This is a genomic window from Methylomicrobium album BG8, from assembly GCF_000214275.2.
GTDB lineage: Bacteria > Pseudomonadota > Gammaproteobacteria > Methylococcales > Methylomonadaceae > Methylomicrobium > Methylomicrobium agile.
Genome location: NZ_CM001475.1, coordinates 57672 through 114059, shown reverse-complemented (window position 1 = coordinate 114059; position 56388 = coordinate 57672). Strand labels below are relative to the sequence as shown.

The 56388-nt window shown below is 57.6% G+C and carries 56 protein-coding genes (2 of these 56 running past the window's edge); 35 read left to right on the top strand and 21 right to left on the bottom strand.

The genetic code is table 11. The features are described 5' to 3' along the window. The 4 genes in view from METAL_RS00555 to METAL_RS00540 are tightly spaced (at most 54 nt apart) and all read left to right on the top strand, a layout consistent with a single transcriptional unit that may run on beyond the window. Positions 1-1236: the 3' portion of a POT family MFS transporter gene (locus METAL_RS00555; RefSeq protein ID WP_245549434.1), read on the top strand. 57 nt of this gene lie to the left of the window's left edge; the window shows 1236 of its 1293 coding nt (coding positions 58-1293); its start codon lies off the left edge, out of view; its stop codon occupies positions 1234-1236. 54 nt (positions 1237-1290) lie between these two features. Further along, positions 1291-1869 (top strand): DUF4124 domain-containing protein, encoded by a 579-nt coding sequence (locus METAL_RS00550; protein WP_005368572.1) that lies wholly within the window; start codon positions 1291-1293, stop codon positions 1867-1869. Positions 1870-1873: 4 nt separating this feature from the next. Next, positions 1874-2704 carry an SDR family oxidoreductase gene (locus tag METAL_RS00545; protein ID WP_005368570.1) on the top strand — a complete coding sequence of 277 codons (831 nt, stop codon included), beginning with the start codon at positions 1874-1876 and terminating at the stop codon, positions 2702-2704. A gap of 2 nt (positions 2705-2706) precedes the next feature. Further along, positions 2707-2898, top strand: a complete 192-nt coding sequence (locus tag METAL_RS00540) for a CPXCG motif-containing cysteine-rich protein (protein WP_031430385.1) — start codon at positions 2707-2709, stop codon at positions 2896-2898. A 131-nt stretch (positions 2899-3029) separates the two neighbouring features. Here METAL_RS00540 and METAL_RS00535 read toward each other — a convergent pair whose 3' ends face one another. From METAL_RS00535 to METAL_RS00525, 3 genes are all read right to left on the bottom strand, one after another. Beyond that, complete coding sequence (locus tag METAL_RS00535; RefSeq protein ID WP_005368566.1) at positions 3030-4202, bottom strand: coiled-coil domain-containing protein; 1173 nt, start codon at positions 4200-4202, stop codon at positions 3030-3032. A 197-nt stretch (positions 4203-4399) separates the two neighbouring features. After that, complete coding sequence (locus METAL_RS00530; protein ID WP_005368564.1) at positions 4400-4603, bottom strand: hypothetical protein; 204 nt, start codon at positions 4601-4603, stop codon at positions 4400-4402. A 145-nt stretch (positions 4604-4748) separates the two neighbouring features. Beyond that, positions 4749-5432: an SDR family oxidoreductase gene (locus tag METAL_RS00525; protein ID WP_005368562.1), complete on the bottom strand. Its 684-nt coding sequence runs from the start codon at positions 5430-5432 to the stop codon at positions 4749-4751. Positions 5433-6012: 580 nt separating this feature from the next. Here METAL_RS00525 and METAL_RS00515 point away from each other — a divergent pair. The 13 genes from METAL_RS00515 (at position 6013) to METAL_RS00455 (ending at position 18820) form a co-directional block, all read left to right on the top strand. Next, on the top strand, positions 6013-6483 hold the full coding sequence (locus tag METAL_RS00515) for a transcriptional repressor (protein WP_005368560.1): 471 nt from the start codon (positions 6013-6015) through the stop codon (positions 6481-6483). Between the two features lie 56 nt (positions 6484-6539). Then, a complete protein-coding gene (locus METAL_RS00510; protein ID WP_005368559.1) occupies positions 6540-8585 on the top strand; it encodes a TonB-dependent receptor in 2046 nt (681 codons plus the stop codon). 76 nt (positions 8586-8661) lie between these two features. Further along, positions 8662-9885 (top strand): zinc metallochaperone GTPase ZigA, encoded by a 1224-nt coding sequence (zigA, locus tag METAL_RS00505; RefSeq protein WP_005368557.1) that lies wholly within the window; start codon positions 8662-8664, stop codon positions 9883-9885. Then, a complete protein-coding gene (locus tag METAL_RS00500; protein WP_005368555.1) occupies positions 9878-10123 on the top strand; it encodes a hypothetical protein in 246 nt (81 codons plus the stop codon). Before zigA ends, METAL_RS00500 begins: the two co-directional genes overlap by 8 nt. Beyond that, the gene (locus METAL_RS00495) at positions 10120-10893 is read left to right on the top strand and encodes a ZIP family metal transporter (RefSeq protein WP_005368553.1); all 774 of its coding nucleotides are present in this window, start codon (positions 10120-10122) and stop codon (positions 10891-10893) included. Before METAL_RS00500 ends, METAL_RS00495 begins: the two co-directional genes overlap by 4 nt. Before the next feature lie 10 nt (positions 10894-10903). Beyond that, entirely contained in the window at positions 10904-11620 is a 717-nt protein-coding gene (locus tag METAL_RS00490; RefSeq protein ID WP_005368551.1) for a DUF1826 domain-containing protein, read from the top strand. A gap of 24 nt (positions 11621-11644) precedes the next feature. Beyond that, complete coding sequence (locus tag METAL_RS00485; RefSeq protein ID WP_005368549.1) at positions 11645-13321, top strand: formylmethanofuran dehydrogenase subunit A; 1677 nt, start codon at positions 11645-11647, stop codon at positions 13319-13321. A gap of 8 nt (positions 13322-13329) precedes the next feature. Then, complete coding sequence (gene thrS / locus METAL_RS00480; RefSeq protein ID WP_005368547.1) at positions 13330-15114, top strand: threonine--tRNA ligase; 1785 nt, start codon at positions 13330-13332, stop codon at positions 15112-15114. Next, the gene (queD, locus tag METAL_RS00475) at positions 15111-15524 is read left to right on the top strand and encodes a 6-carboxytetrahydropterin synthase QueD (protein WP_005368545.1); all 414 of its coding nucleotides are present in this window, start codon (positions 15111-15113) and stop codon (positions 15522-15524) included. Before thrS ends, queD begins: the two co-directional genes overlap by 4 nt. Next, positions 15521-16306: a GTP cyclohydrolase FolE2 gene (folE2, locus tag METAL_RS00470; RefSeq protein WP_005368543.1), complete on the top strand. Its 786-nt coding sequence runs from the start codon at positions 15521-15523 to the stop codon at positions 16304-16306. Before queD ends, folE2 begins: the two co-directional genes overlap by 4 nt. After that, entirely contained in the window at positions 16303-16740 is a 438-nt protein-coding gene (hisI, locus tag METAL_RS00465; RefSeq protein ID WP_005368541.1) for a phosphoribosyl-AMP cyclohydrolase, read from the top strand. Before folE2 ends, hisI begins: the two co-directional genes overlap by 4 nt. 25 nt (positions 16741-16765) lie before the next feature. Then, the gene (locus METAL_RS00460; RefSeq protein WP_005368539.1) at positions 16766-17767 is read left to right on the top strand and encodes a CobW family GTP-binding protein; all 1002 of its coding nucleotides are present in this window, start codon (positions 16766-16768) and stop codon (positions 17765-17767) included. A 75-nt stretch (positions 17768-17842) separates the two neighbouring features. Then, positions 17843-18820 (top strand): CobW family GTP-binding protein, encoded by a 978-nt coding sequence (locus METAL_RS00455; RefSeq protein WP_005368537.1) that lies wholly within the window; start codon positions 17843-17845, stop codon positions 18818-18820. A gap of 259 nt (positions 18821-19079) precedes the next feature. Here METAL_RS00455 and METAL_RS00450 read toward each other — a convergent pair whose 3' ends face one another. Further along, on the bottom strand, positions 19080-19355 hold the full coding sequence (locus METAL_RS00450; protein WP_005368535.1) for a metal/formaldehyde-sensitive transcriptional repressor: 276 nt from the start codon (positions 19353-19355) through the stop codon (positions 19080-19082). Between the two features lie 72 nt (positions 19356-19427). On the opposite strand from METAL_RS00450, the gene dmeF reads away from it, so the two are divergent. Continuing rightward, on the top strand, positions 19428-20393 hold the full coding sequence (gene dmeF / locus METAL_RS00445) for a CDF family Co(II)/Ni(II) efflux transporter DmeF (RefSeq protein ID WP_005368533.1): 966 nt from the start codon (positions 19428-19430) through the stop codon (positions 20391-20393). Between the two features lie 24 nt (positions 20394-20417). Here the strand turns inward: dmeF and bioA are convergent, their stop codons facing one another. The 5 genes from bioA to METAL_RS00420 all read right to left on the bottom strand — a co-directional run bounded on the left by bioA (position 20418) and on the right by METAL_RS00420 (position 27163). Beyond that, complete coding sequence (gene bioA / locus METAL_RS00440) at positions 20418-21728, bottom strand: adenosylmethionine--8-amino-7-oxononanoate transaminase (protein ID WP_005368531.1); 1311 nt, start codon at positions 21726-21728, stop codon at positions 20418-20420. A gap of 69 nt (positions 21729-21797) precedes the next feature. After that, positions 21798-22805, bottom strand: a complete 1008-nt coding sequence (locus METAL_RS00435; protein WP_005368529.1) for an L-threonylcarbamoyladenylate synthase — start codon at positions 22803-22805, stop codon at positions 21798-21800. A gap of 4 nt (positions 22806-22809) precedes the next feature. Beyond that, positions 22810-24639 (bottom strand): sodium-extruding oxaloacetate decarboxylase subunit alpha, encoded by a 1830-nt coding sequence (gene oadA, locus METAL_RS00430; protein WP_005368528.1) that lies wholly within the window; start codon positions 24637-24639, stop codon positions 22810-22812. 179 nt (positions 24640-24818) lie between these two features. Next, complete coding sequence (locus METAL_RS00425) at positions 24819-26237, bottom strand: acetyl-CoA carboxylase biotin carboxylase subunit (RefSeq protein ID WP_005368526.1); 1419 nt, start codon at positions 26235-26237, stop codon at positions 24819-24821. A 467-nt stretch (positions 26238-26704) separates the two neighbouring features. Further along, entirely contained in the window at positions 26705-27163 is a 459-nt protein-coding gene (locus METAL_RS00420) for a hypothetical protein (RefSeq protein ID WP_005368523.1), read from the bottom strand. A 554-nt stretch (positions 27164-27717) separates the two neighbouring features. Here METAL_RS00420 and nhaR point away from each other — a divergent pair. Both nhaR and METAL_RS00410 read left to right on the top strand, forming a co-directional pair. Beyond that, complete coding sequence (gene nhaR / locus METAL_RS00415) at positions 27718-28608, top strand: transcriptional activator NhaR (protein WP_005368520.1); 891 nt, start codon at positions 27718-27720, stop codon at positions 28606-28608. A gap of 111 nt (positions 28609-28719) precedes the next feature. Beyond that, entirely contained in the window at positions 28720-30345 is a 1626-nt protein-coding gene (locus METAL_RS00410; RefSeq protein ID WP_005368518.1) for a SulP family inorganic anion transporter, read from the top strand. Here the strand turns inward: METAL_RS00410 and METAL_RS00405 are convergent. The 3 genes from METAL_RS00405 to METAL_RS20250 form a co-directional block, all read right to left on the bottom strand. Further along, complete coding sequence (locus tag METAL_RS00405; RefSeq protein ID WP_245549433.1) at positions 30323-30811, bottom strand: NUDIX hydrolase; 489 nt, start codon at positions 30809-30811, stop codon at positions 30323-30325. The two genes, METAL_RS00410 and METAL_RS00405, sit on opposite strands and share 23 nt — an antisense overlap. Before the next feature lie 109 nt (positions 30812-30920). Next, positions 30921-31889 carry a transposase gene (locus METAL_RS00400; RefSeq protein ID WP_245549398.1) on the bottom strand — a complete coding sequence of 323 codons (969 nt, stop codon included), beginning with the start codon at positions 31887-31889 and terminating at the stop codon, positions 30921-30923. 58 nt (positions 31890-31947) lie between these two features. Beyond that, positions 31948-32187, bottom strand: a complete 240-nt coding sequence (locus tag METAL_RS20250) for a hypothetical protein (RefSeq protein ID WP_157203401.1) — start codon at positions 32185-32187, stop codon at positions 31948-31950. A gap of 12 nt (positions 32188-32199) precedes the next feature. On the opposite strand from METAL_RS20250, the gene METAL_RS00395 reads away from it, so the two are divergent. From METAL_RS00395 to METAL_RS00365, 7 genes are all read left to right on the top strand, one after another. Beyond that, complete coding sequence (locus METAL_RS00395) at positions 32200-32766, top strand: c-type cytochrome (RefSeq protein WP_005368508.1); 567 nt, start codon at positions 32200-32202, stop codon at positions 32764-32766. A 102-nt stretch (positions 32767-32868) separates the two neighbouring features. Then, positions 32869-33291 carry a hypothetical protein gene (locus tag METAL_RS00390; protein WP_005368506.1) on the top strand — a complete coding sequence of 141 codons (423 nt, stop codon included), beginning with the start codon at positions 32869-32871 and terminating at the stop codon, positions 33289-33291. Between the two features lie 92 nt (positions 33292-33383). After that, complete coding sequence (locus METAL_RS00385; RefSeq protein ID WP_005368504.1) at positions 33384-34268, top strand: fructosamine kinase family protein; 885 nt, start codon at positions 33384-33386, stop codon at positions 34266-34268. Positions 34269-34388: 120 nt separating this feature from the next. Next, on the top strand, positions 34389-34901 hold the full coding sequence (locus METAL_RS00380; protein ID WP_005368503.1) for a hypothetical protein: 513 nt from the start codon (positions 34389-34391) through the stop codon (positions 34899-34901). 468 nt (positions 34902-35369) lie between these two features. Beyond that, complete coding sequence (locus METAL_RS00375; protein WP_005368500.1) at positions 35370-36596, top strand: GIY-YIG nuclease family protein; 1227 nt, start codon at positions 35370-35372, stop codon at positions 36594-36596. 130 nt (positions 36597-36726) lie between these two features. Beyond that, positions 36727-39276 (top strand): EAL domain-containing protein, encoded by a 2550-nt coding sequence (locus METAL_RS00370; RefSeq protein ID WP_005368494.1) that lies wholly within the window; start codon positions 36727-36729, stop codon positions 39274-39276. Positions 39277-39712: 436 nt separating this feature from the next. Further along, positions 39713-41638, top strand: a complete 1926-nt coding sequence (locus METAL_RS00365; protein ID WP_005368493.1) for a glycoside hydrolase family 17 protein — start codon at positions 39713-39715, stop codon at positions 41636-41638. A gap of 50 nt (positions 41639-41688) precedes the next feature. Here the strand turns inward: METAL_RS00365 and METAL_RS00360 are convergent, their stop codons facing one another. The 8 genes from METAL_RS00360 to uvrD all read right to left on the bottom strand — a co-directional run bounded on the left by METAL_RS00360 (position 41689) and on the right by uvrD (position 49345). After that, positions 41689-42303 carry a Uma2 family endonuclease gene (locus tag METAL_RS00360; RefSeq protein ID WP_005368491.1) on the bottom strand — a complete coding sequence of 205 codons (615 nt, stop codon included), beginning with the start codon at positions 42301-42303 and terminating at the stop codon, positions 41689-41691. Between the two features lie 131 nt (positions 42304-42434). Continuing rightward, positions 42435-43562 carry a succinyl-diaminopimelate desuccinylase gene (gene dapE / locus METAL_RS00355; protein WP_005368489.1) on the bottom strand — a complete coding sequence of 376 codons (1128 nt, stop codon included), beginning with the start codon at positions 43560-43562 and terminating at the stop codon, positions 42435-42437. Continuing rightward, complete coding sequence (locus METAL_RS00350) at positions 43559-43918, bottom strand: ArsC family reductase (RefSeq protein WP_005368488.1); 360 nt, start codon at positions 43916-43918, stop codon at positions 43559-43561. The genes dapE and METAL_RS00350 overlap by 4 nt, the downstream gene beginning before the upstream one ends. Beyond that, complete coding sequence (locus METAL_RS00345) at positions 43918-44163, bottom strand: hypothetical protein (RefSeq protein ID WP_005368487.1); 246 nt, start codon at positions 44161-44163, stop codon at positions 43918-43920. The genes METAL_RS00350 and METAL_RS00345 overlap by 1 nt, the downstream gene beginning before the upstream one ends. Positions 44164-44222: 59 nt before the next feature. Further along, positions 44223-45041, bottom strand: coding sequence for a 2,3,4,5-tetrahydropyridine-2,6-dicarboxylate N-succinyltransferase (gene dapD, locus METAL_RS00340; RefSeq protein WP_005368485.1), 819 nt, complete (start codon positions 45039-45041; stop codon positions 44223-44225). Between the two features lie 9 nt (positions 45042-45050). After that, on the bottom strand, positions 45051-46247 hold the full coding sequence (gene dapC / locus METAL_RS00335; protein ID WP_005368483.1) for a succinyldiaminopimelate transaminase: 1197 nt from the start codon (positions 46245-46247) through the stop codon (positions 45051-45053). Between the two features lie 3 nt (positions 46248-46250). Next, positions 46251-47036 (bottom strand): M48 family metallopeptidase, encoded by a 786-nt coding sequence (locus tag METAL_RS00330; RefSeq protein WP_005368481.1) that lies wholly within the window; start codon positions 47034-47036, stop codon positions 46251-46253. Positions 47037-47167: 131 nt separating this feature from the next. Beyond that, positions 47168-49345 (bottom strand): DNA helicase II, encoded by a 2178-nt coding sequence (gene uvrD, locus METAL_RS00325; protein WP_005368480.1) that lies wholly within the window; start codon positions 49343-49345, stop codon positions 47168-47170. A 110-nt stretch (positions 49346-49455) separates the two neighbouring features. Here uvrD and METAL_RS00320 point away from each other — a divergent pair, with 110 nt between their 5' ends. Next, on the top strand, positions 49456-49695 hold the full coding sequence (locus METAL_RS00320; RefSeq protein WP_005368478.1) for a YgaP family membrane protein: 240 nt from the start codon (positions 49456-49458) through the stop codon (positions 49693-49695). 99 nt (positions 49696-49794) lie between these two features. Here the strand turns inward: METAL_RS00320 and METAL_RS00315 are convergent, their stop codons facing one another. Then, positions 49795-50241: an FxsA family protein gene (locus METAL_RS00315; protein ID WP_005368476.1), complete on the bottom strand. Its 447-nt coding sequence runs from the start codon at positions 50239-50241 to the stop codon at positions 49795-49797. A 106-nt stretch (positions 50242-50347) separates the two neighbouring features. Between METAL_RS00315 and cutA the strand changes: the two genes are divergently transcribed. From cutA to prmA, 7 genes are all read left to right on the top strand, one after another. Further along, a complete protein-coding gene (cutA, locus tag METAL_RS00310; protein WP_005368473.1) occupies positions 50348-50674 on the top strand; it encodes a divalent-cation tolerance protein CutA in 327 nt (108 codons plus the stop codon). Further along, positions 50656-52875, top strand: a complete 2220-nt coding sequence (gene dsbD, locus METAL_RS00305; protein ID WP_005368472.1) for a protein-disulfide reductase DsbD — start codon at positions 50656-50658, stop codon at positions 52873-52875. The genes cutA and dsbD overlap by 19 nt, the downstream gene beginning before the upstream one ends. Continuing rightward, positions 52872-53387 carry a TlpA family protein disulfide reductase gene (locus METAL_RS00300; protein ID WP_005368470.1) on the top strand — a complete coding sequence of 172 codons (516 nt, stop codon included), beginning with the start codon at positions 52872-52874 and terminating at the stop codon, positions 53385-53387. Before dsbD ends, METAL_RS00300 begins: the two co-directional genes overlap by 4 nt. Positions 53388-53543: 156 nt before the next feature. After that, positions 53544-53990: a type II 3-dehydroquinate dehydratase gene (gene aroQ / locus METAL_RS00295; RefSeq protein WP_005368468.1), complete on the top strand. Its 447-nt coding sequence runs from the start codon at positions 53544-53546 to the stop codon at positions 53988-53990. Positions 53991-53992: 2 nt separating this feature from the next. After that, complete coding sequence (accB, locus tag METAL_RS00290) at positions 53993-54439, top strand: acetyl-CoA carboxylase biotin carboxyl carrier protein (protein WP_005368465.1); 447 nt, start codon at positions 53993-53995, stop codon at positions 54437-54439. Positions 54440-54450: 11 nt separating this feature from the next. After that, positions 54451-55794: an acetyl-CoA carboxylase biotin carboxylase subunit gene (gene accC, locus METAL_RS00285; RefSeq protein WP_005368464.1), complete on the top strand. Its 1344-nt coding sequence runs from the start codon at positions 54451-54453 to the stop codon at positions 55792-55794. Between the two features lie 262 nt (positions 55795-56056). Next, on the top strand, positions 56057-56388 hold the start of the coding sequence (gene prmA, locus METAL_RS00280) for a 50S ribosomal protein L11 methyltransferase (protein WP_005368462.1). 547 nt of this gene lie beyond the right edge of the window; only the first 332 of its 879 coding nucleotides appear in the window; it begins with the start codon at positions 56057-56059; its stop codon lies off the right edge, out of view.

Here is a 56388-nt window from a genome sequence, read left to right as displayed (position 1 = left end):
TACGGCATGCGCGCGATTCTGGTGATTTTCATGACCCAGTATTTGATGAGCGCGTCAGGTCAGTCCGACCCGATGACGGAACGGGAAGCGCAGGGTTATTTCCATTTGTTCGTCGCGGCGGTGTATTTGATGCCGGCGTTCGGCGCCCTGCTGGCCGATTATTTCTGGGGCAAATACCGGACAATCATCGGCCTGTCGCTGGTGTACTGCCTCGGCCATTTGAGCCTGGCTGCGAACGATACCCGCCTGGGCCTGGCGCTCGGCCTGGGGCTGATCGCGATCGGTGCGGGCGGGATCAAGCCCTGCGTGTCCGCACATGTCGGCGATCAGTTCGGTCCCGGCAATTTTCATTTGCTCGGCAAGGTTTTCGGCTGGTTTTATTTTGCGATCAATCTGGGCGCTTTTTTGGCGATGCTGATCGTGCCCTGGCTGCTTGCCCATGCCGGTGCCTCGGCCGCGTTTGCCGCGCCGGGCGTGTTGATGGGATTGGCGACTTGGGTTTTCTGGCTGGGAAGGCGCCGTTTCGTGAAGATTCCGGCGGCAAGAACGCAACTGATCAATGATTTGAAAGATCCGGCCGTCTGGCGGGTGCTCGGCCGATTGGCCGCGATTTATGCGCTGGTGGCGGTATTCTGGGCCTTGTTCGAGCAGATCGGCTCGTCCTGGGTACTGCAGGCCGAAAAAATGGACCGCTGGGTCGGGAATGTCGAACTGTTGTCCTCGCAGATCCAGGCGTTGAATCCGTTGTTTATCATGCTGCTGACCCCGTGTTTCTCGTACGGCGTTTACCCTTTTCTGAGCCGGCGGATCGGGTTGACGGCTTTAAAAAAGATTTTGTTCGGTCTATTTCTGGCCGTATTCGCGTTCGCGATTCCTGCCGCGATTCAGATGCGGCTGGATCAGGGCATCCAGGTGCACATCCTGTGGCAATTGCCGGCCTACTTGCTGATGACCGCGGCCGAAGTGATGGTGTCGATCACCTGCCTCGAATATTCCTATACCCAAGCGCCGAAATCGGCCAAATCGGTCGTGATGGCGGCTTATTTTTTATCGGTATCGTTGGGCAATTTGTTCACCGGCGCGGTCAATTTTCTGATCGGTCATGCAGAGGGTGGGATGAAGTTGTCCGGAGCCAGCTATTTCTGGTTCTTCACCGGGCTGATGCTGGCGACCGCGCTGCTATTCGTCCCGCTGTCGCGAGCGGCCGAAAAGAAAGATTCTGCGCATAGGGCTTGATGCCGATTTGGCCTATACTCAATGTCTATTTTATTGTCGGACAGGCGGAACACCATGAAACTCATCGTTATTTTATTCGGCATCCTGTTTTCGCTCGCGGCCGGCGCGGGCGTTTACAAATGCACCGACGAAGCCGGTAGAATCGTTTACAAGGCCAATCCCTGTGCTACGGGACAGAGCAATGTAGAAATCGACCTCAAAACCGGTATAAAGCGGGATCTGGATCGGGAACAGAAGGAACGGCAAATGCAAGACGAACAGGAACAGGCAAAACTGGACGCGCAGCAGGAGGAAGAAAAAAAGCAGGCCAGGCTGAAACAGGAAGCGAAGAACGAAAGCGCAAAAAATCAGTTCCTGATCAAGAATAACCCGTTAAAATACTCGGCCTTTGCGATCCCACCCTACGATCCTGAACAACTGCCGTCTCCGGTCAAAAACTTTGCCGAGCGCCTGCCCGAGATCGAGCGTTTACGGCGTGCCGCGGCCGAAAAAGCCCTCGCGTCCAATCAGTGCGGCCGGGTCGAGTCGGTCGAATTGAACGGCAAAAGCACGCAAGATGCGCTGGTGTTTCTGGTCGATTGCAGCACCGGCAAAAAATTTTATTTAACCGAACAGGAAATCAAGTCTCTTTAATCCGATGAATTCAGCGAAAACGATCCTGATTACCGGCTGTTCGACCGGTATCGGCTACACGACTGCAAAAGTATTGAAAGATCGCGGCCATACGGTTATTGCGACCGCGCGCAAAGCTGACGATGTTGCCCGCCTGCAGGCGGAGGGCTTTACCGCGCTGCGGCTCGATCTGGCCGACAGCGGCAGCATCAGGCTGGCGGTCGAACAAACGCTCGAATCGACCGGCGGCAGCTTGGACGCGCTGTTCAATAACGGCGCTTTCGGCCAGCCCGGCGCGGTGGAGGACTTGAGCCGGGAAGTGCTGCGTTTCCAGTTCGAAACCAACCTGTTCGGCACGCACGAACTGACCAACTTAATCATTCCGGCGATGCGCCGCCAGGGCTATGGCCGGATCATCTACAACAGCTCGGTTTTGGGCCTGGTCGCGCTGACCTACCGCGGCGCTTACAATGCGAGCAAGTTTGCGCTCGAAGGGCTGGCCGATACCTTGCGCCTGGAGCTTCGCGGCACCGGCATCGCCATTTCGCTAATCGAACCGGGCCCGATCCTGAGCCGATTCCGGGAAAATTCGTTCGCGCTATATAAACGAAATATCGATGCCGAACACAGCGCTCATCGCGATAAATACCGGGCGATGGAAGCGCGCCTGCAGAAAGAAGGCGCGGCGGTGCCTTTCACGCTGCCGGCCGAGGCGGTCGCCGAAAAAGTCGTGCATGCGCTCGAAGCGAAACGGCCGAAAATCCGCTATTACGTGACTTTTCCGACCTATCTGTTCGGCACGCTGAAGCGGCTCTTGCCTGCCGCCTGGCTCGACCATCTCCTGATCAAGGTATGACGATGCAGGAACCCGACGAAATCATGATCGATTGCCCCTATTGCGGCGAACCGCTCGACGTGCGGGTCGACACTTCGGCAGGACCCCAGCGTTATTATGAAGACTGCTCGGTCTGCTGCCGGCCGATCCTGTTCATCCTTTCCGAGGATGCAGCCGGCGAGCCGGTTCTGGACGTCAAGCGGGACGATGAATGATCTTCCCCTTGCCAGCCTGGGTTATGCACAAACCGCTGTAGGGTACGCTGTGCGTACCTTTTCACCCTCCAATGGTACGCACAGCGTACCCTACAACTGGGCGGCAAACGCGGCGATGCATGACCCGGTTTTTAGCGGAAACTGTCCGGATGCAGGAAACCGCCGAGAAAATCGTCAAAGTCATCCGCCGGCCGTTTTTTCGGAATTTTGTAGGATTTCAAAAAGGCTTTCAGCGCGGCCGAGTTCCGAAAAATTCCGATTTCCTCTTTCAGTTTGCCGATGTCGCGGCGGAGCGAGCCGATATCCTGCTCCAATGCCATCATCATCGTCTTCGGGCTGAGCCGGGCATAAAACGGCCGCCCCATTCGCCCGTTGAATTCCTGCTCGTAACCCAAGACTTCCTGTTCCAGCTCGGACAGTTGTTCTTTCAATACCTTGATGAAATATTTCAGCCGGTCTTCGGCGATATTGTTCAGGTGTTCCTGGTCGATCTGCTCGGCTTCGAGCTGAAGCTCCAAGAGCTGCAATAAATTCTTTTTTTCGTAGGCGGCATTGACGCGCTGCATCAGCTTGGTTTTGCGCCCACGTTCCTCGGCGTCCGGCTCGCGGTCGGGGTGCAAAGCGGCGGCCAGCTTGCGGTACACTTCGCGGATCGACTGGCTGATGTTTTGCTCTTCCTGCTGTTTTTTGGCTTCTTTGTCGAGCTGTTTTTGCGTCTTTTTGCGCTTGCCCCGTTTTTCCTCGGCCTGCCGCTGCTTTTCGGCCTGTTCGGCCTCGGCTTCCCGCATTTTTTCATGCAGGAAGGCCTGCATTTTTTCCGGGGAACTGACGTCCACTTCGTCCCCGATTTCGATCCCGAACATGCCGCCCATCATCGATTTCATCAATTCCGCCGCCATCGCATCGGCTTCTTCCTGCGCCGCATCGATATCGTCGCCGACGTGTTTGTTGTACAGTTCCTTCAACTCGTCTTTGCCGTGTTCGAGAATCAGCTGCTCGGCCAATTCGGTCAGGATGTGCCTGATTTTGGCTTTATCGCTTTTAGTGAAAAGTTTTTCGCCGTAGGCGCGGTCCAGCAGATAGACCATGTCGACGCGGTGACTGTTGTAGCTGTCCCAAAGCGTCTGGTATTCGCTGGCGATTTTTTGATTGTACAGCGGCAGGGTTTCCTGCCATTCGAGCAGCGCCTGTTTCTGCGCCTCGATTTTCTTGAGCAGGTTGTTGAACTGCTTTTGGGCTCGGGACAGTTCCTTAACGGCGGAGGTTTGAATGATCCGGATAACTTGATGATTGCGGTGAGGCATGGCGAGAGAAAGAAGAAGAAATGATCGCCGATTGTATCAAATTTCGGAAGGTACAAAAGCGCGCACCGAACTTGAATGCCTGCCACTAGGCAGACATTCGATTTGAAGAAACCGCAGCCCGGAACCGATCAGCTAGGAGGAAACTGCAACCGGGCTGCGGCAATTGGCAGCACGCCAAAAGAGAAGCAGACTACAGGCTACCTCAAGGACAATTCATATTCGTCCAGTTCGCAACGGTTCACCGCGCGCTTGCGGGCCTGAACATTGCCGTTTTGCTCGCGGAACCAGCCGATCACTTCCGGGCTCAGGGCCAAGTCGAAGCTTTCGCTGATTTCATCGAAATCCCGCCATACGGAGGCCGAAGACGCTTTGCTCTTGGATGGGGTTAATTTTCGTATCATGACGCGACCTTATCGATTGATAATAATACAAGTCAAGTATAAGTTAACTTTATGACACGGCCATGACAGCGAATGTTCCTGGCTTCAAACGAGACTTATATTTCCGCCGAATACCGGAATGAGCCGTACCTCACCATTCCCGGCATTACCAAGGCAGAATCGAGCCGTCGTATTTCAAGAAACTGCCGCTGTCCCGAAGCGTCGAATCCGCAATGACCCGACGCATTCCGCTCACGCTCAGTTCCGCGTCGATCAGCGCGTTGGGCCCGCCCATGTCGGTCTTGACCCAGCCCGGATGCAGAATGAGTACCCCGATGCCGAGGTCTTTCAAATCGATCGATAGGCTCTTCATCCCGGCATTCAGGGCGGCCTTGCTGGTCCGGTACAGAATGCTGCCGCCGCTGCCGTTGTCGGCGATACTGGCCATCTGGCTGCTGACCGTCACGAGCCTTTTCAGCTTGCCGCGCTGCAGATGCGGCAGAAAGGCTTCGGCCATTTTGACCGGCGCCTGCGTATTGATCAGCAAGGTTTTGGCCCAGGCCGCATAGTCCAGTTGCCCGAAGCCGTGGCCGGAAATATCGCCGTAGATGCCCGCATTGTTGATCAGTACATCGATCGGAGTCTCCCTGATTTCCTTTGCCAGACTGTCTATCCGGGCAAAATCGGCCACATCCAGGGACAGCAGCCGCACATTCGCGATGCCGGCCAGTTTATCGGCCTTTTCCGGTTGCCGGCAACAGGCCAATACCTCCCAGCCTTCCGCCGCGTATTGTTTACAAAATTCCAATCCCAGACCGCGGCTTGCGCCCGTTACCAATACTGTAGCCATTATGGTTTGCCTTCTGCGTAGTTGTGATTAATCGAATACCGGAAACGATAATTTTTCAAAAATCCTGCAAGACTATTATTTTAGTCCAGGTTTGACGGAAGTATGTTCATGCCGGTCGGGGTAACGGGTCCTTGAATGATGCGAAGCTGAATTTTTCGACCATAGCGCCGCTACATGCGGGTTCTGGAAGAGGGTCCAGCCGGTTCGCGCCCGGCAGCGTTTCTTGGATTCATAGAAATAGCCGGGAAAACGCGTACGATCGCTCAAATGAAATGCGAGAAGGGGCATTCGCTCGATTCATGCTTCGAACAAACCCTAATGGCTTTGACGTTTCGTGCGAAAACGATAGGGAAATTCTGCCCCATGTGAAACGGCCATTTTTCGCCATTAGCCAACAATCCGAACGTCTGGCCCATCGCAATAGAAGACATCGCCAGTCTTCTATTGCGATGGGATTATCCGTTGATTAAAAACGAGCTTGTCTTGCTTTTGTATGTGATGTTATATTATAACATAATTCATGGCATTATCGATCATCATGACAACTGTAAATACTCTCTCTACTTCGGCACTCTCTTCGATGCAACGTTTACCCAATCATGATCATCATGATTGTCGTCAATCCGCCATTCGGACGGCCTCGCTGCTTTGCCAGCAGCGAGGAGTCCGTTTTACGGAAATTCGAAAGCAAATACTGGAGCTGATATGGGAAAGTCATCGCGCCGTAAAAGCCTATGATTTGCTGGATAAAGTAAAGCTGAATTCGAGTAGCGCCAAGCCTACCACCGTTTACCGCGCCTTGGATTTTTTGCTGGAACAAGGCTTGATCCATAAAGTGGAAAGTTTGAATGCTTATATCGGCTGCAGCCATGCCGATCGCAAGCACGAGCAATTGCTGTTGACCTGCACGCAATGCCACGAAGTTGAAGAAAGAACCGCGGAGCGCGTGATGGATGCGATCGTCCAAGAGTTGCGGCAAGCGGGCTTCGTGCACCAATATCAGGCGGTTGAAATTCACGGTCTTTGCGTCAAATGCGCCTCCGTTCGCTAATTCTGCTCCTCATTTTTTCGTTTGAAAAATGTAATGATATAACATTCATATTAAATATGATGCCGAAACATAAGCTACTAATTTTACTTGCCGCATCCGGCAGTCTTGCTTTGCCCGTGCAAGCGGAACAGCAACCGGCCGTTGAACTGGATCCGATCATTGTTACCTCGCCGCTGCAGTTGAAACTCTCCGACAGCGCAATGCCGGTTACCGTCTTGAGCGACGAAGAATTGCGCATGAAGACCGGCCACAGCATCGGCGAAACGCTGAAAAACGAATTGGGCATCACCAGCCAGTCGTTCGGGCCGGGCGTCGGCACGCCGGTGATTCGCGGCCAAGCCGGTCCCAGGGTGCGAGTCTTGAATAACGGCATCGGCAGCAACGATGCATCCGCGATCAGCCCCGACCACGCCACCAGCGTCGAACCGTTGCTGGCCGAACGGATCGAAGTGTTGCGCGGGCCGGCCACGCTATTGTACGGCAGCGGCGCGATCGGCGGTGTGGTCAACGTGATCGACAATCGGATTCCGGGCCGAGCCTTCGACAAAGCCCTGAATGCAGCCTTGGAACAACGCTTCGACTCGACCAGCGACGAAACCAGCACGGTGATGAAAGTCGAAGGCAGCAAAGATCATCTTGCCTACCATGTGGACGGCTTCTACCGCCACCGCAACAATCTGGACATTGGCGGCAGCGGCATCGATACCGCCAAAGTGGCAATTACCGATCCATCGCTGGATGTAGTCGACAATCCGAAAGGCTATTTGAATAACACCGGCGCCGAAGCCATTAGCGGTTCCGCCGGTTTGTCGTGGATTGGCGACAACGGCTTTGCCGGCGCCTCGATCAACAATATCAATAACAACTACGGCATCGCGCCGGACGGCACCGGCGAAGAGACCGTGCGGATCGCAATGCGCCAGAACAAATACGACTTCAAAAGCGAGTTGGCCAACCCGTTGCCGTTCGTTAAAAGCGTGCGTAGCCGCTTGGGTTATACCGATTACCAGCATACCGAAATCGCCAACGGCGAGCCGGGGGCGTTTTTCACCAACAAGACCTACGAAGGCCGCCTGGAGCTGGACCATAACGACATTGGACCCTTGCGCGGTACGGTTGGATTTCAAGCGCAGTCCAGTGATTTCCATGCTACGGAAAAACTGACTGGCGAAAGTATCGTGCCGCGCTCGGACATCAGCAGTTATGGTGTATTCGGTGTCGAAACGTTTGAGGCAGGCCCGTTGACTTACCAGTTCGGCGTGCGAGTCGAGCAAACCGACGTCCGTCCTGACGGTCATGACAGTCTGAGCTATACGCCGGTCAGCGCCTCGGCTTCGGCGCTGTGGAAAATCGATAAACGCAACAGCCTGAATCTGGCGATTACGCGTTCGTCGCGCGCGCCCAACGTGCAGGAATTGTTGTCCGACGGATACCACGATGCTACCCGCAGCTACGAGCGAGGCAGTTTAAGCCTGAAAGAGGAGACATCCTACAACCTGGACTTGGGCTACCGTTTCCGAAATGACTGGATGCGAGCGGAACTGGATTTATTCCACAACTGGGCCAGCGATTACATTTATCAAGCCCGCACAGGCGAATTCGTCGACGAAGACGGCAACCCTTGTGCCGTGGATTGCAAACCGATGGTGCTCAGCAACCAATCTGACGCCATCTTCAAAGGCTACGAAGCGAAACTGATTTTCCCGCTGATGGAAAACCGCAACGGTCTAGTGGAGTTGACCTTGTTCAGCGATTACACGCGCGGCGAATTCGTGAACGGCGGCGACGTGCCGCGCATGCCGCCGTTGCGTTACGGACTGCAGTTGGACTACAACCGGGAAAAGCTGGCCAGTTATTTGCGCTTCACGCGCGCGGACGACCAGCCGCATGCCGGCGACTTCGAAACGTCCACCGCCGGCTATTTCCTGCTCAACGTCGGAGTCAACTATCAACTGAAGGCTTACAAGGACGCCAAGCTGCTGCTGTTTGCGAAAGGCAGCAACCTGCTCGATCAGAACATCCGCAATTCGACCTCGTACCTGCGCAATTTCGCGCCGGAAGCGGGACGGGGCGCGGAGATCGGATTCCGTTTGAGTTATTGATCGGCATCATTTCGACCGGGCGCGCCTCGAACCGCGCCTTTTTTTGAATGTACAATTGTTATAATATAACATTACAATGATCGACTCGAATCACACGCATACCGACAAACTCCCCGTGACGGTGCTGTCCGGTTTCCTGGGCGCGGGCAAGACTACTTTGCTGAACCACATCCTCGGCAACCGGGAGAACCGCCGGGTGGCGGTGATCGTCAACGACATGAGCGAAGTCAATATCGACGCCGCGCTGGTCAAAAACGAGGTGCAACTGAATCGCGGCCAGGAAAAACTGGTCGAAATGAGCAACGGGTGTATCTGCTGCACCCTGCGCGAGGACTTGCTGGCCGAGGTCGGCAATCTGGCCAGGGAAGGCCGCTTCGATTATCTGGTCATCGAATCCACCGGCATTGCCGAACCGCTGCCGATCGCCGAAACCTTTACTTTCCGCGACGAGCACGGGGTCAGCCTGTCCGACGTAGCTCGATTGGATACTCTCGTTACCGTGGTCGATGCGGTCAATTTCCTGCACAATTATCAGGAAGCCTTGAGTCTGAAGGAAGCGGGCGAGGCATTGGGGGGGGAGGAGGACGAGCGGAACATCGCCGACCTGCTGGTCGACCAGATCGAATTCGCCAATGTCATTTTAATTTCCAAGATCGACCTGGTCAGCATGGACGAACTCGCCAATCTGAAGGCGATCTTACGCAGCCTGAATCCGGAGACAGACATCATCCCGATGGTGATGGGCCAAGTCGACTTGGCAAAGGTCCTGAGCACTGGCTTGTTCGATTTCGAAAAAGCCGAGCAAGCACCGGGCTGGCTGAAGGAATTGCGCGGCGAACATACGCCGGAGACCGAGGAGTACGGCATCGGCAGTTTCGTTTACAGCGCGCGCCGGCCGTTTCATCCGGAACGTTTTTACCGGCTCCTGCACGAAGGCGAATGGGACAACGGTACACTGCTGCGCTCCAAAGGGTTTTTCTGGCTGGCCTCACGCCCGGAACATGCCGGCAACTGGTCGCAGGCCGGCGGCATCATGCACCACGGTTTGGCCGGACGTTGGTGGGCGTCGGTGCCGAAGGAGGAATGGCCCGAGGCGTATTTGGCGGATATTCGCGCGCAGTGGCTGGAACCCTATGGCGATTGCCGGCAGGAGCTGGTATTTATCGGCCAGAACGTCGATGCCGATCAAGTTCGCCGCGAACTGGATGTTTGCCTGCTGACCGATGCTGAACTAGCGGCCGGCCCGGCCGTTTGGCGCGGCTATCGGGATGATTTTCCGCAATGGTTCGGCAATGGTTGACGTCGATACCTATCTGCACCTGATTGGCGGCGAAGTGCTGATTATCCTGGGTATCGTCATCCCGTTGCTGGACGACAAAACCCACAAGCGCGCGCTGTCCTTCTTATTTGCGGCCGTGCTGGGCTTGATGCTGGTCCACCTCGTCTCCTATGTGTTGCCGAAGCGGCTGGCCAATTTCATCTACAGCTCGCACCACGCCTACCGTTCCCTCCAAACACAAGAGACACAACGGATATGAATGTCGCCTTGCCGACGATCGCCGCCTGCCTGGCCGTGAGCTTATGTTCGCTGTCCAGCGCCTTCGCACTGTGGCTGCCCCCTGACACTTTGAAGCGCATGGTGCCGTTTCTGGTGGCATTGGCGGTCGGTGTTCTGCTCGGTGACGCCTTCATCCATGTGATCCCGGACGCCGTCGCGCGCCGCGGCTCGGTCAGCAACGTGTGTCTGACCGTGTTGGTTGGCGTATTCGGCTTTTTCGTACTGGAAAAACTGGTGCGCTGGCGCCACGACCACAACGTCGATACCCAGCCAAGCAGCAGCGAGATTCTACCCTTGGCGAAAATGAATTTGATCGGCGACGCGATCCATAACTTCGTCGACGGCATCCTGATTGCCGGCAGCTTTCTGGCCGATCCCCTGGTCGGCCTGACGACGACTGTGGCGATCATCGCGCACGAAGTGCCGCAGGAACTCGGAGACGTCGGCGCGTTGCTGCGCGGCGGTTACCGGCCCCGGCAAGCGGTGCTGTACAACTTTTATTGCTCGCTGAGCGTCCTGCCCGGCGCGCTGTTCACGTTGCTGCTCAGTCAGGCCGCGGAATCCTCGCTGATCGTGCTGCTGCCGATTGCCGCCGGCGGTTTTATCTATATCGCCGCGTCCGACCTGATCCCTGTTCTGCACGAGCGTTCCAGCTTTCGCCACCTGGGCGGCCAGAGCGCTGCATTCGCCCTTGGCATCGGTTTTATGCAAGCGATCGTTTCATTCGAACACACCCTGTTAAGCCCTTAAGGAGTCCACCATGTTTGCCCGTGTGCCCTTTGCGCAACCCGACCTATCGCCGCACTTGCTGAATGGCCCGTATCATCCCGTCAAACGCCGGCCGACGCCCAAGACTGTCGTGTCCGATTGCATGGCCGATTTGGCGCGTATCTATGAGGATGACGTCAATCTGTGCTTGATCCGACGACCGTTGCCGGAAGACATCGAAGTTTTCGCCCATACTGCGCTCGACGCTAACATCCGTCTCGAAACCAGCCGGCCGGTCGATCCCCGGTGTTTCGATTTTTCCCTGATCTGGCCGGAGGCCGCAGGAATTCCCGGTTACCAATCCTGGACAGCCGATATTGCGTTATTGGCCGGCGCTTTCTGCGAATTGTTCGGCCGGCGCGAAGCCGGTTTGCGGCTGCGCACGCTGGACAAGGCGATGTGCCCGCGTTTTCATGTCGATTCGGTCGCCGCCAGGATGATTTGCAGCTACGGCGGCAGCGGCACCGAATGGCTGCCCGAAAATGCGCTGGACCGTTCCAAGCTGGGCATGGGCAGTGGCGGTCAACCCGACGCCCAATCCGGCCTGATGACCGATCCGGCCGCGATTAAGCAAATGCCGGTCTTTGCGGTGGGCTTGATGAAAGGCGAACATTGGGAGGGCAATGAGGGCCGCGGCTTGGCGCACCGCTCGCCGATGCCGGCTGACGCGCAACCGCGCCGGTTGCTGCTGACCTTGGATATGTTGTAAGCCGATTCCATAATCTACGATCTCATGCGCATCAAACTGCATAACGGTTCCATTTACGATCCGACCCAAAATTTACATGGCGAAACGCACGACCTGTTCATTCAAGACGGTATCATCGTCGCCGATCCCGGCCCGGCAGCCCGTTTCGACGCAGTGTACGACTTGACCGGCCTGATCGTGATGGCCGGCGGCATCGACATCCACAGCCACATCGCCGGCGGCAACGTCAACACCGCCCGGTTGTTATTGCCCGAGCAGCACCGCAACCATATGGCCCGGCGTTTAAATCAGTCGTTTACCACAGCCAAATGGTCGACAACCGACACCGGCTACCGCTATGCGCGCATGGGCTATACCACCGTGGTCGAGCCGGCGATGCTGCCGGTCAACGCGCTGGACGTGCATCTGCAAATGGCCGACATCCCGATCATCGACACCGCCGCGCTGGCGATTCTGGGCAACGACGATTTGTTGTTGAGATTGATGCGGGCGAAGGCCGGCCAAAACCAAGTCAACGATTACGTGGCCTGGACCCTGAACGCCACGCGTGCCCTGGGTTTGAAAGTCATCAATGCCGGCGGTGCCAATGCTTTCAAGTCGAATGCCCGCCAATTCGGCCTGGACGACGTGGTGCCGGATTACGGCCTCAGTTCCCGGCAAATCCTGCAAACCTTGCAAACCGCCGTTTATCAGCTCGGCGTGCCGCATCCGGTGCACGTGCATTGCAACAATCTCGGCATTCCGGGCAATGTCGAGACCCTCGTCGCGACGATGGACGCCGCGCAAGGCCTGCCGATGCATCTGGCCCACGTGCAGTTTTACGCCTATGGCAGCGAAGGCGCCAAAGGTTTTTCCTCGGCGGCGGCCAAGCTGCTGGAAGCCTTCAACCGCCATCCCAACATCACCATGGACGTCGGCCAGGTCTTGTTCGGCCAGACCGTCACCATCTCCGGCGACGTGATCGCCCAATACAGCCGCCACAGCGATGCCAGCCCCGGTAAATACGTGATCTGGGACGCCGAAACCGAAGGCTCGGGCGGCGTGGTGCCGTACCGCTACCGCGAGGCCAGCTTCGTCAACACGCTGCAATGGGCAATTGGTTTGGAACTGTTTTTGCTGGCCGAAGCACCGGAACGACTGTTTTTCACCACCGATCACCCCAATGGCGCACCATTCACGGCCTACCCGGAACTGCTGCGGCTGCTGATGGACGCCGACTATCGGCAGGAATGCATGGCGCGGCTAAATCAGGAAGCGTTGGCGCTCACCCTATTGCCGGGTCTGAAACGCGAATTGACTTTAGATGAAATTGCCACGATGACCCGTTCCTCTGCCGCCAAACTGCTGGGCCTCGACGACCGTGGCCATCTCGCTCCCGGCGCCGTGGCCGACATCGCCGTTTACGATCCGCGTAAGCGATCCGGCCAAAGCGCCGGCACTCGTATCGATTACCGGGCCATGTTTGCCGACGTCGCGTTGCTGTTCAAAAACGGCCGGCTGGTGGTGCAGGACGGCGTCGTGATCGAGCGCCCAGCCGGCTTGGCGCAAACCGTCACCCCGGTTTACGACGCCGGCATCACCCGCACCGTCAAGCAGCATTTCGACCTTTTTTACAGTTTGAAACTCAGCCAATACGGGGTCAACGACGCCGATTTCGATGGCCTCAAACAGCCGCGTTTTCGTCACATCGCAGCGCTTTAATTTTCGCCATGCAAGCCAATCAATCCGCCATCGAAACCGACCTGGAAACCTTACGCCACGACTGCGCCCACCTGTTGGCGCAAGCCGTCAAGGAATTGTATCCGGCCGCGCAAGTCGCCATCGGCCCGGCCATCGAACAGGGCTTTTATTATGATTTTGCGTTTCCGCGGCCGTTGACGGCCGACGAACTGCCGGCGATCGAACAGCGCATGCGCGAGATCGTTGGCCGCCGCGAACCCATTCGGCGGGAAGCATGGAGCCGTGCCCAAGCCGATGCTTTTTTCGCCGCGGCAGGCGAACGCTTTAAACAAGCGTTGCTGGCCACGATCCCGGAAGGCGAAACCATCAGCGTCTATCGGCAAGGCGAATTCACCGACCTCTGTCGTGGCCCGCACGGCGAGGATACCGGGCAAATCGGACTCGCCTTCAAATTGCTCAAGCTGGCAGGCGCCTATTGGCGCGGCGACCACTGCCAGCCCATGCTGCAACGTATCTACGGTACGGTGTGGCCGACGCAAACCGAGCTGGATAGCCATCTCAAACAACTGGAGGAAGCGGAACTGCGCGATCATCGCCGTCTGGGGCGGGACATGGATTTGTTTCATTTCCAGGAGCAGGCGCCCGGCTCGGTATTTTGGCATCCCAAAGGTTGGCGTTTGTTCCAGCGCTTGATCGATTACTTGCGGCAACGGCAAACGGCGGCAGGCTATCAGGAAATCAACACCCCGGATGTGATGGACATTGGCCTGTGGCAGGCCTCCGGCCATTGGGAAAAATTCGGTGAACACATGTTTACCACCCGAACCCCGGATGAGCGGGTTTTCGCGCTCAAGCCGATGAACTGTCCCGGCGGCGTACAGGTATTCAAACAGGGGTTGCGTAGTTATCGGCAATTGCCGCTACGGTTGGCGGAGTTCGGCAAGGTGCATCGTTATGAACCTTCCGGCGCCTTGCACGGCTTGATGCGGGTGCGTTCCTTCACCCAGGACGACGCCCATGTCTTTTGCAGCGAGCAGCAGATTACCCAGGAAAGCCTGGCCATCTGCGAGCTGATTTTAAGCATCTATCGCGACTTCGGTTTTCATGACATTCGCATCAAATTCTCCGACCGCCCGCTACAGCGGGTCGGCAGCGACGCGGTTTGGGATCAGGCCGAACAGGCCTTGATTCAAGCCATGCAAGCCAGCGGTCTACCGTACACGCATAACCCCGGCGAGGGCGCATTTTACGGGCCGAAACTGGAATTCGTACTGCGCGATGCGGTGGGGCGCGATTGGCAATGCGGTACCTTGCAAGTCGATTTGAATCTGCCGGGCCGCTTGGGAGCCAGCTATATCGACGCCGACGGCAACAAGCAAACCCCGGTGATGCTGCATCGGGCCTTGTTCGGTTCGCTGGAGCGCTTTACCGGCATTTTGCTGGAGCATTACGCCGGCTGGCTGCCGTTCTGGCTGGTGCCGCTGCAAATTGTGGTTGCGCCCATCAGCGAACCAACCGAAGCCTATGCGCTGGCCGTCGCCGACCGCTTAAGCCACGCCGGTTTGACGGTGGAAAGCGATTTACGCAACGAAAAAATCGGCTACAAGATCCGCGAACACAGTGTGGCTAAAGTACCGCTGTTGATCGTGGTCGGCCAACGGGAGATGCAAGACGGCCAAGTCACGCTGCGCTGGTTGCACGGGGGGCGTCAACAAACTCTGCTGTTGGCGCAAGCCGTGGCCGAACTGGCCCTACAAAACCAATACCTTTCATCCCTATCCGGTAAACAAACAGGCCACCTCGAAAACCCATGACTCGCTCTGTACAAACCCAGCCAACCTGCGGCCTCTATACCCTGAAAGTCCACGCCCAATTTTGCTCGGCGCATGCCTTGCGCGATTATCCCGGCGATTGCCGCCGTCTGCATGGGCATAACTGGAAAGTCGAAACCGAAGTACAAGCCAGGGTACTGAATGACATCGGCATTGCCATCGATTTCAAAGCCATCAAGGCGGCAACCCGGCAATTGGCCGATAGCCTGGATCACCGTTTTCTCAACGACATCGAACCCTTCGACCGCATCAACCCCACCGCCGAAAACTTGGCGGCCTGGTTTTTCCGCCAGTTGTCGGCCGCCCTGAACAGCACGCATGTCAAAGTCAATGCCGTGACGCTATGGGAAACCGACACCGCCTGCGTCCGTTACACCGAGGTCGCCGCATGAAAACCTGCACCATCGAAGACATCCAGGGCCGTACGGATACCCGCCGCATTGCGATCGACAAGGTCGGCATCAAGGACATCCTGCATCCGGTGCGGGTGCGGGATAAAAGCGGCGGCGAACAACACACCGTCGCCCGTTTCGACATGTACGTGAATTTGCCGCACGACTTCAAGGGCACCCACATGTCGCGCTTCGTGGAAATTTTGAATAGCCATGACCGGGAGATCAGCATCGCCTCGTTCTCGACCATGCTGCAAGAAATGTTGGCGCGGCTGGAAGCCGAATCCGGCTACATCGACATGCGTTTTCCGTACTTTATCGAAAAAGCCGCGCCGGTGAGCGGCGTGCGTAGCCTGTTGGATTATCAGGTCAGCTTCATCGGCGAAATCGACGCGCAAGGTTGTCGCACCAAGGTCAAGATCGTCGTGCCGGTGACCAGCTTGTGCCCGTGCTCCAAGGAAATCTCCGAGCGCGGCGCTCACAACCAGCGCTCGCACGTCACCGTGACGGCCGGCACGCGGGAATTCATCTGGTTGGAAGAATTGATCGCGCTGGTCGAGTCCGAAGCCTCGTCGCCGGTTTATGGCCTGTTGAAGCGGCCGGACGAAAAATACGTCACCGAATATGCTTACGACCATCCGAAATTCGTCGAGGACATGGTGCGCGACGTTGCGGCCCGTTTGGACGCCGATCCGCGTATTGGCGCCTACACGGTGGAATCGGAAAACTTCGAATCGATTCACAACCACTCGGCTTATGCGCTGATCGAGCGGGTGAAATGAAGCTGTTCAAGCATGCGGAAACCCTGGCCGTTGGGGACAGCCTGTCCTGGGACGCCGTATTGGCTGAATTACCCTTCAACGCCGACGGCCTGTTGCCGGCCATTGCGCAACAATCCGATAGCGGCGAGGTATTGATGCTGGCCTGGATGAACCGCGAGGCTATCCTGGAAACATTGAGTACCGGCCGGGTTTGTTACTGGTCGCGCTCACGGCGGAGGCTATGGCGAAAAGGCGAGACCTCCGGCCATCATCAAACTCTCAAGGAACTGCGCATCGATTGCGACGGCGATACGCTGCTGTTGCTGGTCGATCAACAGGGGCCAGCCTGCCATACCCGGCGTTCCAGTTGTTTTTATCACGCCGTGCGCGGCGAACAAGTCGTGGTGATCAGTGCGCCACAGCCGGATAGCGAATCGCTGTCCAGCCAACGCTAACCCCTGTTCCTTCAGGAGATTCAAGATGAACGCAAGCCCAAAACTCAACTACCCGGTACCGGTCACCATTTTGACCGGCTTTCTCGGCGCCGGTAAAACCACGCTGCTGAACCGCATTCTGACCGAACACCACGGCAAACGCATTGCCGTGATCGAAAACGAATTCGGCGAAACCGGCATCGACAACGAACTGCTGGTACAAGCCGACGAGCAAATCGTTGAAATGAACAATGGTTGCATCTGCTGTACCGTGCGCGGTGATCTGGTGCGTATTCTCGGTGAATTGTCGGAGCGCAGGGAGAACGGTGAGGCCGGCTTCGAACGGGTGATCATCGAAACCACCGGTCTGGCCGATCCGGCGCCCGTGGCGCAGACTTTTTTCGTCGATCAGGACATCGCCGAATATTATCAACTGGATGCTGTCATTACCGTGGTCGATGCCGTCCATGCTCACCGGCAACTGGCCGATCACCATGAAGCGCAGGAACAAGTGGGTTTTGCCGATCGCATTTTGTTGTCCAAAACCGACCTTGCGGAACCGGAAATCATCGCCGAACTGGAAAGCCGATTGCACGCCATGAACCCCAGGGCACCGATCAAACGCGTACATTTCGGTGAAACCGAATTACCGGATATTCTGGATATAGGCGGTTTCAACCTCGAAGACATTCTGAAAATAGAACCGGATTTTTTGCAGGACGTCAGCCATGAACATGACGATGACATCAGTTCAATGGTGTACCGTTCGAAACAACCTTTGGACTCGGCTCGCTTCATGCACTTTCTGGACATCATTATCGGCGCCTTCGGCAAGGATTTATTGCGCTACAAAGGCATACTCAATCTTGCCGGCAGTCCAAACAAAATCCTGTTTCAGGGAGTGCATATGCTGATGGGCGACAGTCAAGGTCTGCCGTGGGCCGAGAAGGAAGAGCGTGAAACTCAACTGGTGTTCATCGGCCGCAATTTACCCAAGCAGCAGATACTAAAAGCGTTGATGGCCTGCCATGTCGATGCCGACGTTTAGATACGGGGATAAAGTGTACAAGTTATATTTTGCTGGTGCCTTGGCGTGTTTCACAGCAACATTTTCGAGATATCGATGATTCCAAACAAAATCCCGGTCATCGTTCTGACCGGCTTTCTGGGTAGCGGCAAGACCACGTTGCTGAACCGCTTGTTGACGGACGGCGTGAAGACGGCGGTGCTGATCAACGAGTTCGGCGCCACGCCGATCGATCAGGATTTGCTGCAAAGTCGGGACATTCCGATGGCGGTACTATCGGGCGGTTGCTTGTGTTGCCAGATCAAGGGCGCGTTGGCGCCGACTTTGAAGAACTTGTGGATGGCTTGGAATAATGCCGCAACCAAGCCTTTCGAACGCATCATTATCGAGACCAGCGGTGTCGCCAGCCCGGAACCCATATTGGACACGCTGCTGCGCGAACCCTGGTTGTCCAAACGCTACCATTTGCAACAAATCATTACCACGCTGGCGATTCCGTCAGCCATTGCCCAACTGGAACGTCACGCCGAAGCCCGTGCGCAAATGGCCTGGGCCGATCTGTTGCTACTGACTCACGCCGATCTGGCCGATTCGAACGAACAGGCGGAACTGATTGAATACCTGAACATTCAGGCACCGGCAATTCCAACGCTGACGGCTGCGCTAGACCTATTTGAAGTCTCCGCTTTGCATTGCTACGTCCCCCCCGCTTTCAGGCGTATTCCCGATGGCAATGCCTTGCCGGAACATGGCTTCCGCAGCGTATCGCTCTATCTGGAACACGCGCCAAGCTGGCCGCATCTAAACACCGTTTTACAAACCTTGTTGATAAACCATCCCGACGATTTAGTTCGAATCAAAGGGGTGGTTTATTTCCCCGAGTGCTCTACACCCTCAGCGGTGCATGCCGTCGCCGGTCACTTGTACCCACCAGCGCCCTTGCCGGAACGTCCGAACCAGGATAGACGCAGCCGCCTGGTTCTAATTACAACTTCCGATCCGGAGCGTTTGGCTAGGGCATTGCTGATCAACCTGGACGGAGGAAACAACAAAGCTTCGATACGGCTACATTAAGAATCAAAGTAGGGATTTGCACGAGCTTTACGGGTCGTCAATCAAGACTCGACGGGGTTATGCAAATTCAGCATTTATTGAAGATCGATAGAATCACCCCGCACAAGATTGCCTTTTCACAATTTATTTGCCTAAAGAGAAAATGCTGGAAGCGTTGAAGTCAGGCCAGGTTCCGGTTTGATTCAGGCTGGCCGGAAGCCGAACGGTCAGCCGTTTCGCACGGGGGGCCACGGAGTCCGGAAAAATCGTGCGTTAAGCCTTACCTGAGGTAGGAACGCAGCACGGCAACCACCTGTTCCACATCCTCGCTCCGCTGCTTCGGAGGTAAGTCATCCGCGCCAAGGTGTTCGCGGATGTGCCCTTCCAGCACCTCGGCCATCAATCCGTTCACGGCACCCCGGATCGCGGCGATCTGCTGCAGCACTGCCGAACATTCCGTCTCCTGTTCCAGTGCCCTTTCCAGCGCCTCGGCCTGGCCCTTAATGCGTCGAACGCGGGTCAACAAGGGTTTCTTACCTTTGATGGTATGGGGCATGGCGGCCTTTTTGCTTGGCAATAAAATATACTGGAGTATAGTATATCGAATTTAGACAAAAGGTACTGTCAAATGCCAATTTCCGCTTCTGTTGATGCCTGGCGCCACACCCACGTCTTCGACGAGGGCAATCCGCTGGCCGAGAGGAACACACGCGGGGCTCTCGTATTGACCTCTGTCATGATGGCTGCCGAGATCGCCGGGGGATGGACCTTCAACTCGATGGCGCTGCTGGCCGACGGTTGGCACATGAGTTCGCATGCCTTGGCGCTGGGTCTCTCGGTGCTGGCTTACGGGGCGGCACGACGCTTTGCCCGCGATAAGCGCTTTGCCTTCGGTACGTGGAAAATCGAAGTGCTGGGCGGGTACACCAGCGCCATTTGCCTCGTAGGCGTCGCCGGGCTGATGCTCTACCAGTCGATTGAACGCCTCGTCGCCCCGACGCCGATTCACTACGATCAAGCCATCGCGATTGCCGGGGTTGGTTTATTGGTCAACCTGGTTTGTGCATGGCTGCTGAAAGATGGTCATACCCATCATCACGATCACGGCCATCGCCATGAGCACGAAGATCACGCTCACCCTCATCACGACTTGAATCTGCGTGCGGCTTATGTACATGTCCTGTCCGACGCGGCGACCTCGATGCTCGCTATGCTGGCGTTGTTTGGCGGCAAACGTTGGGGAGCGAATTGGCTCGACCCGGTAATGGGCATGGTGGGGGCCGCTCTCATTATTATATGGGCGTATGGATTGCTGCATGACACCGGACGCGTACTGCTCGATGCTGAAATGGATGCGCCTGTGGTGGCCGAAATCCACGAGGTTATCGGGACAAGCCCCGTCAAGGCTGAAATTACCGATCTGCACGTCTGGCGTGTCGGGAAAGGCAAGTACGCCTGCATCCTGTCGCTTGCCGTTCAAGAAGAGGCGACGCCGGACGACTTCAGGAAACTGTTAGGCATCCATACGGAATTGGTTCATGTGACGGTGGAAGTGAACCAGCACCGAGAACGGCAAAAAATTATGCCGCTTTGAGGGATAGGTAAGGGGTGATTGCCGTCAAATGCCAATTTTCGCCAATTGTTCGATCACAGCAAATATCTCCCCGGCCAGATGGCCGAGTTCGGCATCATTGATGAGGTAAGGCGGCATCGTATAGATCAGGCGGCCGAAAGGCCTGAGCCAGACGCCGCGTTCCATCAGCCGCTTCTGCACGGCCGCGCACGGGACCGGCGCGGCCATTTCGACCACGCCGATCGCGCCGAGCACTCTGACGTCGGCCACTCCCGGCAAATCGCTGCATGGAGTTAGGCCTTCTTTCAGTCCGGATTCGATGCGGCCGATGCGGCTTTGCCAGTCGGAAGCGAGCAGCAGGTCGATGCTGGCCGCGGCGATGCTGCAGGCCAGGGGATTGCCCATGAAAGTCGGGCCGTGCATGAAGCAGCCGGCGTCGCCGTGCGAGATCGTTTCGGCGATGTCCGCCGTGCACAAGGTCGCCGCCAGGCTCAGATAGCCGCCGGTCAGGGCTTTGCCGACGCACAGGATGTCGGGGGCGATGCCCGCATGCCCGCAGGCGAAGAGGCGTCCGGTGCGGCCGAAGCCGGTCGCGATTTCATCCGCAATCAGCAGCACATCGTAGCGGTCGCAGAGATCGCGCGCGGCCTTCAAATAGTCGGGATGGTAGAACCACATGCCGCCGGCACCCTGTACGACCGGTTCGAGGATCAGCGCGGCGCAATCGCCGGCATGTTCCTGGAAGAGTTTTTCCAAGCCTTCCACATCGCAGGGGTTCCAGGTTTGATCGAAACGGCAGCCGGGACGCGGAGCGAAAAAGTGTTTCGGCAGCACCGAGCGGAAAAGGTGATGCATCCCGGTGACCGGATCGCAGACCGACATCGCGCCGAAGGTATCGCCGTGATAGCCGCCGCTAAGCGCGATGAAGCGGTGTTTTTCGGTCCTGCCCTGCGCCTGCCAGTATTGCAGCGCCATTTTCAACGCCACCTCGACGCTGACCGAACCCGAATCGCAGAAGAATACCTTGTCCAGCCCCCGCGGGCAAATGGCCAGCAGGCGTTCGACCAGCCCGATCGCGGCCGGGTGAGTCAGCCCGCCGAACATCACGTGCGCCATTTTGCCGAGCTGTTCGATGGCGGCTTCGTTCAGGCGGGGGTGGTTGTAGCCGTGGATCGCCGCCCACCAGGACGACATTCCGTCGATCAGTTCCCGCCCGTCAGCCAGTTTCAGCATGACGCCGTCCGCCGAGACGACCGGATACACCGGATCCGGTGCAGTCATCGAAGTATACGGGTGCCAGATGTGGCCGCGGTCGAAGGCGAGCGCCGCTTCTAAATTGAAAACATTGTCGGCCATACTGAAGATTGAAAGACCTGGAGCAGGGTACGCTCCGCGTACCTTATTTGGAATTTGAGCTTACCGGGCTTACGAGCCGGGAATCGCCGAACCGGCGGGCACGGTTGCCTTGCGCAGCCGGTCGTTCACCGCATGCCAGGCCTCGCTTTCGGGAGGCTGTTCGATTACGATCATGTCGAGGCCAAGATTATCCGTTTCGCGCAGGGCGGCATAAAGCGCTTGGGCGTAATCGTACGCTTCCGCAGGCATGTGCAGGGTATGGGCCAAACCGGGAGGAAGCACGGCGCGGTGGTAAGCGATCAGGCCGACCCGGCGGCCTTGGGCAATCAGTTGCCTCAGCGTTTCCCAGATATCCCCGCTGGGGCATAACAGCGCGGTGGTGCTGGGTGCGTAATGCACCGCCATCAGTCCGGGCGCACGGACATTGAGCGACCCGGCTTTCGCGGCAAGCTCAAGGCCGACTCCCAGCACTTCTTCGATCTGAACCCGGCTGATACGACCGGGCCGCAGCAGCCGCGGCCGGGCGCCGCTCAGGTCGACGATCGTCGATTCGACGCCGACCTTGCACGGGCCGCCGTCGAGAATCAGATCGACGCTATTGCCGAGTTCTTCTTCGACATGCCGGGCCGTGGTCGGACTGATCCGGCAAAAACGGTTCGCGGAAGGAGCGGCAATGCCGCCGCCGAATTTTTCGAGCAGGCGCAGCGCGACCGGATGGCCCGGCACGCGCAGGCCGACGGTCGGCTGGCCGCCGGTCACCGCATCGGGCACGTGCGGCCGCTTTTTCAGAATGATCGCCAGCGGGCCGGGCCAGAAACGTTCGGCCAGGCGCCGGGCAGCCTCGGGTACGAACTCGGCCCAGTCGTCCAGGCGGCCGGCGCCGTTGATATGCACGATCAACGGATGATCCGCCGGGCGTCCCTTGGCCGCAAAGATGCGGCCGACCGCTTCCGCATTCGCGGCATCGGCGCCCAGGCCGTAAACGGTTTCGGTCGGAAAGGCGACCAGGCGGCCCTGGCGCAGCAGATGAACGGCTTGGTCGAGCGCGGCATCGTCCGCGATTATCGGTTTGGTCATTGAGTCAATTATTGGGTAGGATTTCGATCAGGACTTCATCCGGGTTGGCGGGTTCGCCCTTGACCACGTGTACGGCTTTGACGATGCCGCCGACCGGCGCGGTGACCTCGGTTTCCATTTTCATCGCCTCGGTGACCAGCACGGGCTGGCCGGCCTCGACCCGCTGGCCGACCTTGACCGGAACCTCCAGCACATTGCAGGGCATCCGTACGCCGACGTCGCCGGGTTCGGTCGGGCGCCGGCGTTTGCTGGCGATATTGCTTTGCACCGCGCCTTGCGTGCCGCCTTCCAGTACGATTTCATCCAGCGTTTCGACCACGATCTCTTCCGGCACGCCGTCGACCATGAAATAGAAATGGCGCAGCATCTGGTTCTTCGGACCGGCGCCGGTCACTTTGACATGGTAGGACTCGCCGTGCAGTGCGACGTTGAATTCGGTCGGCGCCTTTTTGATGCCGCTCTCGGCCGCCGGCTCGATTTCGAGCGGCTCCGGCACCAGATTGCCGGAAGAGCGTTGTTCGAGAAACTGTTTGCCGACTTCCGGAAACATCGCATAGCTCAGCACGTCCCGGTCGTTCAGCGCGAGATGGCCGATTTCCTCGCGCAGATGGTCGAGTTCCGGCTTGAGCAGATCGGCCGGGCGGCAGTCGATCGGTTCTTCACTGCCGATCGCGCGTTTCTGCAAATCCGGATCGACCGGCGCGGGCGCCTTGCCGTAGCCGCCCTGCAGGTAGCGTTTGACTTCATTGGTGATCGATTCGTAGCGCTTCCCGGTCAGCACGTTCAGCACCGCCTGGGTGCCGACGATCTGCGAGGTCGGGGTGACCAGCGGCGGGTAACCCAAATCTTTCCTGACCGACGGAATCTCCTTGTAAACTTCGCCGATCCGGTCCAGCGCGTTGCGTTCCTTCAACTGGTTGGCCAGATTCGAGATCATGCCGCCGGGAACCTGAAAAATATGCACCTGGGTATCGATGCCGGTGAATTCGCTCTCGAAGCGGCGGTATTTCTTGCGTACTTCGGCAAAATAGCGGTTCGCCTCCTGAAGCCGGTCGAGATCCAGGCCGGTGTCGTGGGAGGTGCCTTTCAGTGCGATCACCAGGCTTTCGGTCGGCGGGTGACTGGTGCCGCCGGCCCAGGACGACAAGGCCGTATCGATATGCCGGCAGCCGGCTTCGATCGCCTTCAACTGGCACATTTCGGCCAGCCCCGAAGTCGCGTGCGAATGCAGGTGCAGGGGCAGGTCGACCGCATCCTTCAGCGCCTTGACCAGCTCGTAAGTCGCGTAAGGGGTCAAAAGGCCCGCCATGTCCTTGATCGCGAGCGAAGCGCAGCCGAGTTGGGCCAGATCCTTCGCGAGCGCGACGAAGCTTGCGGTGTCGTGCGCCGGGCTGGTCGTGTAGCAGATCGTGCCCTGCGCATGCTTGCCGCTGGCCTTGACCGCTTCGATCGCGGTTTTGAGGTTTCTAATGTCGTTCAAGGCATCGAAAATGCGGAACACGTCCATGCCCGCTTCGGCGGCCCGCTGTACGAATGCTCTGACCACATCGTCCGAATAATGCCGGTAACCGAGCAGGTTCTGTCCGCGCAGCAGCATCTGCAGCGGGGTTTTCGGCAATGCGGCCTTCAGTTTGGCGAGGCGCTCCCAGGGATCTTCCTTTAAAAACCGCAGGCAGGCGTCGAACGTCGCGCCTCCCCAGCATTCGAGCGACCAGTAGCCGATCGCGTCGAGCATCGCGCAGGCGGGCAGCATGTCTTCGGTGCGCAGGCGCGTCGCAATCAGGGATTGATGCGCATCGCGCAAAATAACATCGGTGATATGAACTTTTTGCATGGTTGGGTCTTGATCAGCAGAGACTAACATTGTCCACGAAAGGCACGAAAACGTTCACAGCACGTACCGTCGAATAGCGATCCAAGCGAAGGGTAGGCAAACGATGAAGCGGTCTGCCCGCTCTACCGGCTTTTTGCACCCAATCCCCCGTCTCATTTTTCTTTTTGTGGACATTAAAATCAAAGGCCGGTATGCGCGGCCATCGCGGCCGCGATCACGCTGGCCAGTACTTCGGGCCGGGGTTTGTGCGAATAATGGATCAGCTCCGGGTGCTTTTCGACGAATCCGGTATCGAACTGCCCCGAGCGGAACTCGGGGTGGCGCAGAATTTCGAGATAATAAGGAATCGTGGTCTTGATCCCGAACAGGCCCATGTCGCGCAGCGCCCGTTCGCCGCGTTTGATCGCATCCTCCCAGCTCAGCGCGCTGACGATTACCTTGGCGAGCATCGAATCGTAGAACGGCGGTATTTCATAGCCGGTATAAATCGCGGTATCGGTCCGGACGCCGGGCCCGCCCGGCGCGTAATAGCGCGAGATGCGCCCGAAGCTGGGCAGGAAATTGTTTTGCGGATCTTCGGCGTTGACCCGAAACTGGATCGCGTAGCCGCGCCGGCGAATTTCTTCCTGCCGGAAGCGCAAAGGCAGGCCGGCCGCGACCCGGATCTGCTCCTCGACGATATCGACGCCGGTGATCGTTTCGGTGATCGTATGCTCGACCTGCACGCGCGTGTTCATTTCCATGAAATAGAAACGGTCCTGGTCGTCGAGCAGGAATTCGACCGTGCCGGCGTTCGTGTAACCGACCGCTTTGGCGGCGAGCACCGCAAGTCCGCCGATATATTGGCGCTGCGCTTCGCCGAGCTGCGGCGACGGCGCGATCTCGATCAGTTTCTGATTGCGGCGCTGGATCGAACAATCGCGTTCGTACAGATGAATCGTGTTGCCGTGCTGGTCCGCAAGCACCTGCACTTCGATATGGCGCGGGTTCACGATGCATTTTTCGAGAAATACTTCGGCCCGGCCGAACGCCTTGCCGGCCTCGGAAATCACCCGGTCGTAATTGCGCCGAAGTTCTTCGGCCGAATCGCAGCGGCGGATGCCGCGCCCGCCGCCGCCCGAAGTCGCTTTCAGCATCACCGGGTAGCCGATGGCTTCGGCCACTTCGAGCGCTTCGTCTACCGTATCGAGGTTCCCGGCGGAACCGGGCGTGACCGGCAGGCCCGCCGCAATCATCGCTTTGCGGGCTTCGGTCTTGTCGCCCATTCGCTCGATCACCTCGGCCGCAGGGCCGATGAAGATCAGTCCGCGGTCGGCGCAGGCCTTGGCGAATTGCGCGTTTTCGGAAAGAAAGCCGTAACCCGGGTGGATCGCGTCGCAGCCGGTGGCGGCGGCCAGATTGACCAGCCCGTAGACGTTCAGGTAACCCGCGACCGGCTCGCTGCCGATGCAGTAGGATTCGTCGGCTTTCTTGACATGCAGCGCAAACCGGTCGGCCTCGGAATAGATCGCCACCGAGCGGATACCCATCTCGGCACAGGCGCGAATGATGCGCACCGCGATTTCGCCGCGGTTCGCGATAAGGATTTTTCGTAACATAACAGGGTGTGGGAGAACGGAGAAACCGTTGTTATTGAGCCGACAAACGACGCCATTGGCGACAGGCTGCCAATATATCAGATTCTTGACCGGTTTGGCGTCATAGGGAGCGTTTCTTCAGGGCAATCGCGCTATGTCCTTTTTTCCGAAGATCCACGCAGCGCGCCAACGGTCCAAATGCCGGACGGGATATGATCCCGTCCGTAACGTTTGGGGATGTTTCCAAAGGCAGTCATGCAAGGTTGTCTCGAATGTTTCAAACCGGCTTAATGGCTTCGATAAAAGGCAGAAGCTCCAATAGCGTGATTGCCTGCGCGTTTCTTGGAGATCACCGATATTGCGCCGGCCCGCTGAAGCTTCGGCTCCGCTTAGTCCGAACCCTTCGATAAGCGCGGGGAGCCTGCCGAAGGACTTGATCAGGACCGTGATCAATAACAACTTAAATCGGGAATTCGCTGACGAAAGATTCAGCTGGTGGCCCAGAAATACAAGCCGAACATGCCGGCCATGCACCCGGCCAGCACTTTTATCCGTTTGCGGCCGGGCAGCTCGGCCCAGAACTGTTTGCCGTCCTTGATCGTTTTCAGCCAGGAAGCACGAAGATACGCAGTGGTGCGGTGATAAAGCCTGGGCGCCGTTCGCCATATTTTATAGGCTAAACCCGCAACGATCACGACTTGCGCATAAAACAGGATCAGCTGGCTATGGTACTTGCTGAGGTGGAGGCTATGTCCGATCAGCTCTTCGAGCATGAAACACAGCGATTCGTAGAAGATATGCAGAAATTCCAGCGTGTAGTGGGCGCCGGCCAAATAGAGGTCGGGCACCAGGATAAGGCTGCCGATCAACCCGGAGCTTACGTAAGTTTTGCGCTGGAATGGAGTCAAGTATTGAATTTTCAGAAGAAGATCAATCAGTTTGCTCATCGGATAGTCCTTTGAATTTCTGAAAAAGAGAAGTTTTTTAAGTGCAGCTAAAAATCGTCGATTTAATGGGGTTGCCAATATACGGCTTCCGGACTGGCGCATTTCCGAGAGAGCGCCGCTCCGTGCCGGCATAAGCGATGTCATGGATCGGGTAAGGCTGCGTTAGCCGGTGTCGGAAAGCCTTCGAAGCGGCGTGGTTAGTGTCGTTAATCAATGGGAGCATAACTTAACCTGACCCGAGAAATTTGGAAAGCAGAATATCTTTAATGAAATGATCGAAAAATTCGATGCATTATCAAAATTGCGCTCTTATCAAGTCAGTGTATACTGCATAATAATCGACAAAACCGAATAGTTTCGAACCGATATAATTATTGCTTTTCAAGCGTCTGGTCATTTTGTATTTGTATTCGTTTGCGCTGCGGCATTGCCATAAAATGGGACGGCAGTCTCGCCAGGGGTCGGCACTGTGTCCGATAAGTCTGCTTTTGTTGGGAAAAAGATAAAAAGTCTCTGCCTGGAGTTTTTATTTTCTGGAAAGTAAAGGCTAAGTCATGATCAATTACAAACATTTGCATTATTTCTGGATGGTCGCGAAGGAAAAAAGCATCGTCAAGGCCAGCGCGCAATTGCATTTGACCCCGCAAACGATCAGCGGCCAGCTAAGTTGCCTGGAGGAAGCGATGGGCGTGACATTGTTCGACCGGATCGGCCGCCATCTGGAACTGACCGATGCCGGACGGCTGGCCTTTTCCTATGCGGATGAAATATTTTCGCTGGGCAGCGAACTGCAAAACGCGGTCCGCCACCGACCTAAGAAATCCTCCCTGGCATTCAAGATCGGCATCGACAACGTGGTGCCCAAATCGATTGCATACCGTTTATTGGAGCCGGCGCTGCATATTCCGGATGCAATTCATTTCAATTGCCGCGAAAACGATCTGGATGCCTTGCTGAGCGATTTGCTGCTGCATAAACTCGATCTGGTCATTTCGGACAGCCCGATTTCATCGGATCTGGATTTTCGCGGCTATTGCGATCCCTTGGGCGAATCCGGCCTGAGCATTTTCGCCTCAAGGGCTTTGAGGGAGCGCTTGCGGGGCGAATTTCCTTATTGCCTGGACAATATGCCGCTGTTATTGCCGGCTTCGAACACGGGCATCCGGACGCATTTGCAGCGCTGGTTCGACAAATGGCGCATCCATCCGGCCATTGTCGGCGAATTCGAAGATAGCGCATTGATGAAGGAGTTCGCCCAGGCGGGGGTGGGCATGATTGCCGCGCCGACCTCAATCAGGGCCGAGGTCGAAAGAAAACATGAATTGATGGCAATCGGCGAGGTCGAAGAAGCAATCGTTCGGTATTATGGAATTTCGTTACAGCGTAAAATTTCGCATCCGGGTGTTACGGCAATCAAGGAAAAGGCAAAGGCTTGGTTGTTCTAAATGAAGAATATAATTAACAAGGTATATAAATTTTTCTTTATAGTATCGATTCGAAACTAGTATACTAAACGTCAAGGTCTTACTGCCTCGTCTTTGATAAGGAGTCAATCCATGATACACAAACACCTTCAATACTATACGAGCCATTTGAAGGGGGACATACCTTCCGGTATCGTTGTCTTCCTGGTGGCGTTGCCGCTCTGTCTGGGTATAGCGCTCGCTTCGGGCGCGCCGCTGTTTTCAGGCTTGCTGGCGGGCCTGGTCGGCGGTCTCGTGATCGCCTGGCTCAGCGGTTCGCAGCTCAGCGTTTCGGGGCCTGCCGCCGGTTTGACCGTGATCGTCCTGAATGCAATCGAGCAACTCGGCAGCTTTCAAGGCTTTCTGACGGCGCTTGTCATAGCAGGTTTTCTCCAGATGGTCCTGGGTTTTTTGCGGGCGGGCATCATTGCCTCCTTCTTTCCTGCCTCAGTGATAGAAGGAATGCTGGCGGCAATCGGTCTGATCCTGATCATGAAGCAGTTGCCGCATGCGGCAGGTTACGACTCGAGTTTCGAGGGCGATGAAAGCTATATGGCCGATACAGCCTTGTCCAGCCTGCATGCGATGGTCGATTCATTGAGAGCGATCTCGCCCGGCGCGCTCGTAATCAGTTCGGTCGCCCTGCTGATCATGATCATCTGGGAATTATCCTGGTTCAAGAAGCGCAAGCTTTTCAATTTGATCCCCGGGCCGTTGGTGGCGGTGGTCTGGGGCGTGGGATATAACCTGGCGGCGATGAAATTCGCTCCGGAGTGGGCGGTCAACAACCTCAAACACATGGTGACTTTGCCCGTTTTGGATCATCCGACCGCGTTTTTCGATCAGTTTGTATTTCCCGATTGGAGTTTTCTCGCCAATTCCCAGATTTATACCGTCGCGGTGACAATGACCATTATTGCAAGTCTGGAAACCCTGTTGAGCCTCGAGGCGGTCGATAAACTCGATCCGTTAAAACGCATCGCGCCGACCAATCGCGAACTGAGGGCGCAAGGCATCGGCAATATGATCAGCGGCTTTATCGGCGGCCTGCCCATCACCGCCGTGATCGTGCGCAGTTCCGCAAACATCAATGCGGGCGGCAGGACCCGTATCGCCTGCTTCGTGCATGGTTTGTGCTTATTGATCAGTTTGTTGTTCTTTTCGCAATATTTGAATTACATCCCTTTGGCCTGTCTGGCGGCGATTTTGCTGCAAACCGGTTATAAACTGGCAAAACCGAAGGTATTCATGCACTTTTACAAGAAAGGATGGGGCCAGTTTCTGCCTTTCGTGATTACGGTCTGCGCGATTCTGGCAACCGACTTGTTGGAAGGCATGGCGATCGGCATGGCGGTCGGGTTGATTTTCGTGATCATTGCGAATTACCATGCCGCGATCACCCTGACGCAAGACGGATCGCATTATGTGCTTTCTCTCAATAAGGATGTTTCGTTCTTGAACAAGGCGTTGCTGCGCAAATTTATTTTACGTATCGAGGCAGACAGCACAGTCGTGATCGACGCAAGCAAGGCGGGGTTCATCGATCCTGATATCGTCGAAACGATCGAGGGTTTCTTGACCACCGCGCCGGATGACAATATCAAAGTTCAACTGATTGATCTACATGGCAAGGAAAAGATCAAAAAGCACAAAGCCCATGTCGTGCTAAACGGCCGCAGCAAAAAGCCTCAGGCCGTTACCGATCCATTGGCAGGATGAAATCGGTGGCCGAATCTTCCGGGGCAAGCAGTCCCTCATTTCGACGGACTGCGGTCCTCCGGATGATTTCGGATAGTCCGGCGGCCAGGGGGTAGTTTTCGAGATTTTCGAGGTTGATCCAGCGCGCTTCCGTGACATCGCTGGCGGCGCAGGGAGTATTCGCGCATTCATCGCGCAGTTCGACCAGAAAATCGACGATCACATAATGGAAGTTTTCGACGCGCCGTTCGACCACCGCAATCAGCGACAGTACATTCACGTCGAGTCCCGTTTCTTCCCGGATTTCCCGCCGGCAGCATTCGGTCAGTCCCTCGCCGGCTTCGAGTTTGCCGCCGGGAACCGACCATAATCCCTGCGAAGGCGGTTTGTTGCGTTTGATCAGCAGCACTTGGTTCTGCCGGTTGAAGAGGAGGCCACCCACACCGATCATCGGTTCAGGAAAGGAGGAATTTTCTTTATTACGCACGATTTTGCACCCACTGAGTTTTTCGTGTTACCAGGCACGGCTCATCACCTATCACTTTACCCCGTTCCATAAAAGGCGGGCAAAGGGATGCCGTTTTGCAGGCAGCGCTTCAGTCGGCGCAGACCGCGGATGAACCAGGAGACCAGGCTGCGGCGGAGTTTCCTGAAGCTCCAATGGTCGGGGTCACTTTGTTCCCCGGTTTTTTTTCGAGCGGCGTCGGACGCGCCAGGGCGTCGTCCTGGCCGACGCGGACGCACCAGTACATCGCCAGCGCCATGATCAGGACCAGTCGCTCCAGGCGGTCCGCGTGCCAAAGCTGTGAGCTCCCCAGGTCGAAGCCCCGGCCCTTGAAGTCGGAGAACATCGGCTCGATGGCCCAGCGCGCGGCATAGTCCAGCACCGACGCCCGCGACGGAGGGCAGTCCATCGCGATGATCCAAGGGTCTGGATGCCCGGCTTCGTGGAGGATGCCCAGGTTCGTCATGAGCCCCTGTGTGAACAGCCTCACCCCCGACAGATAACGTTCCGCCACGCCTTGTGCCAACTGACCGGTGATGGTCTCGTCGCCATGTCCGGTGTCCGCCAGCACGTTGCCTTTCAGCCGCAGCCGGTAACCCCAACCGTGGGTCTGGACCCAGCCGAACAGAGCGGCTGAGGGGTAGAACCGGTCCGCCGAGAGCAGCACCTGCGCCCCCGCAGGCAGCCAGGCCCGCACCTGCTCCAGCAGCCTTTGCTGACTCTCGAAGCCGATGTTGGCCGGCCCCGCCTCCGCCCGCCAAACTAAGGGCAGCGCCCGGTCGCCGACCCTCAGGGCCACCACCAGCAACGCCATCCGGTCGCCCAAGTCAGTCTGGTCCATAGCCAGCAGCACGGTCTGGCCGTTCCGCGCGGCCTTAGCCAGCGCCTCCCGTGTGAACGGCTCCATCACCCTCGGGGCGAGCAGCAAGGGATTCTTCAGCAAGCGCCTCAGCCATTGTTCGCGCATGTCCTGCCGCTCGGTCTCCAAAGGCAGCAGATTGGCCAGTTCCACGGTGTTCGGCGTCTGGCCTTCGATCATCGCACCCACGGCCAGCGCCAATTTCCCTACCACCGTCTTGCGCAGCCTCGGAAGTGCCCCCGCAAGCCCGTGCTCCACTTCATTCGCCAGTTTTCTTACAGTTCCCAAGCTTACCTTGAATCAAAAGTTGCAGAGGGGGATAGTTTATCTGAAACTGATAGGTGATGAGCCAGGCACGGATACCCGCTTGTAAGCCAATGATCAACATGGTATGTTGCCGAAGCATACACAGCGTTCCAGAAACCTGCGAGAACGAATTTGAAAGATTCTTTCCGCTTGGAAATTTACCATCAAAGTTAATTCCAATAATAACTGTCATGAGAGGTAGAGTATGTTTTCATTAAAGCATTCCGTGTCTGCGTGTCTGGTACTGGCTACTTCCTATTCCGTTCCGGCGCTGGCGGCCGATGCGGCGGCCGGCGCTGAAAAAGCGGCGATATGCGCCGGCTGCCACGGCCCGAACGGCAAAAGCAGCAATCCGCAATGGCCGAATCTGGCAGCCCAGCAACCCGATTATCTGGCCGTACAATTGAAAGCTTTCAAATCCGGCACCCGCAAAAATCCGATGATGCAAAGCCTGACCGCGAATCTGAGCGACCAGGATATCGAAAATCTGGCGGCTCATTTTGCCGCTCAACCGGCCGCAAAAGCGGGCGGCGATACCGCGCTGGCCAAAACGGGCGAGGAAAAGGCCGGCATCTGCCTCCATTGCCACGGCGCGCAAGGGCAAGGCAGTGCGCAAATTCCCCGGTTGGCGGGACAGCATCCGGGCTATCTGGAAGCTCAATTGAAACATTTCAAAGAAGGCAGCCGTCAGGGCGGCCCCATGCAGGGCATGGCGAGCAGGCTTTCGGATGACGACATCAAGGCACTGTCGGCTTATTTCGGTTCGTTGTGATTTGAATTTTCATAGATCGAATTTCAAATTGGATAGCGCTCTCGATTGCCAAGCCTTCGCTTCGGCCGGGTTCCGGAAACAGCATTTTAGACTGGAGGCTTTATGAAAATTGTTCGGTGCTTTACCACGTCCGGGATTGTTTTGTTGCTCGCCGTTTCCGGCGGCGCTAATGCGCAACAGGATAAGGATATCGGCCAGGAGAGGAGAGGAGGTTGGGAATCGAGCGAAATCACCCGCAATAGACAGTCGAGGGACGAAGATAATGTCCGCGGCAGGGCACGGGCCGAGGAACGGCGGGGATTTCGCGATACGCCGCGGGAACCGGGTTCCGCATCCGGCGAAATCAACAACGACAAGCAAACGCGGACCGATCAGGAGGCGCAGGAAGCGGGCAGAACCACCGAACGGCATGAACCGAAGGGCCACCACGAGGCTGCCGCGAAAACCCAGGCTAAACCTCGAATCCAGTCCAAAGCCAAGGCCAAGGCCAAGACAAAGAAAGCACGCAAAACCCCTCGGAAATAAACCTTGGAGAGCTGCGGTAGAGATTCCGAGGTTTTCCGCCGCGGCTCTTTTTATGAGTTCTCTTCATTCTTTTCCGCAGGGTAAAAACGCTAATGAACTGGCAGGCGATTTCCGATCGAATCCGTCTCGAAACCGGCCGCGACTTTCATTTTGCCGCCGCACAGCCCCTGGGCGGCGGCGACATCAACTCGGCCTACCGTTTGCAAGGCCGGGACCGGTCGTATTTCGTCAAGCTGAACCGGCGCGAGCTGGCGGACATGTTTGCGGCCGAATTCGCCGGCCTTCGGGAGATCGCGGCCGTCGGCGCAATCCGCGCGCCGGCTCCGGTCATTCATGGCGAAACCGGGACGCAGGCATACCTTGTGCTCGAATATCTGGAGTTCGGCGCCTCGACCCGGGAGTCCCAGCGCCTTCTCGGACAGCAGCTCGCCGACTTGCACCGGCCGCGGCAGCCTTATTTCGGCTGGCATCGGGACAACACGATCGGCAGCACGCCGCAAGTCAATACCCGCAGCGACGACTGGATTGCATTCTGGCGCGATCAGCGCCTTGGTTACCAGTTGCGGCTGGCCGCCAGCAACGGCTACGCCGGCCGTCTGCAAGCCCAGGGCAAACGGCTGTGCGGCGTCTTGGCCGGGCTCTTCGACGGCTATCGGCCGCAGCCCTCGCTGCTGCACGGCGATCTTTGGGCCGGCAACAGCGCAACGGACAGCCAGGGCCGTCCGGTCGTTTTCGACCCGGCCTGTTATTACGGCGACCGCGAAGCCGATATCGCGATGACCGAACTGTTCGGCGGCTACGGCAAGGATTTCTATCAGGCTTACAATGAAAGCTGGCCGCTCGATGCCGGCTATCCGGTCCGCAAGACGCTCTATAATCTCTACCATGTTCTGAACCATCTGAATCTGTTCGGCGATGGCTATCGGCGCCAGGCCGAGAGCATGACGGTGCAATTGCTCTCCGAACTCGGCGCTTAGCCGGATTTTTCCCAAGGCGGCAGCCCTTCTGCCCACCGCTACCCATGAACTTCCGCTCTCGTTATAATGGATAGTTTTGTTGACCCTTAATAACCATTGTTTTCGTGCGGCATTTAGATCATGAGTCTATTAACCAAATATCTGGCGCTTTGCTGGTTTCACAATAACCCGCTTGATTTGACCCCTTCCAAGTCGTTCATGTGGAAGACAGTGATTTTTTATCTCATCTCGGGCATGATCGTCGAAGGCCTGATCGCGGATCCGGCGGACGGTTCGCTGGAGGTGATGCTGAGGACCATCATGGCGTTTTCGTCCATTACCGTTCTATTGCTGCTGCTCAAAAAACGGCAATACTTCTACCAGCTATTCACCGCGATTTTCGTCTGCGAAAACTTCATCATGACGCTGGCGACCGTGACCGAAGGGCTGTATTTCTGGATGGTGATGAACCACCGGGAAAATGCGGAAGAAATTTCGATCTTGATCGGTGTTTTTCTGGTGCTTTGGTATCTGGCGATCGTCGCCTACATCTTGCGCCGGGTTTTCACCTACCATCGCGCCGCCAGCCTGATTCTGGCGTTCAGCTATTTCGTCCTGACCTATGGGCTGCCGATGATGTTCATGGACATCTGAACCATCGGCGACTTTGATCCGACTTCATTGATCCGTGTCCGGCCAATGCCCTAAAGGCTCGGCTTGTCCAGGAACGTTTTTCAATTTCAAGGAATTGCACGATTCCAACTTACCGGGCACGGCGATCAGGCACTTCCAGCCACCGGAACCGGCCGCTGGCGGAAGGGCGGCCATAAATTATCAGGCAGCCCTCATCCTGGGCAAGTTGTTCAACGTGTCCAGTAATTCAGCGTCGGCAGCAGTTTCAGACATGCTTGCATTTGGAACGGACTACGCATACGCTGTATAGCAGGCCGTACCGCCGACGATGCGCTGCTGCCGCCGCGCGTTTGGGAACACATCGACCTCCGGCGCTTACCTTTGGCGTAGCGGCGCCAAGACCGGCGCAGGCAAGTTCGGGCTGGCAAGCCCTTAAAACCGGCTTTCGCGCGCTTTGTTTTCCATATTCCTGAGACGACCCGAGATACTTTGACCTCCAAAACCAACTGCAAGCTCGATGCGGCTACCCTTGGCAAAATCGTTTTCGCCAGATTCCTGTCACTACCCCTCAAGACTTATGACCGCTGTGTAGAGAAAACCGAAGCTTCGCCTTGCTTTCAGATACTTCATCCCTATGTGAAGGCATCGGTGCTCGACCGAGCCGTTCTGTACGAAGATTCGCCCGAGTACCCGTCCGTGTCGGCTGGCGGGCTTGGCGAAATATGCCTGCTGGCGGGTCGTCCGGAATTCGTTTATTACCGCCCCAGTTTCGTCCGCGAGTACCATCTCGACGAGTCTGCCATCGGGCAACTACGACAGGCACACGCTCTCTCACGGAAGTTGGCTGCGACGATTCATCGGCTTCACCTCATCAATCACCGTAACCGGATGACACATGCTCTGATCCGGACCCTGCTCGATGTTCAGGCCGACTACCTCATGTCGGGCGATCCCATGACATTGGCGACTCTGCCGCAAATCCACATGGTGCGAATTCTCCTGGAGCGCGCCGATCTACTCAAGGTTGCCGACGCCAGTCGTCTGTCCCGCCTTGTTCGCGGCCTCTCCTTCAGAATGGCGGACGGAAAACTGCAGCCATTGAGCACACTCTTTCCCAGCGAGCGATTACTCAATTGCCATCGCGTCGATGCTCTGATCAAAAGGGAAAAATCCTTGCTGATGGAAGGACGGATCGAGCATCCCTTGTCGGATGCCGCTATCGCGGCTCTTCTGGCGCAACAATGGGGTGTTTCCCTGTCGAGACGTTCCGTGACAGCCGTTCGACATTATCTCGCTATCCCGGACCGGCGCCGTCGGGCCGGAAAGGAAGATTATCTGGCGGCAACCGAGGGATTTTCCCCCTTGCTGATGATGACGCAGCAATCGGTGAGCGGATCGATTCCGTCGCATCCGGGCGTTTATGAGATACGTTCCTCGGTATTGCGCGAGGAAACCGATCCGCAGGATGCCGCCCTTGCGGCCGAGCGGACACGGATCGTATATATCGGTTCGACGCGAAATTTGCGCAAGCGTTTGGCCGATCATTTACGGTGCAATAACGGTAATGTACTATTGTCCGATCTTCTGGCGGGGGGAGGTGCAAGAGTAAGGTATCGTGCCGTCAGCACAAACTGGCGTCTTCTGGAACGGCAGTTGTATCATGCTTTCTGCGAGACGTTTGGCGCACCTCCGCCATGCAATCGGATGAGTCCATGAAAAATAACAATCATTGTGAAATGGAAGAAATATTGCGCAAGCAAGCAAGCTCGGCGATAGGTTTATTTCATCCGAATGGGTGGCGATGAAGACCGGAGGAAGAAAGCCAATCAGCGAGGCTGTCGAATCCATGATCGTCGCGCTCGGCCTGAGCGAGGCGGCGGTGACGACACGCAAAGCGTTCCTCGGCTTCTCCGAAGCGGATGTCCATCATCTAAAAAAGCTCCATGAAGCGTTCGAGGATAGAGGGCCCACATTCGCCAAGCGCTTCTGCGAGCATATGCTAAGTTTCCCGGAAACGCGCCGCTTCATTACAGACTCGTCGATATTGGATCGACTGCAACAGGCTCAGGCCGAATACTTCGGCACTCTCACGGCCGGACATTACGGCTCCGACTATATTCGCAACCGCTTGCGCGCCGGCATTGCCCATCAGCGCATCGGTTTGGAAACGCAATGGTATCTCGGCGCCTATGCCAAATATCTCGTCGATCTCATGCCTGAAATATGGCAAAAACTGGGAGCGGATCACGAGGCTTTCATTGCCGCCTTACAGTCGCTGCTCAAAGTCGTGCTGCTGGATATGGGGCTTGCCGTCGATACCTATATCCATACCGACAGGCGAATGATCCTGGCGCTCCAAGAGTACGCGGAACGGGTGTTCTCCGCCATTCCGGACGGACTGTGCGTTTTGGCCTCCGATTTCACCGTACTTTCCGCAAATCGCGCATTTCTCGACCGCTTCGATTTGTCCAAAGCCAATCTGCGCGGACGCTCTCTGCTTGCCGTTATCGCGGCCGATGGACTTGGCGCCAAGCTCTCTGAAGTGTGCGATTCCGGCATGGCCCAGCACGACCTATTATTCGAAATGGGACGGGTCGGAGAGTCCACGCGCCATCCTGTGCGCGTTACCCTTTCGGGTATGCGCCTTGAGGAAGAAGCACGGTTATTGGTCGTTGTGGAAGACATCACCGAGCAGGTCCGCTTGCAACAAGCCCTTAAAGAGAGCGAGGCCACCTTGCTGCACGCCCAGGAGATAACCCATATCGGAAGCTGGAAGTTGGATTTCAAGACCGGGGTGCTGACCTGGACGCCCGAAGTTGGGCGCCTTTTCGATCTTCCCTTCGATCCTCCCCAAGATACGCCGATCAGTTACGACACCTTCCTCGCCAACGTTCATCCGGACGACAGGGAGATGCTCCGTACTGCCTGGCAAGCAGCCATCAAGGGCGTGCCCTATCGCATTCAGCACCGCATCGTGGCGCGTGGTGAAACGCGCTGGATGGAAGAGCGCGTTGCGCTGGTGTTCGACGATGATTGCCAGCCGGTTCGGGCGGTGGGTACCGTTCAAGACATTACCGAACACAAAGCCGCCGAGATACGGATTGAAAACCTGGCCTTTTACGATATGCTGACCGGCTTGCCCAATCGCGCCCTGTTCATGGATCGCTTCAAACATGAACTGGCGGCGGCAGAGCGTCGCGCTCAAAGGCTTTCCCTGCTGTTTCTCGATCTCAACCGTTTCAAGGAAATTAACGATACCTTGGGACACGATACGGGCGATCGCGTGCTTTCGGAGGTCGCCCATCGCCTGAGGTTGGCGTTGCGCGAGGAGGAGACCCTGGCAAGACTTTCCGGCGACGAGTTCGTGATCATCGCATCCGATTCCAGCGAAGCCGCTTCCCACATTGCAGAGCGCATCGGACGCGCATTTTCCGCGCCCTTTCTGATCAATGGACAGAGCTTCGCGATTTCCGCCAGCATTGGTATTGCGATCTTTCCGGAAGACGGACGGTCCACCGAAGAATTGCTCAAACATGCCGATATTGCAATGTACCGCGCCAAGGGCGGCGGTGGCGGCTATTGCTTCTACAGCGCCGAAATGGGCGAAGCCCTCGTCCGGAAACGTGCCGTGGCGAAACGCCTGGAAGCGGCGCTGTCGAACGGCGGCCTACAGCTCTTCTATCAATCCCAGATACATTTGTCGAACGGCAGACTTGCGGGTGCCGAAGCATTGGCCAGATGGCAAGACGCGCAGTTAGGCGTCATTTCTCCGACAGATTTCATTCCTATCGCTGAAGAGCGCGGTCTGATAGGCACTTTGGGCGAATGGGTGCTCCACGAAGCATGCCACCAAGTGCGGCTTTGGCAGGAACGGCATTACCCAATGCCCGGCAAAGTGGCCGTTAATATCGCGACTCGGCAATTCGAGGATGACGATTTCGTGGATCGGATGCTGCGCATTGCCCGCGAACATCGCATTGCCGCCAACCGCATCGAACTGGAACTCACGGAAAACGGCATGATGCGTGACCCTGAGCGCGCCGTTGACATCGCTCGTGCGCTGGCCTCCGCCGGATTCGCACTTTCGATCGACGATTTCGGTACCGGCTATTCTTCACTTTCCTATCTCCAGCGTTTTCCGGTAAACAAATTGAAGATCGATATTTCCTTCATACGCCACATGCTGACTGACCGCAATGACTACGCAACCGTCAGCACCATCATCGCGATGGGGAAAAGCATGGAGTTGGAAACGCTTGCCGAAGGAGTCGAGCAGGCCGAGCAGGTTGACGCGCTTCTCTCGCTGGGATGTATGCTTGCACAGGGCTATCACTTTGGGCATCCGCTTGCCGCTAACGATTTTGAACGGACTTGGCTTTCCCATGCTTCCTCGTAGCCCTATCGTATTCAACCCTGGGTCGGGTGACGGCGGAGTATCGAGGCTTTAATCATAACAAGATGAAAGGAACTAAAATCTATTTATTATTACTACTATGGAAAATTATGTGTTTAAGAGTCGTTAATATTTAAATATCAAGGACTTGTTTTATGGCGTAAGCTGTCGTTAAAATCCCTGCCAATTTGTTCACAACTTGTGGATAAATCGATACGCGATTTTTTACACAGCCTTATCCACAACTAACTTCGCTTGAATCCACACGATTATTCACCGAAAGTCTTTTTTCCGCCGGCCTTTGGGTTCGTGCCATAGAGAATGTCGATCAGCCGGGAACGGTTGTCGGTCCTCTTCTACAATCCTCATTGGCAATCCCGGCCCCGGGCGCTATGATAGCGGACAAATTTTCACCAGCGCTTTCCTCCACTTACTATCTATGAAAATTGCCCGGACTCTTTTGTTGGTTGCGTTGGCAGTCATCGTCAATGCCTTGATTACCTGGCTGAACAATCTGCCGCAGGATGCCGGCGTGGACGTACCGGACGGCAAGGTCAACAGCGTATCGTTCGCGCCGTTTCGCGAGGATCATAGTCCGTTGACGCTGGTTTTTCCGAATTCGCAGGAAATTGACGAGGATCTGCGGTTGTTGGCCGGCCAAACCCATACGATCCGTACCTACGCGAGTTCGAAAGGATTGACCGGGGTGCCGGCGATCGCGCGCAAATACGGCCTGAAGATGATTCAGGGCGCCTGGATCGGCGGGCCGACCGTCGCGAAGGAAAACGAGGAAGAGATTACCGCTTTGATCAAGGCCGCGAACGACTACCCGGACGTAATCACGCGCGTGATCGTCGGCAACGAGGTGCTGCTGCGCGGAGAACTCGAGCCCGAGCAGCTGTTGAGCTACATCCGCCGGGTCAAGCAGGCGGTCAGGCAGCCGGTGTCCTATGCGGACGTCTGGTCTTTTTATATGCGTTATCCCGAAATTGCGAAGGAAGTCGATTTCTTCACCGTGCACATCCTGCCGTATTGGGAAGACGAGCCGTTGCCGGTCGACAAAACCGCCGAGCATATCGTGAAGAATTACCAGCGCATCCGCGAGGCGTATTCCGGCAAACCGATCCTGATCGGCGAATCGGGCTGGCCGAGCGCGGGGCGCCAACGCGGCTGGGCGGTGCCGAGCGTGGTGAACGAGGCGAAATTCATCCGTTCGCTGGTGCAGGTCGCGAACAAGCACGGCTTCGACATCAACATCGTCGAAGCCTTCAACCAGCCCTGGAAAAGCAAGCTGGAAGGGGTGGTCGGCGCGAACTGGGGATTGTATTCGGTCGACCGCAAGCTGGTGTTTCCGTTGACCGGCAAGGTCGTCGAAAATCCGGAGTGGCCGAAACGGGTCCTGTTTGCGGGTTTGCTGACCTTGGTCGCGGTCGGATTTTACGCGAAGCGTCTGGCGGCGCTTTCGGCGTTGCCGCTTTTGGCTTTCGTCGGCTTCGCGCATCTGCTCAGCGCGCTGCAGGTCAATCAGACCGCCGACCTCTGGTACACTAGCTATAACAATATGGAACGCTTTCATGCCCTGTCGATTGCCGCCTTGGGCATCGCGCTGGGTGCGCTGTTGCTGCAGCGGGGGGCGGAGCTTCTGCGCTGCGCGGAGCGTTGCGCCTGCGTGCCGGTGTGGAGCCGGTATTTGTTTTTGACCTTTGTCGCGCTGGCCTTCTATAAAGCCCAGGCGCTCGGCTTGAACGGGCGCTATTTGAACATTCCCTATCCTTTGATCTATATTCCAGTAATCGGTGTGCTGGGGCTGCTCGCGCTCGGCGCCATCGGCGGGGAGCGCAACTGGCGGCTGGTTTTGGCCGAAATGCTCGGCGGTACGGAAAATTCGCGTTTCCGCGCATGCCGTCTGAGCGCCTGGGCGGCGCTGGCCGGCGCGGCGCTGCTCGTTTTCGAAGTGCATCTGACGATGACCGGCACCAATTTCCCGACCGCTTACCCCATTTTCGCGGACCGGCTTTACGCCGCTTTCATCACTTTACTGACTTACAGCCAGATGCAGGGCTGGGTGCTGTTGATCGCGGCAGTCATTTTCCTCCTGCCGCCGAGGTTTCTGGCCGGCGCATTGATTCTGGCGGTGCCGGCGCTGATCGTCGGCGAAACCTATGCCTTTATGATCGGCCACGATTTCATCGAAGCCCATCCCGATTTCGGCGACCGCCTGCAGACCGCGCTGCTTTATACGGTGACCAACTGCCAGATGTTGCGGTGGTTGGGCAGCCTTGGCGTGATGGCGCTGCCGCTCTGGGCGGCCGGACGCAGACAGAATGTGAGTGCGCCGGTTGCGGTCTCGGTGCCGTTACCGTAAAGGGCGGATTAGACTGTTCGGGTTGAGCCCATTCAACCCGAACGCCGGATTTATTCGTCATCGAAGCCTTCAAACACTTCGCTCAAATCGATCGAGAGATCGGGAAATAGATGCGATTTTGCCATGCCGCTGTTAGGGTACATGGCGTTTAATCGATAACGTCCGTTATTGTCCGATACGAATTGATAGATCGCCTGTTCGTAAGGATAGACCAGCCAATATTCGCCCACGCCGCTTTCCGCATAGAGTTCATATTTGATCTGCATTTCTTTTTTGGAATTGCCTTTCGAAAGAATCTCGATGATCCATTCGGGAGCGCCGTTGCAGCCTTGAACATCCAGCTTGGCGGTATCGCAGATGACGCATAAATCGGGTTGTACCACGGTATGGATGTCTTTACTGGCTAAGACGGATTTTTTGCGGTCATATAAACGCACGTCGAAAGGCGCAGCAAAGACCTGGCATTTTTTCCCCTTGAAAAAATTGTATAACAAGGCTGCCAAACGGATGGAGACGCGCTGGTGCCCGACATTCGGCGCGGGAGACATCAGCATGATCTTGCCTTTGATCAACTCGATCGTTTCGTCCAGCTGCCAGGTCAGATAATCGGCATAGCTGTAAGTCTGATTCAAGTCCAATTGGGACAGGCGGGTGATTTTGGGCATGGCGGCCAGGCTCCGATCGACTGAAACGGTTTTTCAGGATGATAACACGGCGGCCTAGCCGATAAAATGAATTCGCGCCGGCGGAACGGGACGACGGTCAGAGGGCTTTTCGTCTCTGACCGCAAGGATTGCTAGGTCAGCAGGTTAACCAATACTTGTTCGTAGATCGAGGACAAAATTTCCAAATCCTCAAGCCCGACATGCTCGTTGACCTTGTGAATGCTCGCGTTCAAAGGCCCGAGCTCGATCACCTCGGCGCCGGTCGGCGCGATGAAGCGGCCGTCCGAAGTGCCGCCGCCGGTGTCGTCGTGCGTGTCATCGCCGGTCACCGATTTGATCGCCGCGTGCGCCGCCTCGATCAGCCGGCCTTTCGCGGTCAAAAACGGATTGCCGGACAGCCGCCATTCAATGGCGTAGTTCAGGCCGTGCTTATCGAAGATCGCTTGCGTACGCTGCTTGATCGTCCGTTCGTCCAGCTCGGTGGAGAAGCGCAGGTTGAACAGCACTTCGACCGATCCGGGAATGATGTTTTCCGCGCCGGTGCCCGCATGGATGTTGGAAATCTGAAGCGTGGTGGGCGGGAAAAACGCGTTGCCTTTGTCCCAGACCTCCTCGGTCAATGCTTTCAGCGCCGGCACGAACGTATGGATCGGGTTTTCGGCCAACTCCGGATAAGCCACATGGCCCTGGATGCCTTTGACGGTCAGTTTCGCGCACAGCGAGCCGCGCCTCCCTACCCGGATCACGTCGCCGATCTTCTGGTCGCTGGACGGCTCGCCGACCAGGCACCAGTCGATCTTTTCATTTCTCGCTTCGAGCACCTCGACGACCTTGACGACGCCGTGCGTCGCAATCCCTTCTTCGTCGCTGGTCATCATGACGGCGATCGAGCCTCGATGGTCGGGATGCGCGGCGAGAAAGCGCTCGAGCGCGGTCGTGAACGCGGCGATGCTGCCTTTCATGTCCGCCGCGCCGCGGCCGTACAATTTGCCGTCGCGGACCGTCGGCTCGAATGGCGGCGATTGCCAGGCTTCCAGCGGTCCGGCCGGGACCACATCGGTATGGCCCAAAAAGACGAACAGCGGTTTCGTATCGCCTTTTCTCAGCCAGATATTCTGCGTGTTGGCAAAATTCAGCCGTTCGTCGCGAAAGCCCAAAGGCGCGAGCCGCGCGGCCAGCACGTCCTGGCAGCCTTCGTCCTTTGGCGTGACCGAGGCGCGGCCGATCAGTTCTTTCAATAACTCCAGCGTCGCGCTCATCCTTTTATTTCCGCCAGATTCAACGAATCATACTGGTCGGCCTTGAAACCGAGCTGCAGGGCGCTGCCGGTGTCCAGGATCGGGCGCTTGATCAGCGTTGGGATTTCGAGCATCAGCCGGGCCGCTTTCTCGCGGGTCGGATCGGCCTGCTGTTCGGGGCTCAGCTGTCTCCAACTGGTGCTGCTCTTGTTCAGAAGCTTTTCCCAGCCGAGGCCGTCGATGAAATGCTGCAAGAGTTCCGGCGTCAGGCCGTCGGCGCGAAAATCGTGAAAACGGTGTTCAACCCCGTTCTGTTCCAACCATTGCCGCGCCTTCTTGCAGGTGTCGCAGTTCTTGATTCCGTACAACGTGACCATTACAGCTGGCTGTTCAACAGTTCGTCGAGATCCGGCAGCGATTTGTCGGCCTTGCAGCGGCTTTTGTAGACGTCGACGAATTCCATGAACGCCTGTTCCAGATCGTCCAGGATGTCCTGCTCGTTGTCGATGTCTTCTTCCGGCACGTCGTCCGACTCCAGATATTCCTTCTGCAGGATGATTTCGCTGTTCAGCGACAGCAGGGCGTAGATGATTGCGTTATTGGTCAGTTGATTTTCGCTCATGGGAATGGGGTAGGCTAAATGGAAGAAAACCGGGACGGAGTTGTCCCGGTTGCGGAGGATCAGTCGCGGAGCAGTTCGTTGATGCCGGTCTTGCTGCGCGTCTTTTCGTCGACCTGCTTGATGATCACCGCGCAGTACAGGCTGTATTTGCCGTCCGAGGACGGCAGGTTGCCCGAAACCACGACCGAGCCGGCCGGAATGCGCCCGTAGGTGATTTCGCCGGTCAGCCGGTTGTAGATCTTGGTGCTCTGGCCGATGTAGACGCCCATCGAAATCACGCAGCCGTCTTCGACGATCACGCCTTCGACGATTTCGGAGCGCGCGCCGATGAAACAGTTGTCGCCGATGATGGTGGGGCCGGCCTGCAAGGGCTCCAGCACGCCGCCGATGCCGACGCCGCCGGACAGATGCACGTTCTTGCCGATCTGCGCGCAGGAGCCGACCGTGACCCAGGTATCGACCATCGTGCCGCTGTCGACATAAGCGCCGATGTTCACGTAGGACGGCATCAGAATCGCGCCCGGCGCGATGTAGGAACCACGGCGGGCGACCGCGTTCGGCACCACCCGGACGCCGGCTTTCGCGAAGTCTTCTTCGCTGTAGTTCGCGAACTTGCATTCGACCTTGTCGTAGTAACGGGTGTTGCCGCCGTCCATCAGCCGGTTTTCGTTGATCCGGAACGACAGCAGCACCGCTTTTTTCAGCCATTGGTGGGTAACCCAGTCGCCGTTCACTTTTTCGGCGACGCGCGCCTTGCCGGTGTCGAGCAGGTTCAGGCACTCCTGCACTGCATTGCGCACTTCCGGCGAAACGGTAGCGGGCGTGATCTCCGCGCGCTGTTCGAACGCGGCGTTGATGAGGTTTTCTAAATCGGACATGGTTGGTTTTTATCGTGTGTGAAGAAAATCTTTGATTCTGAAGGCCGCTTCGACGCATTCTTCGAGCGGCGCGACCAGCGCGATCCGGACATGGTTCCGGCCCGGATTGAGGCCGCCGAACTCGCGGGACAAATAGCTGCCGGGCAGCACGGTCACGTTTTCCCGAGCGAACAATTGCCGCGTAAATTCGGTGTCGTCGATCGGCGTTTCGATCCAGAGATAGAAGCCGGCGGGGGGCTTCGACAGTTGCACCGCATCGCCCAGCATGCCGATTACGGCGGCGAACTTTTCGCGGTACAGGCGGCGGTTCTCGGCCACATGTTTCTCGTCGCCCCACGCCGCGATGCTCGCATGCTGGGTCGGCAGCGGCATTGCCGCGCCGTGATAGGTCCGGTATTTGAAATAGTCCCGCAGGATCGCCGCATCGCCCGCGACGAAGCCGGAACGCAGGCCGGGCGCGTTCGAACGCTTCGACAGGCTGTGGAACGCCACGCAGCGTTTGAAGGCGGTATTGCCGATCGCGAACGCCGCTTCGAGCAGGCCCGGCGGCGGGCTGTTTTCGTCGTCGTACAGTTCGCTGTAGCATTCGTCCGACGCGATCACGAAGTCGTATTTTTCGGCGAGTTCAAGCGACCGGATCAGTGTTTCGCGCGGCATCACCGCGCCGCTCGGATTGCCCGGCGTGCAGAGGTACAGCAGCTGGCAGCGCCGCCAGACGTGTTCGGGCACGGCGTCGAAATCGGGAAGATAAGCGTTGTCGGCGATCGTGTTCAGAAAATAAGGCTCCGCGCCCGCCAGCAGGGCCGCGCCTTCGTAGATCTGATAGAACGGATTCGGCATCACCACGAGCGGATCGGCGGTGCGGTCGATCAGGCACTGGGCGAACGAGAACAACGCTTCGCGGGTGCCGCTGACCGGCAGGATCTGCGCTTCGGGATTCAACAGGCCTTCCGCGAGCCCGAAACGTCGGGCCAGCCAGACGGCGATCGCCTGCCGAAGTTCCGGCAGGCCTTTCGTGGTCGGATAATTCGACAGGCCGTTCAGGTGCGTCAGCAGGGCTTCCTGGATCAGGTGCGGGGTCGCATGTGCCGGTTCGCCGATCGACAGGGCGATGTGCCGCTTACCGGCCGGCGGTGTTATGCCCTGCTTCAGCGCGGCCAGCTTTTCGAACGGATACGATTGGAGCTTGTGCAGATACGGCGTCATCGTTTACTGGCATTGGGGGCGTCGGCCCATCGCCTGCGCTTGTTGATAAAAGCCCATTGCCTGGGGCATGTGCTGTTCGAGGTCGTGGATCCGGGTTTCATTGGACGGGTGGGTGGACAGGAATTCGGCGGTCTGTTGCCCTTGTGTCGCCTGGCTCATCCGTTGCCACAGGTTGATGCTTTGGCGCGGGTCGAAGCCGGCTTTGGCCATCAGGTCGACGCCGATGATGTCCGCTTCGCTTTCCTGGGTCCGGCCGTAAGGCATCAGCACGCCGTATTCGGCGCCGAGCCCGAGCATGCCGAACGCGGCCTGGCCGAGCGTCGACTGGGGATTGCCCATCGCCTGAATCATCGACATGCCCGAGTTGACGGCCAGTTCCTGCGAGGCCCGTTCCGCGCTGTGCTTGGCCAGTACGTGGCCGATCTCGTGGCCGATGACCGCGGCCAACTGGTCCTGATTGGCGATCAGATTGAACAGGCCGGTGTAAACGCCGATCTTGTTGCCCGGCAACGCGAAGGCGTTGAACGAATCATCCACGAACACCACGACTTCCCAGCGGCCGCCGGTGGTGCTTTGGGTAATATTGCCGGCGATGCAGTTGGCAATTTGATTCAAACGCGCATCGTTGCTGATCGGTTTGTCGCGTTTGAGCGTTTCGAAGGCTTGCAGGCCCATCTGGTCGACCTGCGAGTCGGGCAACAGCATGAGCTGTGAACGTCCTGTCGGACTGGTGGCGCAGGCGGTCAAAGCGAATGCCACGGCCAATGCGGTGCGGATCTTCTTTAACATGATTCACCTTTTCTATCGTTTGGAAAAGATCATTTTAACGTATCTTGATGGGCGCGGGTTAGGATTAATGCGCACATTGTGCGTATGCTGAGTGTCACGGCTTTGACGGGCGGGATGCGCTTGACGGCTTTTCACGGCAGGGTTTCGAGCCCCGCATAAGCCAGCATCAGCCATTTGACGCCCACGCCCTTGAAATTGATTTGCGCGCGCTCCTGGGCGCCCTGGCCTTCGAGCTGCAGGATCATCCCTTCGCCGAACTTCGCATGGCTGACGCGCTGGCCGAGCTTGTACCGGCTAACCGACAGGGACGGGGATGCCGAGGGTTTCGCGGGCGAGGCGGCGGCCGGACGGCTGACGTTCGCGCGCAGTCGGACTTCCTGGACGCATTCGTCCGGAATCTCGCGCAGGAACCGGGACGGGCGTGGATAGGTTTCGCGGCCGTAGAGGCGCCGGGATTCGGCGTAGGTCATATATAAGGTTTGCATGGCTCGGGTCATCCCGACATAGCAGAGCCGGCGCTCCTCTTCGAGGCGCTGCGGGTCTTCGACCGACTGCAGCGAGGGAAACAGGCCTTCTTCCATTCCCACCATGAACACGACCTTGAATTCGAGGCCCTTGGCCGAATGCAGGGTCATCAACTGCACGCAGTCGTCGAAATCGTCCCCCTGCATCTCGCCGGCTTCGAGGGCCGCATGCGCGAGAAACAGTTCGAGCGGGGCGAGGTTTTCCTCGTTGTCGGCGTTGAAATCGAACAGGCGGGCCGCATTGACCAGTTCTTCGAGGTTTTCGATCCGCTCTTCGCCCTGGTCGCCTTTGCTGTTTTGATAGAATGCGATCAGGCCGGATTTTTCGATGACCCGTTTGACCTGTTCGAAGAGCTCCATGCCTTCGGTTTCGGCCGCCATCCGGTCGATCAGCTGCAAAAATCCGGCCAGCGCGTTGCCGGCGCGGGCGCTCAGCAGGCGCTGTTCGAGCATGGATGCCGCCGCGTTCCAGAGCGAGGTGCCGCGGTCGCGGGCGACATTCCGGATGTCGTCGACCGTTTTTTCGCCGATCCCCCGCGTCGGGGTGTTGACGATCCGCTCGAACGAAACGTCGTCGTTCCGGTTCGCGGTCAGCCGGAGATAAGCCAGCGCGTTCTTGATTTCGGCGCGATCGAAAAAGCGCAGGCCGCCGTAAACGCGGTAGGGAATGCCGGCCTGGAACAGCCGTTCCTCGAATTGCCTGGACTGTGCGTTCGAACGGTACAGAATCGCCGCGTCCCGGCGCGCGCAGCCTTCGCCGATCCAGGCGCGGATCCGTTCGATTACGAAAAAGGCTTCATCCTGCTCGTTGAACGCCGCATACAGCGAAATCGGCTCGCCTTCGCCGGATTCGGTCCACAGCTCCTTGCCGAGCCGGCCCTCGTTGTGCGCGATGACCCAGTTCGCGGCTTTCAGAATGGTGCCGGTCGAGCGATAGTTCTGTTCGAGCTTGATGACTTCGTGATTCGGAAAATGCTGCTGGAAACTGTAGAGGTTCTCGATCCGCGCGCCGCGCCAGCCGTAGATCGACTGGTCGTCGTCGCCGACCACGAACAGGTTGTTCCGGTCCTGGGTCAACAGGCGCAGCCAGGCGTACTGGATCGTATTGGTGTCCTGGAACTCGTCGACATGCACCTGCTCGAAGCGTTGCTGGTAGAAGGCCAGCACCTCGGGATTGTCGCGCAGAAGCTCGTGCGTTCTGAGCAGCAGCTCCGCGAAATCGACCAGACCCGAGCGGTCGCACAGTTCTTCGTAGGCGCGGTAAATCGCGCTCATCTGCCTTAGATACAGATCGCCGGTTTCGGGCATGTGCCGGGCGCGGACGCCTTCGTCCTTTTGCGCGTTGATGAACCATTGCACCTGTTTCGGCGGCCAGCGCGCCTCGTCCAGGTTCAAGGCCTGCAGCACGCGCTTGGTCACGCGCAACTGGTCGGCGGTATCCATCACCTGAAAGGCGTCCGGCAGTTTCGCCTGTTTCGCGTGGCGGCGGAGCAGCCGGTGCGCGAGGCCGTGGAAGGTGCCGATCCATAGGTTGCGGGTCGGCCGCTGCAACAGTTCTTCGATCCGGCCCCGCATTTCGCGGGCGGCCTTATTGGTGAAGGTGACCGCCAGAATGCCGTGCGGCGAAACGCCCTGCACCTGGATCTGCCAGGCGATCCGGTGCACCAGCACGCGGGTTTTGCCGCTGCCGGCGCCGGCCAGCACCAGCATGGGCCGCGAAGGCGCGGTGACGGCCCGGCGCTGCGCGTCGTTCAGAGGGTCGAGAAGGAGAGTGACGTCGATCATTTTATTGCTTGCACATTTTTTGTGGCTGTGTATATTTGTTCGGCTCTGGGCGTGACAGGCAGGGGCCGTGCTTGGCGGAAAAACAACAATGACACAGTGAGGGTAAGAAGATGAGTTTTGATTTTAAACGTATGTTCAAATTTGAACACAATGTCGGCGATAAGGAAAAAAAATACCGCATTTACGGCGGCGCCGCGCTGTTTGTGCTTTCGGTCGTCACCGCATCGATCTTTTTGCTGGTTGTCGGCTGCGCGCTGATTGCGAGCGGCTTCTCCGGCTTTTGCCCGGTTTATGGCGGTCTCGGCAAGAATACCTGCGGCACGGCCGGTTCGGCTCCCTCCGGCGAATGATATCCGTCAGGCTCGGGACCGTATGCTGCCTGTCTTGAGCCTGATTTCCGAGCGCTTTCGTCTTTGCGGAGGCGTAAAGCGTGGCCCATTCGCCCGCGCTCAATCTTCCTTCCGGAATTCCCCTTCCAGCGCATCCCCGCGCGCCGCTCCGCGCGGACCGAAGGGGCTGTTCGACTGGATTACCTGGATCATATGTTTTTCGAGAATATACTGGGCGATTTTTTGGCGCAGGGGCGGAATCAGGCAAATCATCCCCAACAGGTCGGTGATGAATCCGGGCGTCAGCAGCAGGGCCGCGCCGACCAGCAGGATCGGTCCTTCGATGATTTCGTAGGTCGGCACGTTGCCTTGCGCCAGGTTTTCCTGAAAGCGCCGGAGCGTTTGAAAGCCCTGCCGTCTGAGCAGCCATGCACCGAGCACCGCGGTAAACACCACCAGCGCGATGGTCGGAAAGGCGCCGATGAGGCCGCCGACCGTCAGCAGCAGATAAATCTCCGCGAACGGAAGGATCAGGAGGAACAGGAACAATAACTGGAAGATTCTCATCTAAGGGCTCGGTTTGGGGTCTGACTTGATAAATCCAGCAATACTAAAGATATTGACAGCGGATTTCTAGCATAATATCCGCTTTTCGCTTATTCGCCTGCAAAACATGCCGAACGATGCCCAATTGATTCTTTGCACCTGCCCGGACCGGGAAACAGCGGAAACCCTCGCCAAACGGCTGGTCGAAGGCCGGCTGGCCGCCTGCGTGAACATCCTGCCCGGGCTGACCTCGTTTTACACCTGGGAAAACCGTCTGGAAACGGCCGAAGAGCATCTGCTGCTGATCAAAACGGCCGGCGTCCGCTATCCGGCCGTCGAGCAGGCGATACGCGAGCAGCATCCCTATGACCTGCCCGAAATCATTGCCCTGCCCATCGCGCACGGCCTGTCCGATTACCTGACCTGGATCGATGCATGCGTCTCTACCGACTGATTTTTTTCTGTTTGCTCACTGTCCAAAACGCGGCCTTCGCCCTGAACGGCGAAGACTTGCTGCCGCCCGACCAGGCGTTCAAGGTTTCGGCGCTGGCGCTTTCGCGTGGCCAGCTTGAATTTTCCTGGAACATTGCCGAAGGCTTTTCTTTATACCGGAAAAATTTGCGTTTCGAGTCCAGGACCGAGGGGGTCGAACTCGGCACGCCTCGCCTGCCGGAAGGCAAAACCCTGCATGACGAAGTGCTCGGCGATACGGTGCATTACCGGAACAAGCTGACGGTGCCGGTGCCGGTAAAGGCAGGCGACGCGATTCGCTCGGTAAGCGTGCTGGCGCGTTACCAGGGCTGTTCGGACGAAGGGGTCTGTTATCCGCCACAAAAGAAAACGCTCGACATCGCGCTACCGGTTGTGGCCGCCGCCGTTTCCGCCAATCCGCTCCAGAATCTGGTCAAGGGCATCGCCGGTCTGGCTTCTTCGGCGCAGGAGGATCTGTTGCCGCCCGATCAAGCCTTCCAATTTTCCGCGGCGGTCGGCGATCCGAATACCTTGCAGGTGAACTGGCGGATCGCGCCCGGCTATTACATGTACCGGGACAAGACGAAACTCGAATTGATCGAGGCGGGCGGCACTGCGCTGGACATTTACGAAATGCCGCGCGGCGAACCGAAGGACGACCCGGAGTTCGGGCAGGTCGAGGTTTTTCACGACGAGCTGAGTTTCGATCTGCCGCTGCGGCGCGGCGGCCAGGCCGCGCAGACGGTCACGCTGAAGGCCTCCTATCAGGGCTGCGCCGAGCGTGGCGTCTGCTATCCGCCGATGAGCAAGACAGTGAGGCTGGACTTGCCCGTGGCGCAGCGGATGGCTGCGGCGACTGCGAAACCGCAGGCGCCGGTGTCGGAACAGGACCGGATCGTGCAACTGCTCAAGCACGACAGCCTGGGCATGACGCTGGCCAGCTTTTTCGGCTTCGGGCTGTTGTTGTCGTTTACCCCTTGCATCTTCCCGATGATTCCGATCCTGTCCGGCATCATCGTCGGCCACCGTGCGATCACCACGCTGCGCGCCTTTCTGCTCTCGCTCAGTTATGTGGTCGCCTCGGCGCTGACTTATACCTTGTTCGGCGTCCTTGCCGCGCTGTTCGGCGGCAACCTGCAGACCACCTTTCAGCAGCCCTGGATCATTGCGGTCTTCAGTGCGGTTTTCGTGCTGCTGTCGCTGTCGATGTTCGGCTTTTACCATCTCGAATTGCCGAAATCCTGGCAGGCCGGACTGCACAATTCGAGCGAGCGGCACCGCGACGGGTCGCTGTGGGGGGCGGCGATCATGGGTTCGCTGTCGTCCCTGATCGTCGGGCCGTGCGTGGCCGCGCCTCTGGCGGCGGCGCTGATCTATATCGGCCAGACCGGCGATGCGGTGCTGGGCGGCAGCGCGCTGTTCGCGATGGGCATGGGCATGGGCGCGCCGCTGCTGCTGGTCGGCGCCTCGGCCGGCAAGCTGCTGCCGAAGGCCGGAGGCTGGCTGAACGCGACCAAGGGCGTGTTCGGGGTAATCATGCTGGCGATGGCGGTCTGGATGTTGAGCCGGATCCTGCCGCCGGCGGTCAGCATGCTGTTGTGGGCGATGCTCTTGATCATTCCGTCGATCTACCTGAGCGCGATCGATCCTTTACCCGAACACAGCAGCGGCTGGCGGAAGCTCTGGAAAGGCGTCGGCCTGATCATGCTGGCTTACGGCTTATTGTTGTTGATCGGCGTTTCGGGCGGCGCCACCAATCCGCTCAAGCCTTTGCAGGGCGTGTTGATCAGCGGGGCCAGCGCCGGGGCCAGGCAGGAAGGCATCGTTTTTCGGCGCGTCGCGAATCTTCGGGAGCTCGAACAGCGGATTGAAGAAGCTAGCGCGCAGGGCCGCTATGTGATGCTCGATTTTTACGCCGACTGGTGCATCTCCTGCAAGGAGATGGAAGCCTATACTTTTACCGACCCGAAGGTCAAACAGGCGCTGGCCGATTTTGTGCTGCTGCAGGCCGACGTGACCGAAAATTCGGAACAAGACCAGGCCCTGCTCGCAAAATTCAAACTGATCGGCCCGCCGGCGATCCTGTTCTTCGGTCCGGACCGGCAGGAAAGGGCCGCGCAGCGCGTGATCGGCTATCAGGACAGCAGCACCTTCATCGAAACCTTGCAACGGATCAAACCATGAAACAGGCGGCTATTGTGATCATCATCGGGTTATTGGCGCTGGCCGGCGGCATCGCGCTGCGCTACAGCCTGTATCCCGCCCCGGAAGCCGAGGCTTCGCCTTTGCCCGAATTTACGCTGCCCGATTTGTCGGGCCAAAATCGTTCGGTCAGGGAATGGAAAGACAAAATTCTCGTGATCAATTTTTGGGCGACCTGGTGTCCTTCCTGCCGCGAGGAGATGCCCGACCTGGTCGCTTTGCAGACGCAGTATGCGGCGCAGGGCGTGCAGGTGATCGGGGTGGCGCTGGAGGACAAGGCGCCGGTCGAAGAGTATCTCGACTCCGTCAAGATCAATTATCCGACCCTGATCGCGGGTGAGCAGGGCATGGCGCTGGCCGGCCAATTGGGCAACCGGGCCGAAGCGATTCCTTTCACGGTCGTGGTCGACCGGCAGGGGATGATCCGGGACCGGCATCTCGGCAAATTCTCGAAGCCGGAGCTGGCGAAAATCATCGACGGCCTGCTGGAGTAAAAGGCTATTTGTTGCCCCGCTTTTTTTCGAATGGCGCCAAAACTCCGGCTTAATGACGCTATCTTCCCGGAAAATTAATATATTTGGATTAAACTCTGCAAATCGTGCGGAAATTGTGGGATAATTTCCGCCGTTTTTCATTCGCAGGTTGCACGCATGGCGACGATTGCCGTTCTGAACGGGCCAAATCTGAATTTATTGGGGATCCGCGAACCCGGCCATTACGGCAACAAGACGCTGGACGATATCCGGCAAACGCTGGCCAACATGGCCGAAGGATTCCAGCACCGGCTGGTTTTTCACCAGACCAACGCCGAACACGAAATCGTCGGACAGGTGCACCAGGCCTATCACGACGGGGTGGATTTCATCATCATCAATCCTGCCGCATTCACGCATACCAGCGTCGCGCTGCGCGACGCCCTGCTCGCGACCCGGATTCCGTTCATCGAGGTGCATCTGTCGAATGTGCACGCGCGTGAACCGTTTAGAAAACATTCCTACTTTTCGGATATCGCCAAAGGCGTGATTTCCGGGCTGGGAGCCACAGGATACGAATTGGCCTTACGGGCTGCACATCAGATATTAGCCGAGAGACATTAATCATGGATATTAGAAAAATAAAAAAACTGATTGAGATTATCGAAGAATCGGGTATCGCCGAAATCGAGATTAAGGAGGGCGAGGAATTCGTCCGGATCAGCCGCTATTCCGCCGCGCCCGCGCCGGTCGTCTATGCGTCGCAACCGGCTGCGCCCGTGCCGGCTGCTTCTGCCGCGGCCGCTCCCGCCGCGCCTGCCGGCGAAGAAGTCATCACCGGCCATATCGTGAAGTCGCCGATGGTCGGCACTTTCTACCGCTCCGCGTCCCCCGGCGCGAAACCGTTTACCGACGTCGGCCAGAAGGTGCAGGCAGGCGACACGCTTTGCATCATCGAGGCCATGAAGATCCTGAACCAGATCGAAGCGGACAAAAGCGGCACCATTACCAAAATTCTGGTCGAGAACGCCGAGCCTGTCGAATACGGCCAGCCGCTGTTTGTGATCGAATAACGGAGCGCCTTATGTTCGACAAAATTGTGATCGCCAATCGCGGCGAAATCGCGTTGCGCATTTTGCGCGCCTGCCGGGAGCTCGGCGTGAAGGTCGTCGCGGTGCATTCCGAGGCGGACCGAAACCTGAAGCATGTGCGCCTGGCCGACGAGTCGGTCTGCATCGGCCCCGCGCCGTCGATCGACAGCTATCTGAACATTCCCGCGATCATCAGCGCGGCCGAGGTGACCGATGCCGAAGCGATCCATCCGGGCTACGGCTTTCTGGCCGAAAATGCCGATTTTTCGGAAAAGGTCAAACAGAGCGGTTTCGTGTTCATCGGTCCGAACGCGGACACGATCCGCTTGATGGGCGACAAGATTTCCGCGAAAAAAGCGATGCTTGCGGCCGGCATTCCCTGCGTGCCCGGCAACGGCGACCCGCTGCCGGACGATCAGGAGAAAAACCTGAAACTCGCGCGCGAAATCGGCTACCCGGTCATCATCAAGGCAGCCGGCGGCGGCGGCGGGCGCGGCATGCGCACCGTGCACACCGAAGCGGCGCTGCTGAACGCGATCGCGATGACCAAGGCCGAGGCGGCCAACGCGTTCGGCAATGCGACGGTGTACATGGAAAAATTCCTCGAAGACCCGCGCCATATCGAATTCCAGGTGATCGCGGACGCGCACGGCAATGCGATCCATTTGGGCGAGCGCGACTGCTCGATGCAGCGCCGCCACCAGAAAGTCGTCGAGGAAGCGCCCGCGCCCGGCATTACCGAGGAACAGCGCCGCGAAATCGGCGAACGTTGCGCGAAAGCCTGCATCGACATCGGCTATCTGGGCGCCGGCACGTTCGAATTCCTGTATGAAAAAGGCGAGTTCTATTTCATCGAAATGAATACGCGGGTGCAGGTCGAGCATCCGGTCACCGAAATGGTCACCGGCTTCGACATCGTGAAGGAGCAATTGCGGATTGCGGCCGGCGAGCCGCTCTCGATCACGCAGGATCAGGTCAAGATGACCGGCCATGCGATCGAATGCCGCCTGAATGCGGAGGATCCGAGGACGTTCATGCCGTGTCCCGGCACCATCGAGCAGTTCCACATGCCCGGCGGTCCCGGCATCCGCTGCGAAACGCACATCTATAACGGCTATAAGGTGCCGCCGTATTACGATTCGATGATCGGCAAGCTGATCGCGCACGGCGAAGACCGCAAGAGCGCGATCGCGCGGATGAATACCGCGCTCAGCGAAATCATCATCGAAGGCATCAAGACCAATATTCCGCTGCAGCAGGAAATCATGAGCGACAGCGCCTTCGCGGCCGGCGGGCAGAATATCCATTACCTGGAAAAGAAGCTGGGTTTGTATTGATCCGTAAAGGTGGTTATTCGTAGGGCGGATTACGACTGCACGGATGCAGGAGAGAGGGCAACGCATGGAGCGGTTGCCGAAGACGCGCTTTCCTATGTACTCTCCGGTTTCATTGTCCTTTCCGCGCGTCGTAATCCGCCGCCATTGGGAGTCACCTTCATTCGGCGGATTACGACGCGCGGAAAGCTCCGCTAAGCCGGAAAGCGCAACATGGAGCGCGTCTAATCCGCCCTACATCTTGTTTTTTTACCTTTCTCTCCGTATGGCTTGGCAACAAATTACCGTAATCACTGACGAGAGTACCGCTCCCCAAGTCGCCGAACTGTTCGATGATCTCGGCGCGGTATCGGTGACCTATATGGACGCCGAGGACGAGCCGGTTTACGAACCCGCGATCGGCGAAACAAAGATCTGGAGCAATACGCAGGTGATCGCGCTGTACGAACTCGATACCCATCTCGAAGCGGTGACCGAACGGGTACTCAAGGCCTTCGGCTCCGATCGGCTGCGCGACTGGCGCGTAGAGCAAATCGAAGATCAGGCGTGGGAGCGCGCCTGGATGGAGTATTACCATCCGATGAGATTCGGCGACAA

What these genes read in the sequence shown, in the direction of transcription:
- METAL_RS00545 (WP_005368570.1), top strand. Translation starts at nt 1,874, where the DNA reads ATGAATTCAGCGAAAACGATCCTGATTACCGGCTGTTCGACCGGTATC.
- dmeF (WP_005368533.1), top strand. Translation starts at nt 19,428, where the DNA reads ATGCCAATTTCCGCTTCTGTTGATGCCTGGCGCCACACCCACGTCTTC.
- METAL_RS00450 (WP_005368535.1), bottom strand. Translation starts at nt 19,355, where the DNA reads ATGCCCCATACCATCAAAGGTAAGAAACCCTTGTTGACCCGCGTTCGA.
- aroQ (WP_005368468.1), top strand. Translation starts at nt 53,544, where the DNA reads ATGGCGACGATTGCCGTTCTGAACGGGCCAAATCTGAATTTATTGGGG.
- accC (WP_005368464.1), top strand. Translation starts at nt 54,451, where the DNA reads ATGTTCGACAAAATTGTGATCGCCAATCGCGGCGAAATCGCGTTGCGC.
- METAL_RS00515 (WP_005368560.1), top strand. Translation starts at nt 6,013, where the DNA reads ATGCAACGTTTACCCAATCATGATCATCATGATTGTCGTCAATCCGCC.
- thrS (WP_005368547.1), top strand. Translation starts at nt 13,330, where the DNA reads ATGCAAGCCAATCAATCCGCCATCGAAACCGACCTGGAAACCTTACGC.
- bioA (WP_005368531.1), bottom strand. Translation starts at nt 21,728, where the DNA reads ATGGCCGACAATGTTTTCAATTTAGAAGCGGCGCTCGCCTTCGACCGC.
- METAL_RS00395 (WP_005368508.1), top strand. Translation starts at nt 32,200, where the DNA reads ATGTTTTCATTAAAGCATTCCGTGTCTGCGTGTCTGGTACTGGCTACT.
- oadA (WP_005368528.1), bottom strand. Translation starts at nt 24,639, where the DNA reads ATGCAAAAAGTTCATATCACCGATGTTATTTTGCGCGATGCGCATCAA.
- METAL_RS00460 (WP_005368539.1), top strand. Translation starts at nt 16,766, where the DNA reads ATGAACGCAAGCCCAAAACTCAACTACCCGGTACCGGTCACCATTTTG.
- METAL_RS00370 (WP_005368494.1), top strand. Translation starts at nt 36,727, where the DNA reads ATGATCGTCGCGCTCGGCCTGAGCGAGGCGGCGGTGACGACACGCAAA.
- METAL_RS00345 (WP_005368487.1), bottom strand. Translation starts at nt 44,163, where the DNA reads ATGAGCGAAAATCAACTGACCAATAACGCAATCATCTACGCCCTGCTG.
- nhaR (WP_005368520.1), top strand. Translation starts at nt 27,718, where the DNA reads ATGATCAATTACAAACATTTGCATTATTTCTGGATGGTCGCGAAGGAA.
- uvrD (WP_005368480.1), bottom strand. Translation starts at nt 49,345, where the DNA reads ATGATCGACGTCACTCTCCTTCTCGACCCTCTGAACGACGCGCAGCGC.
- dsbD (WP_005368472.1), top strand. Translation starts at nt 50,656, where the DNA reads ATGCGTCTCTACCGACTGATTTTTTTCTGTTTGCTCACTGTCCAAAAC.
- METAL_RS00350 (WP_005368488.1), bottom strand. Translation starts at nt 43,918, where the DNA reads ATGGTCACGTTGTACGGAATCAAGAACTGCGACACCTGCAAGAAGGCG.
- METAL_RS00380 (WP_005368503.1), top strand. Translation starts at nt 34,389, where the DNA reads ATGAGTCTATTAACCAAATATCTGGCGCTTTGCTGGTTTCACAATAAC.
- METAL_RS00530 (WP_005368564.1), bottom strand. Translation starts at nt 4,603, where the DNA reads ATGATACGAAAATTAACCCCATCCAAGAGCAAAGCGTCTTCGGCCTCC.
- METAL_RS20250 (WP_157203401.1), bottom strand. Translation starts at nt 32,187, where the DNA reads ATGACAGTTATTATTGGAATTAACTTTGATGGTAAATTTCCAAGCGGA.
- dapE (WP_005368489.1), bottom strand. Translation starts at nt 43,562, where the DNA reads ATGAGCGCGACGCTGGAGTTATTGAAAGAACTGATCGGCCGCGCCTCG.
- METAL_RS00435 (WP_005368529.1), bottom strand. Translation starts at nt 22,805, where the DNA reads ATGACCAAACCGATAATCGCGGACGATGCCGCGCTCGACCAAGCCGTT.
- METAL_RS00315 (WP_005368476.1), bottom strand. Translation starts at nt 50,241, where the DNA reads ATGAGAATCTTCCAGTTATTGTTCCTGTTCCTCCTGATCCTTCCGTTC.
- hisI (WP_005368541.1), top strand. Translation starts at nt 16,303, where the DNA reads ATGAAGCTGTTCAAGCATGCGGAAACCCTGGCCGTTGGGGACAGCCTG.
- METAL_RS00540 (WP_031430385.1), top strand. Translation starts at nt 2,707, where the DNA reads ATGCAGGAACCCGACGAAATCATGATCGATTGCCCCTATTGCGGCGAA.
- METAL_RS00330 (WP_005368481.1), bottom strand. Translation starts at nt 47,036, where the DNA reads ATGTTAAAGAAGATCCGCACCGCATTGGCCGTGGCATTCGCTTTGACC.
- zigA (WP_005368557.1), top strand. Translation starts at nt 8,662, where the DNA reads ATGATCGACTCGAATCACACGCATACCGACAAACTCCCCGTGACGGTG.
- cutA (WP_005368473.1), top strand. Translation starts at nt 50,348, where the DNA reads ATGCCGAACGATGCCCAATTGATTCTTTGCACCTGCCCGGACCGGGAA.
- METAL_RS00390 (WP_005368506.1), top strand. Translation starts at nt 32,869, where the DNA reads ATGAAAATTGTTCGGTGCTTTACCACGTCCGGGATTGTTTTGTTGCTC.
- METAL_RS00320 (WP_005368478.1), top strand. Translation starts at nt 49,456, where the DNA reads ATGAGTTTTGATTTTAAACGTATGTTCAAATTTGAACACAATGTCGGC.
- METAL_RS00425 (WP_005368526.1), bottom strand. Translation starts at nt 26,237, where the DNA reads ATGTTACGAAAAATCCTTATCGCGAACCGCGGCGAAATCGCGGTGCGC.
- METAL_RS00495 (WP_005368553.1), top strand. Translation starts at nt 10,120, where the DNA reads ATGAATGTCGCCTTGCCGACGATCGCCGCCTGCCTGGCCGTGAGCTTA.
- METAL_RS00410 (WP_005368518.1), top strand. Translation starts at nt 28,720, where the DNA reads ATGATACACAAACACCTTCAATACTATACGAGCCATTTGAAGGGGGAC.
- dapC (WP_005368483.1), bottom strand. Translation starts at nt 46,247, where the DNA reads ATGACGCCGTATCTGCACAAGCTCCAATCGTATCCGTTCGAAAAGCTG.
- METAL_RS00420 (WP_005368523.1), bottom strand. Translation starts at nt 27,163, where the DNA reads ATGAGCAAACTGATTGATCTTCTTCTGAAAATTCAATACTTGACTCCA.
- METAL_RS00510 (WP_005368559.1), top strand. Translation starts at nt 6,540, where the DNA reads ATGATGCCGAAACATAAGCTACTAATTTTACTTGCCGCATCCGGCAGT.
- METAL_RS00485 (WP_005368549.1), top strand. Translation starts at nt 11,645, where the DNA reads ATGCGCATCAAACTGCATAACGGTTCCATTTACGATCCGACCCAAAAT.
- accB (WP_005368465.1), top strand. Translation starts at nt 53,993, where the DNA reads ATGGATATTAGAAAAATAAAAAAACTGATTGAGATTATCGAAGAATCG.
- METAL_RS00535 (WP_005368566.1), bottom strand. Translation starts at nt 4,202, where the DNA reads ATGCCTCACCGCAATCATCAAGTTATCCGGATCATTCAAACCTCCGCC.
- METAL_RS00490 (WP_005368551.1), top strand. Translation starts at nt 10,904, where the DNA reads ATGTTTGCCCGTGTGCCCTTTGCGCAACCCGACCTATCGCCGCACTTG.
- METAL_RS00500 (WP_005368555.1), top strand. Translation starts at nt 9,878, where the DNA reads ATGGTTGACGTCGATACCTATCTGCACCTGATTGGCGGCGAAGTGCTG.
- METAL_RS00360 (WP_005368491.1), bottom strand. Translation starts at nt 42,303, where the DNA reads ATGCCCAAAATCACCCGCCTGTCCCAATTGGACTTGAATCAGACTTAC.
- METAL_RS00455 (WP_005368537.1), top strand. Translation starts at nt 17,843, where the DNA reads ATGATTCCAAACAAAATCCCGGTCATCGTTCTGACCGGCTTTCTGGGT.
- METAL_RS00550 (WP_005368572.1), top strand. Translation starts at nt 1,291, where the DNA reads ATGAAACTCATCGTTATTTTATTCGGCATCCTGTTTTCGCTCGCGGCC.
- METAL_RS00385 (WP_005368504.1), top strand. Translation starts at nt 33,384, where the DNA reads ATGAACTGGCAGGCGATTTCCGATCGAATCCGTCTCGAAACCGGCCGC.
- METAL_RS00365 (WP_005368493.1), top strand. Translation starts at nt 39,713, where the DNA reads ATGAAAATTGCCCGGACTCTTTTGTTGGTTGCGTTGGCAGTCATCGTC.
- dapD (WP_005368485.1), bottom strand. Translation starts at nt 45,041, where the DNA reads ATGTCCGATTTAGAAAACCTCATCAACGCCGCGTTCGAACAGCGCGCG.
- METAL_RS00300 (WP_005368470.1), top strand. Translation starts at nt 52,872, where the DNA reads ATGAAACAGGCGGCTATTGTGATCATCATCGGGTTATTGGCGCTGGCC.
- folE2 (WP_005368543.1), top strand. Translation starts at nt 15,521, where the DNA reads ATGAAAACCTGCACCATCGAAGACATCCAGGGCCGTACGGATACCCGC.
- METAL_RS00525 (WP_005368562.1), bottom strand. Translation starts at nt 5,432, where the DNA reads ATGGCTACAGTATTGGTAACGGGCGCAAGCCGCGGTCTGGGATTGGAA.
- queD (WP_005368545.1), top strand. Translation starts at nt 15,111, where the DNA reads ATGACTCGCTCTGTACAAACCCAGCCAACCTGCGGCCTCTATACCCTG.